The 44,280-nt window shown below is 65.8% G+C and carries 38 protein-coding genes (1 of these 38 running past the window's edge); 14 read left to right on the top strand and 24 right to left on the bottom strand.

Annotated elements, in window-relative coordinates; translation table 11 throughout:
* A protein-coding gene (locus tag ACQR1H_RS18610; RefSeq protein ID WP_316177822.1) for a L,D-transpeptidase family protein crosses the window boundary here: on the bottom strand, positions 1-237 show its 5' end (the start). It extends 990 nt beyond the left edge of the window; only the first 237 of its 1,227 coding nucleotides appear in the window; it begins with the start codon at positions 235-237; its stop codon lies off the left edge, out of view.
* Positions 238-599: 362 nt separating this feature from the next.
* On the opposite strand from ACQR1H_RS18610, the gene ACQR1H_RS18615 reads away from it, so the two are divergent.
* Positions 600-1,616 (top strand): hypothetical protein, encoded by a 1,017-nt coding sequence (locus ACQR1H_RS18615; RefSeq protein ID WP_434908001.1) that lies wholly within the window; start codon positions 600-602, stop codon positions 1,614-1,616.
* A gap of 13 nt (positions 1,617-1,629) precedes the next feature.
* Here the strand turns inward: ACQR1H_RS18615 and sseA are convergent, their stop codons facing one another.
* The 3 genes from sseA to ACQR1H_RS18630 form a co-directional block, all read right to left on the bottom strand.
* The gene (gene sseA / locus ACQR1H_RS18620) at positions 1,630-2,487 is read right to left on the bottom strand and encodes a 3-mercaptopyruvate sulfurtransferase (RefSeq protein ID WP_315804512.1); all 858 of its coding nucleotides are present in this window, start codon (positions 2,485-2,487) and stop codon (positions 1,630-1,632) included.
* A gap of 111 nt (positions 2,488-2,598) precedes the next feature.
* Positions 2,599-3,012, bottom strand: coding sequence for a rhodanese-like domain-containing protein (locus ACQR1H_RS18625; RefSeq protein WP_315804511.1), 414 nt, complete (start codon positions 3,010-3,012; stop codon positions 2,599-2,601).
* Between the two features lie 183 nt (positions 3,013-3,195).
* Positions 3,196-4,371 (bottom strand): vWA domain-containing protein, encoded by a 1,176-nt coding sequence (locus tag ACQR1H_RS18630; RefSeq protein WP_315804510.1) that lies wholly within the window; start codon positions 4,369-4,371, stop codon positions 3,196-3,198.
* A 115-nt stretch (positions 4,372-4,486) separates the two neighbouring features.
* Here ACQR1H_RS18630 and ACQR1H_RS18635 point away from each other — a divergent pair, with 115 nt between their 5' ends.
* Entirely contained in the window at positions 4,487-4,732 is a 246-nt protein-coding gene (locus tag ACQR1H_RS18635) for a GlsB/YeaQ/YmgE family stress response membrane protein (RefSeq protein ID WP_315717851.1), read from the top strand.
* A 97-nt stretch (positions 4,733-4,829) separates the two neighbouring features.
* Positions 4,830-5,672, top strand: coding sequence for an AAA family ATPase (locus tag ACQR1H_RS18640; RefSeq protein WP_315717852.1), 843 nt, complete (start codon positions 4,830-4,832; stop codon positions 5,670-5,672).
* A gap of 28 nt (positions 5,673-5,700) precedes the next feature.
* On the opposite strand, the gene ACQR1H_RS18645 is transcribed toward ACQR1H_RS18640, so the two are convergent.
* Positions 5,701-6,084, bottom strand: coding sequence for a response regulator (locus ACQR1H_RS18645; RefSeq protein WP_315804509.1), 384 nt, complete (start codon positions 6,082-6,084; stop codon positions 5,701-5,703).
* Entirely contained in the window at positions 6,077-9,763 is a 3,687-nt protein-coding gene (locus ACQR1H_RS18650) for a PAS domain-containing protein (RefSeq protein ID WP_434907982.1), read from the bottom strand. Before ACQR1H_RS18650 ends, ACQR1H_RS18645 begins: the two co-directional genes overlap by 8 nt.
* A 228-nt stretch (positions 9,764-9,991) precedes the next feature.
* Between ACQR1H_RS18650 and ACQR1H_RS18655 the strand changes: the two genes are divergently transcribed.
* Entirely contained in the window at positions 9,992-11,506 is a 1,515-nt protein-coding gene (locus ACQR1H_RS18655; RefSeq protein ID WP_434839207.1) for a helicase HerA domain-containing protein, read from the top strand.
* A 44-nt stretch (positions 11,507-11,550) separates the two neighbouring features.
* Here the strand turns inward: ACQR1H_RS18655 and ACQR1H_RS18660 are convergent, their stop codons facing one another.
* Complete coding sequence (locus tag ACQR1H_RS18660) at positions 11,551-13,680, bottom strand: phosphocholine-specific phospholipase C (RefSeq protein ID WP_434907983.1); 2,130 nt, start codon at positions 13,678-13,680, stop codon at positions 11,551-11,553.
* A 271-nt stretch (positions 13,681-13,951) separates the two neighbouring features.
* Between ACQR1H_RS18660 and ACQR1H_RS18665 the strand changes: the two genes are divergently transcribed.
* Complete coding sequence (locus ACQR1H_RS18665; protein ID WP_316177810.1) at positions 13,952-15,544, top strand: ATP-binding protein; 1,593 nt, start codon at positions 13,952-13,954, stop codon at positions 15,542-15,544.
* Between the two features lie 816 nt (positions 15,545-16,360).
* Here ACQR1H_RS18665 and ACQR1H_RS18670 read toward each other — a convergent pair.
* Positions 16,361-17,476 carry a PAS domain S-box protein gene (locus ACQR1H_RS18670; protein ID WP_434907984.1) on the bottom strand — a complete coding sequence of 372 codons (1,116 nt, stop codon included), beginning with the start codon at positions 17,474-17,476 and terminating at the stop codon, positions 16,361-16,363.
* Between the two features lie 324 nt (positions 17,477-17,800).
* On the opposite strand from ACQR1H_RS18670, the gene ACQR1H_RS18675 reads away from it, so the two are divergent.
* A complete protein-coding gene (locus tag ACQR1H_RS18675) occupies positions 17,801-19,480 on the top strand; it encodes a methyl-accepting chemotaxis protein (protein ID WP_316217633.1) in 1,680 nt (559 codons plus the stop codon).
* 45 nt (positions 19,481-19,525) lie between these two features.
* On the opposite strand, the gene ACQR1H_RS18680 is transcribed toward ACQR1H_RS18675, so the two are convergent.
* Positions 19,526-20,704, bottom strand: coding sequence for a cytochrome P450 (locus ACQR1H_RS18680; RefSeq protein WP_434907985.1), 1,179 nt, complete (start codon positions 20,702-20,704; stop codon positions 19,526-19,528).
* Positions 20,705-20,794: 90 nt separating this feature from the next.
* Positions 20,795-21,586, bottom strand: coding sequence for a helix-turn-helix transcriptional regulator (locus tag ACQR1H_RS18685; protein ID WP_434907986.1), 792 nt, complete (start codon positions 21,584-21,586; stop codon positions 20,795-20,797).
* A 179-nt stretch (positions 21,587-21,765) separates the two neighbouring features.
* Between ACQR1H_RS18685 and ACQR1H_RS18690 the strand changes: the two genes are divergently transcribed.
* The gene (locus ACQR1H_RS18690) at positions 21,766-22,911 is read left to right on the top strand and encodes an ABC transporter substrate-binding protein (RefSeq protein WP_434907987.1); all 1,146 of its coding nucleotides are present in this window, start codon (positions 21,766-21,768) and stop codon (positions 22,909-22,911) included.
* A gap of 330 nt (positions 22,912-23,241) precedes the next feature.
* Here ACQR1H_RS18690 and ACQR1H_RS18695 read toward each other — a convergent pair whose 3' ends face one another.
* The 5 genes from ACQR1H_RS18695 to ACQR1H_RS18715 form a co-directional block, all read right to left on the bottom strand.
* Entirely contained in the window at positions 23,242-24,876 is a 1,635-nt protein-coding gene (locus tag ACQR1H_RS18695) for a GMC family oxidoreductase (RefSeq protein ID WP_316217637.1), read from the bottom strand.
* Positions 24,877-24,939: 63 nt separating this feature from the next.
* On the bottom strand, positions 24,940-25,533 hold the full coding sequence (locus ACQR1H_RS18700; protein WP_434907988.1) for a GNAT family N-acetyltransferase: 594 nt from the start codon (positions 25,531-25,533) through the stop codon (positions 24,940-24,942).
* 186 nt (positions 25,534-25,719) lie between these two features.
* Positions 25,720-26,646 (bottom strand): SMP-30/gluconolactonase/LRE family protein, encoded by a 927-nt coding sequence (locus ACQR1H_RS18705; RefSeq protein ID WP_434907989.1) that lies wholly within the window; start codon positions 26,644-26,646, stop codon positions 25,720-25,722.
* 148 nt (positions 26,647-26,794) lie between these two features.
* The gene (locus tag ACQR1H_RS18710) at positions 26,795-27,664 is read right to left on the bottom strand and encodes a GyrI-like domain-containing protein (RefSeq protein ID WP_409998001.1); all 870 of its coding nucleotides are present in this window, start codon (positions 27,662-27,664) and stop codon (positions 26,795-26,797) included.
* 49 nt (positions 27,665-27,713) lie between these two features.
* On the bottom strand, positions 27,714-28,040 hold the full coding sequence (locus ACQR1H_RS18715; protein ID WP_315805808.1) for a hypothetical protein: 327 nt from the start codon (positions 28,038-28,040) through the stop codon (positions 27,714-27,716).
* Between the two features lie 185 nt (positions 28,041-28,225).
* On the opposite strand from ACQR1H_RS18715, the gene ACQR1H_RS18720 reads away from it, so the two are divergent.
* Positions 28,226-28,498 carry a hypothetical protein gene (locus ACQR1H_RS18720; protein ID WP_315805780.1) on the top strand — a complete coding sequence of 91 codons (273 nt, stop codon included), beginning with the start codon at positions 28,226-28,228 and terminating at the stop codon, positions 28,496-28,498.
* 23 nt (positions 28,499-28,521) lie between these two features.
* On the opposite strand, the gene ACQR1H_RS18725 is transcribed toward ACQR1H_RS18720, so the two are convergent.
* From ACQR1H_RS18725 to ACQR1H_RS18735, 3 genes are all read right to left on the bottom strand, one after another.
* On the bottom strand, positions 28,522-28,998 hold the full coding sequence (locus ACQR1H_RS18725; protein WP_315805781.1) for an HXXEE domain-containing protein: 477 nt from the start codon (positions 28,996-28,998) through the stop codon (positions 28,522-28,524).
* A 308-nt stretch (positions 28,999-29,306) separates the two neighbouring features.
* Positions 29,307-29,741, bottom strand: coding sequence for a cupin domain-containing protein (locus ACQR1H_RS18730; protein WP_315718052.1), 435 nt, complete (start codon positions 29,739-29,741; stop codon positions 29,307-29,309).
* Positions 29,742-30,091: 350 nt separating this feature from the next.
* Positions 30,092-30,745, bottom strand: coding sequence for a glutathione S-transferase family protein (locus tag ACQR1H_RS18735; protein WP_434839217.1), 654 nt, complete (start codon positions 30,743-30,745; stop codon positions 30,092-30,094).
* A 189-nt stretch (positions 30,746-30,934) separates the two neighbouring features.
* Here ACQR1H_RS18735 and ACQR1H_RS18740 point away from each other — a divergent pair, with 189 nt between their 5' ends.
* Positions 30,935-32,155, top strand: a complete 1,221-nt coding sequence (locus ACQR1H_RS18740; RefSeq protein WP_316177794.1) for a polyhydroxyalkanoate depolymerase — start codon at positions 30,935-30,937, stop codon at positions 32,153-32,155.
* Here the strand turns inward: ACQR1H_RS18740 and ACQR1H_RS18745 are convergent.
* Complete coding sequence (locus tag ACQR1H_RS18745) at positions 32,145-33,188, bottom strand: AraC family transcriptional regulator (protein WP_315805784.1); 1,044 nt, start codon at positions 33,186-33,188, stop codon at positions 32,145-32,147. The two genes, ACQR1H_RS18740 and ACQR1H_RS18745, sit on opposite strands and share 11 nt — an antisense overlap.
* Before the next feature lie 131 nt (positions 33,189-33,319).
* On the opposite strand from ACQR1H_RS18745, the gene ACQR1H_RS18750 reads away from it, so the two are divergent.
* The 3 genes from ACQR1H_RS18750 to ACQR1H_RS18760 all read left to right on the top strand — a co-directional run bounded on the left by ACQR1H_RS18750 (position 33,320) and on the right by ACQR1H_RS18760 (position 36,496).
* The gene (locus tag ACQR1H_RS18750) at positions 33,320-33,769 is read left to right on the top strand and encodes a cupin domain-containing protein (RefSeq protein ID WP_315805785.1); all 450 of its coding nucleotides are present in this window, start codon (positions 33,320-33,322) and stop codon (positions 33,767-33,769) included.
* A 286-nt stretch (positions 33,770-34,055) separates the two neighbouring features.
* Positions 34,056-35,543: a flavin-containing monooxygenase gene (locus ACQR1H_RS18755; RefSeq protein ID WP_316239253.1), complete on the top strand. Its 1,488-nt coding sequence runs from the start codon at positions 34,056-34,058 to the stop codon at positions 35,541-35,543.
* Positions 35,544-35,701: 158 nt separating this feature from the next.
* A complete protein-coding gene (locus ACQR1H_RS18760; protein WP_434894769.1) occupies positions 35,702-36,496 on the top strand; it encodes a substrate-binding domain-containing protein in 795 nt (264 codons plus the stop codon).
* Between the two features lie 78 nt (positions 36,497-36,574).
* On the opposite strand, the gene ACQR1H_RS18765 is transcribed toward ACQR1H_RS18760, so the two are convergent.
* The 4 genes from ACQR1H_RS18765 to ACQR1H_RS18780 form a co-directional block, all read right to left on the bottom strand.
* Positions 36,575-37,372, bottom strand: a complete 798-nt coding sequence (locus tag ACQR1H_RS18765) for a transporter substrate-binding domain-containing protein (RefSeq protein WP_434839220.1) — start codon at positions 37,370-37,372, stop codon at positions 36,575-36,577.
* A gap of 165 nt (positions 37,373-37,537) precedes the next feature.
* Positions 37,538-37,771 (bottom strand): hypothetical protein, encoded by a 234-nt coding sequence (locus ACQR1H_RS18770; RefSeq protein WP_315805809.1) that lies wholly within the window; start codon positions 37,769-37,771, stop codon positions 37,538-37,540.
* 164 nt (positions 37,772-37,935) lie between these two features.
* Entirely contained in the window at positions 37,936-38,823 is an 888-nt protein-coding gene (locus tag ACQR1H_RS18775) for a hypothetical protein (RefSeq protein ID WP_434907990.1), read from the bottom strand.
* Between the two features lie 161 nt (positions 38,824-38,984).
* Positions 38,985-40,178: an MFS transporter gene (locus ACQR1H_RS18780; protein ID WP_434907991.1), complete on the bottom strand. Its 1,194-nt coding sequence runs from the start codon at positions 40,176-40,178 to the stop codon at positions 38,985-38,987.
* Positions 40,179-40,240: 62 nt separating this feature from the next.
* Between ACQR1H_RS18780 and ACQR1H_RS18785 the strand changes: the two genes are divergently transcribed.
* Both ACQR1H_RS18785 and ACQR1H_RS18790 read left to right on the top strand, forming a co-directional pair.
* Positions 40,241-41,047 (top strand): AraC family transcriptional regulator, encoded by an 807-nt coding sequence (locus ACQR1H_RS18785; protein ID WP_434839223.1) that lies wholly within the window; start codon positions 40,241-40,243, stop codon positions 41,045-41,047.
* Positions 41,048-41,173: 126 nt separating this feature from the next.
* Positions 41,174-42,523 (top strand): malonyl-CoA decarboxylase, encoded by a 1,350-nt coding sequence (locus ACQR1H_RS18790; protein ID WP_434845507.1) that lies wholly within the window; start codon positions 41,174-41,176, stop codon positions 42,521-42,523.
* A gap of 902 nt (positions 42,524-43,425) precedes the next feature.
* Here the strand turns inward: ACQR1H_RS18790 and ACQR1H_RS18795 are convergent.
* Positions 43,426-43,836 (bottom strand): SRPBCC family protein, encoded by a 411-nt coding sequence (locus tag ACQR1H_RS18795; protein ID WP_434907992.1) that lies wholly within the window; start codon positions 43,834-43,836, stop codon positions 43,426-43,428.
* Positions 43,837-44,280 lie beyond the last annotated feature (444 nt).

Raw genomic sequence — 44,280 nt, forward strand, 5'->3', positions numbered from 1 at the left:
GTCCGGCGAGATCACCGGGCCGGGCGGCGGCAACGCCGCGGAATTGCCAGGCGCATTCTCATCGTCGAGCGCGTCAAAATCCTGCCCCTGCCCGCGCGCATCGGCCGGGTAAGGCGTCGGCGCCGGTGAGTACGCTCCAGGCGCGGTCTGATAGACCTGCTGTGCCTCGGCAAACGAAGTTGCCGTCACGCCCGCTGCCGCGACCGCGCAAACCGTCAGGATTTGTCTGATCATCATCGCCCTTGCAGTATCCCCAAGCCGCCGATTGGGACCTTTGCTGTGCCAGATGGCCGAAGATAGCGGCGCATTCAAGACAATTCCGGCCTGAGCGGCCCGACTTCGGCAATTTGTGATCATGTCTCCGTCGTTGCACGGAAGTCTCACGCCGCTGAAAAAGTGCGGCGGAGCCCCCGCAGGCCCCATGGATGCCGTGATTTGCCGAGCGGGCGGGAACACTTCCGGTATTCTGACCTGAGCCTGATTCGCGATGCACGGCAGAAGCCGGCCTCGTCGCGAACGCGGCATTCCCTGTGATCACCGCGTTCCCTACTGGCTCTAAGGTCTCGGCAGTCACGCTGCCGTGGCGAGAGTTACCGTCAATGCTTCCCGGCTTTCGTTTTCTGGTCGCCGCGATCGTCTGTTCCATCTCTCTCACCATCTTCGGCATGGGCGCTGCGGCCCTGTTGCGCGCGGCCCACGAGCAGTTCGTCAGCAACGCGTCCTGGCGCACGACTCAGGCCTCCGGCTTCACCACGTTCCTGCCGCCGGCCGAACCCACGCCGGTGCTCGCGGTGCTGCGGGTGGATTCGATTCCGACACCGCCGGTGACGCCGCCGCCGGTCGTGGCCGATGCTCCCCCGGCAGCGTCCGAGCCGCCGAGCGCGCCGTCGACGGCGGCGCCGGCCGCCGAGACGCCCGAGGCGACGCCCGTTGCGGTGGCCACCGATGTGCCTACGCCCTCGCTGCCGGCGGAAACGGTCGACACGTCCCGCACCTCCGCCATCGTCGAGACCGCGTCCGTGACGAACGACCGGATCGAGAGCACCAAACCGGAGCGCCCCATTCCGGACACGTCCGCTTCGATCGTCGTTCCGGTCGAAAAAGTCTCCGACAGGCCGAGCATGGACAGTTCGCCCGCGACTGCAGCCCCGCCCCCGCCCCAGGCGTCGACCGAAGCTGCGGCCGCCGTGGTCGCACCGCCGCCGCCGGCTCCTCAGATTCTCGCCAGCGCCGATCCGATGATGACGACCGCAGCCGCCGCTCCAACCGCCGCCGCGCCCGTTCCGGCGGTGCTCGACCCGATCGCGGCCAAGCTCGCCGCGCTGGCCGAGCAGCCGGCGCACCAGGAGCGGCCCGCGGCCGGCGAGCATCGTGCCTCGGTGAAGGTCGCGAGCGTTCAGTTGCGCCGGAGCATCCTCAAGAAGCGCCAGGCCCGGGAGAAGCAGGTTGCGGCGCGCCGCGCCAAGCAGCGGCGCATCGCCCAGCGCGTCAGGGCGGCGCGGCAGGCAGCGGCCCAACTGCAGCAACAGACCGCGTTCCCCGATCCATTCGGACAGCAGCCATTTGGTCAACCGCAGGCGGCCGTCCAGCAGGCTGCCGGGCCGCGCACGCGGTAGGCGGAGCTAGCGATCAGGCCGGCCCGGTCGCAACCGGCGGACCGTTCTCGACGCCCCATTCCGACCACGAGCCGTCGTAGAGCGCGGTGTCGCGGATGCCGAGACGATAGAGCGCCAGCGTCAGCACCGCCGCCGACACCCCGGAGCCGCAGGAGGTGACGATCGGCCTGGCGAGATCGACGCCAGCGGCGCCGAACGCCTTACGTAGCTCGTCTAGCGGCTTCATCACGCCGGTCGCCGCGTCGAACAGCTCCGCATAGGGCAGATTGCGGCTGCCGGGGATATGGCCGGATCGGAGACCGGGCCGCGGCTCGGCGACCTCGCCCGCGAAGCGCGGCGCCTGCCGCGCATCGATCACCTGCTCGGCATTGCCGGCGAGATTGGCAACCATCTGCTCGATCCGGCGCACGCGCGCGGCGTCGAACGTCGCGCTGAACGTGCCAAGCGCCGGCGTGACCTGCCCGCTCTCGACCCGGCGCCCCTCCGCCATCCACTTCTTCAGCCCGCCGTCGAGCACGCGCACATCCGTGTGGCCGAACGACAGGAACATCCACCAGGCGCGCGGCGCGGCGACCCAGCCGCCGGAATCATAGACCACCACCGTATCGCCATTGCTGACGCCGAGCCGGCCGGCGTCGCGGCCGAACTGCGCGGCGCTCGGATACATGTGCGGCAGCGGATTGGAATGGTCGGAGACCTCGTCGACGTCGAAAAACACGGCGCCGGGGATGTGCGCCTTCAGGTAATCGTCCTTCGGCAGCGGCAGCACACCCGGCATCTTGAAGGTCGCGTCGAGCACCTTCACCTTGGGATCGCCCAGATGCGCAGCGAGCCAGTCGGTGGAGACGAGAGGGTCGTCGTGGATGGTCATGCGCAAAAGCTCCGGGCTTCACATTCGATCGTCATCGCCGGACTTGATCCGGCGATCCACCTTGTCGAAGCGATGGACACGCGGGTCAAGCCCGCGTGCGACGGGCAGCGATCAATCCTTCTTCTTCGGCGCCCAGGCCTCGACCGGCCCGCCGCAGTCGCGCCACGCCGCGAAACCGCCACCGATATGGGCGACCGGCTTCAGGCCCATGTCCTGCGCGGTCTTGGCCGCGAGCGCCGAGCGCAGGCCGCCGGCGCAATGAAAGATGAACGTCTTGTCCTGCTGAAAGACCGGCTTGGCATAGGGGCTCTGCGGGTCGATCCAGAACTCCAGCATGCCGCGGGTGCACGAGAACGCGCCGGGAATCCTGCCCTCACGCTCGATCTCTCGGGGGTCCCTGATATCGACGATCACGACATCGTCGCGCTTCGCCGCCGCGATCGCCTCAGCCGCCGAGAGCGTCTCGATCTCGGCATTGGCTTCATCGAGCAGCGCCTTGATCCCGCGCGTGATGGTCTGGGGCATGTCTTCTTCCTTCGTCTTTTCCAGCCGCCGAGCGGCGTCGTTTCGCGTCTACATTCCGGGGTCGTCCGTCAGGACCGAACCCGGAATCCAGAGCCGATCGCACAAGCTCGATATTCCGGATTTGGTCGCTATCGCGACCGCCCGCAACGACGGCCTTGCATCGCGCGCCGCAGAACGAGCGCCTTACCTCACCAGCTCCTTCATCGCCGCTTCCAATCCCTCGATCGTGATCGGATACATGCGCTCGGAGAAGATGCGGCGAATGATGGTGGTGGACTCCGAATAGTCCCAATGCTTCTGCGCCACCGGATTGAGCCACACCGCGTGGGGATAGGTGCGGATGACGCGGTCGAGCCACACTGACCCCGGCTCCTCGTTGACGTGCTCGACCGAACCGCCGGGCACCATGATCTCATAAGGCGACATCGAGGCGTCGCCGACGAACACGACCTTGTAGTCGTGCGGGTACTTGTGCAGCACGTCCCAGGTCGGCGTGCGGTCGGTGAAGCGGCGCTTGTTCTGCTTCCACACGCCCTCATAGAGGCAGTTGTGGAAGTAGAAATATTCCATGTGCTTGAATTCGCTCTTGGCGGCCGAGAACAGCTCCTCGACCTGGGCGATGTGCGAATCCATCGAGCCGCCGATGTCGAAGAACACCAGCACCTTCACCGCATTGCGCCGCTCGGGCCGCATGTGCACGTCGAGATAGCCGTGATTGGCGGTCTCGCGGATCGTGGTGTCCAGATCGAGCTCGTCCGGCGCGCCGGTGCGGGCGAACTTGCGCAAGCGGCGCAGCGCCACCTTGATGTTGCGGATGCCGAGCTCGACATTGCCGTCGAGATCCTTGAACTCGCGCCGGTCCCACACCTTCACGGCGCGGTTGTTGCGGTTCTTCTCCTGGCCGATGCGGACGCCTTCGGGGTTGTAGCCATAGGCGCCGAACGGCGACGTGCCCGCCGTGCCGATCCACTTGTTGCCGCCCTGGTGACGGCCCTTCTGCTCTTCCAGGCGCTTCTTCAAGGTCTCCATGAGCTTGTCCCAGCCCATGGCCTCGATCTCTTTCTTCTCTTCCTCGGTGAGGTATTTCTCGGCCAGCTTCCTCAGCCATTCCTCGGGGATTTCGGCCTTCTCCATCGCGTCGAGCAGGCTCTCCAGCCCCTTGAACACGGAGCCGAACACGCGATCGAACTTGTCGAGATTGCGTTCGTCCTTCACCAGCGCGGTGCGCGACAGATAGTAGAAATTCTCGACCGAGTGCTCGGCGAGGTCGGCGTCGACAGCCTCCATCAGCGTGAGATATTCACGCAAGGAGACCGGGACCTGCGCGTCGCGCAGTGCTGTAAAGAATTGCAGGAACATGCCCATTAGATCGCGCGGCTGGGAGGGCACGTCAAGGGCCGCTCCCCGCCCCGCGCTGGACCCGCCGGCATTTTGCTCTACAATCCCTGGAACAACAGGCGGAATGGGGGCTTTCATGGGTATCATTGCAGCACTGATCATCGGCGCCGTCGCGGGCTGGCTGGCGGGGCTGATCGTGCGCGGCGCAGGTTTCGGCCTGATCGGCAACATGGTCATCGGCATCATCGGCGCGCTGGTCGCAAGCTACGTGCTGCCGGCGCTGCACATTGCGCTTGCCAGCGGCACGCTGGGGGCGATCCTGGACGCCACGATCGGCGCCGTCATCGTGCTCGTGATCCTCTCATTGATCAGGCGCGCTTGATTATTTCTGCTTCCGATGGCAGCCATCATCTCAAAGCCGCAGCGGCGTTGCCGCTGCGTAGCCACTCAACACAAGTTCGAACGATGAGCGAGACGCGATGAAATTTACCGGCACCCAGGACTACGTCGCCACCGACGACCTCAAAGTGGCCGTCAATGCGGCGATCGTGCTCGAGCGCCCGCTGCTGGTGAAGGGCGAGCCGGGGACCGGCAAGACCGTGCTGGCCGAGGAAGTCGCCAAGGCCGTCAACGCGCCGCTGCTCACCTGGCACATCAAGTCGACCACCAAGGCGCAGCAGGGCCTTTACGAATACGACGCCGTCTCGCGACTGCGCGACAGCCAGCTCGGCGACTCCAGGGTGTCCGACATCAAGAACTACATCAAGCGCGGCAAGCTGTGGGAGGCCTTCACGGCCGAGCAGCGGCCGGTGCTCCTGATCGACGAGATCGACAAGGCCGACATCGAGTTTCCGAACGACCTGCTGCTCGAGCTCGACCGGATGGAATTCCACGTCTACGAGACCAACGAGACCATCAAGGCGAAGCTGCGCCCGATCGTCATCATCACGTCCAACAACGAGAAGGAGCTGCCGGATGCGTTCCTGCGCCGCTGCTTCTTCCACTACATCAAGTTCCCCGATCCGGATACGATGGGCCGGATCGTCGACGTGCACTTCCCGAACATCAAAAAGCGGCTGGTCGAGGAAGCGCTACGCATCTTCTTCGAGGTCCGCGACGTGCCCGGCCTGAAGAAGAAGCCGTCGACCTCCGAGCTGCTCGACTGGCTCAAGCTGCTGCTCAACGAGGACATCGGTCCCGAGCAGCTGCGCGAGCGCGATCCGCGCAAGCTGATCCCGCCGCTGCACGGTGCGCTGCTCAAGAACGAGCAGGACGTCCACTTGTTCGAGCGGCTCGCCTTCCTCAGCCGGCGCGAGGTGTGAGGGCGCGCGGCTCAATCCGACCGGCGCGTCATTGCGGCGCCGTCCTCTTGATCAGGCGTCCGAGTGCACGCATGATCCCATCGACGGCAATCGGCTTCTCGCAGCGGAGGATCTTCGAGAAGCGGTCCGGGATCACCGATTCGTCATAGCCGGTGGTGAAAACGAAGGGCACGCCGCGTTCGACCAGCAGATCGGCGACCGGAAACGCCATGTCGCCGCGCAGGTTCACGTCGAGAACGGCGCCTTCGATCCGCCCCTCGCGTTTGATCAAGGCGAGCGCGTCAGGGACGGTTCCGACCGGGCCCAGGATCGTGCCGCCGGCACTACCGAAGGCGCAGCGCAGCTCGTCGGCAAGCATATACTCGTCCTCGACGATGAGGATATGACGGTCGCGAAGCGAGCGTTCAGGCATGATCCTCAAGCTCCAGTGTGGTGAGCGAAACGGGAATCGATATCGTGCAACGGACACCGTCGGATGCGAAAGCGTACGAGGTCCTCGCGCTGAGCTGATAGGGCAAGGCCTGTTCGATCAGCTCGCGCCCTTGCCCCGTGCCGACGGGCATCGTGGCTGGCGGCGGCATGTCGACGCCGCTCTCGCGCCACTCGATATGCAGCCAGGGCTGGCCTTCCGCGCCTTCGCGCTCGAGCGACCAGACCACGCAGAGCCGGCCCGAGGGCTGCGCCAGCGCGCCATACTTGACCGCGTTGGTGGCGAGCTCGTGCAGGGCCATGGCAAGGATCTGAACGGTCGACGACCGCAGCCTGACGCCGGACGGTCCCGACAGCCCGATGCGCTCCGAACCGCCGGCGACAGCCGACAGCTCGCTACGGATCAGATCGTCGAAGGTGACGCGATCATTCTCCTTGAGGCGGGACAGCAGGCCCTGGGCGCGGGACAGCGTATCCAGCCGATCACGGAAGCGGGCGCGAAAATCGCCGAGATCGGCGCTGGCACGCGCCGTCTTGTCGGCCATCGAGCGGACCACGCCCAGCAGGTTGCGGGTGCGATGCTGCAGTTCGGCCACCAGCACCTTCTGCCGCTCCTCCCATTCACGCCGCTCGGTCACGTCGACCATGGCGCCAGTCATGCGGATCGGTCGTCCCGCGTCGTCATAGAAGAAGCGCCCACGGCCGTACAGGCAGCGAATTGCGCCGCCCGGATGCACCACGCGAAACTCGCTGACATATTCCTGGTGCGCCTCCATCACGCGGTGAAGCGCGGCTTCGGCTGCGGGACGATCGTCGGGATGGATGCGCGCCGCCCAGGCCTCGTAGCTCGGGGTCAGCTCGCCAACAGCATAGCCTTCCATGCGAAAGTGCTCGTCCGACCAATAGACCTCGCCGGTTGCGACGTTCCAGTCCCACAGGCCGAGCCGCCCGACCTCGACCGCGCTGCGCAGGCGCTCCTCGCTCTTGCGCAATTCCCGTTCGGCCTTGTTCTGCTCGGAGATGTCGCGCGCCGTCCCGAACCACTCGATGATCTCGCCGTCACGCCCGAGAATGGGGATGGCGCGCGAATCGATCCAGCCGAGGCTGCCATCGATCCTGATCACGCGGTGCTCCAGCTCGAACATGCCCTTCGTCGCGACGGCCCTGCTGATCGCCGCAGTCACCTGCGCCTGATCGTCCGGATGAATGTATTTGGCGAGCCAGCCCTGGCTCGGTTTCATCGTATCGGCGATGAAGTCCTTGCCCTGCAACTGGCGCATCTCCCGCCAGTCCGGGCTCATGCGATAGACGACGTCGGAGCTCGCGGTTACGAAAGCGCGATAGCGCTCCTCGCTGGCGCGCAGTCGCTCCGTCGCTTCGGCACGCAGACGGGCCATCTTGAGATGCGCCTCGACACGCGCCAGCAGTTCACGCGCACTGAACGGCTTGATCAGATAATCATCCGCACCGGCCTCCATGCCTTCGACGCGGCTCTCTTCTCCGGCCCGGGCCGACAGCAGGATCACCGGGATGGTACCGACCCGTTCATCGGCGCGCAGCCGTGCCAGCAACTGCATGCCGTCGATGCGCGGCATCATCACATTGGACAGAACGAGGTCGGGCTTGTCGCGGGCGATGGCCGCGAGCGCGGCTTCGCCATCGGCGACGGTCTCGACATCGTAGCGCGCGGCGAGCAGGCGGCGGACATAGTCGCGCATGTCGGCATTGTCGTCGGCCAGGAGGATGCGGGGGCGCGGCCCGGCCCTGTCGGCTGATGGCGTGGTGATGTCGATGTCCGGAACGGCATGCGCGTCGAGCGACGGCGGATCCGGCAGCCAGCGCAATGCCTCCGCGATGAACGGCCGCGCACCGCGAAGCATCGGTTCCTGCGCCGGCGCCGCATCGGACGGGAGATGACTTCGTCCCCTGGGGATTCTGACCGCGAACGTGCTCCCCTGCCCGGCTTCGCTGGTCGCCGCGACGGATCCGCCGTGCAGCTTGGCGAGCTCATGCACCAGTGCGAGCCCGATGCCCGAGCCTTCATGGGTGCGGCCGAACGCGCCGGCGACGCGATGGAAACGCTCGAAGAGCCGCGGCAGCTCGTGCTGCGGGATGCCGGTCCCGGTGTCCTTCACGCTCAGCTCGAAATGACGATCGCAGGTGACGAGCCGGACCTCGATGTCGCCCGTGAAGGTGAACTTGAACGCGTTGGAGAGCAGGTTGAGGACGATCTTCTCCCACATTTCGCAATCGACATAGGCCGGCTCCGGCAGCGTCGGGCAATCCACGATCAGCCTGAGGCCGGCGGCTTCGATCGCCGAGCGGAAGGTGCTGGCGATCTCCGCGGTCAGGCTCGCGAGGTCAACCGGCGCGTAGACCGCCTGCATCCTGCCGGCCTCGATCCGCGAGAAATCCAGCAGCGTGTTGACCAGCTTGAGCAGCCGCAAGGCATTGCGCTGGGCGATCTCCAACCGGTCGCGATCTGCCGGCGGCAAGCTCTGCGACCGCAGCACATCTTCGAGCGGACCGAGCATCAGCGTCAGCGGCGTACGGAACTCGTGGCTCACATTGGCGAAGAACGCGGTCTTGGCGCGATCGATCTCGGCGAGCGTCTCAGCGCGGCGCCGCTCCTGCTCATAGGCGAGCGTCTCGGCGAAGGCGCTGCCGAGCTGAGCGGCCATCAGATCGAAGAAGCCCTGATGCTCGGCGTCGAGGGCGCGGCGCGGATTGACGCCACAGATCAGGATCGCCGTCGCCTGCTCCCGCCCCGTCGCAACCGGCAGCGCCAGTGCCAGCTGCGGCGGCTCGGGCCATGCGCCGGTCGGGACGCCGGCAAATTTCGCGCGATCCAGCACGACGCGAATCGGCGCCACCGCGCGCGCCGCCGCCCGGACCGGCCACAGCCCGTCCCCATCGCTGTCGAGGGCAATCTGCGCCGGCGCGATTGCACTGTCCGGGTGTACCCCCGCGGCGCTCAGCAACCGTGCCGATCGCTGGTCCTCGCCGAGTTGGTAGATCAGCGCAAACGGGACATCATGCGGATTCTCGGCGAGGACGTCGGTGGCTTCGCGACAAGCATCCGCCAGACTGTCGGCACGGCCGCGCGCGGCGAGATCGCGCAAGGTCCGCATGCGGCGTTCGCCCACGACCCGGGCCGTCGTCTCGATGACGGGGGTGAAGACACCGCCGACACCGCCGGTCTCGTCGCGAATCGGCGAATAGGAGAACGAAAAATAGGTCTCTTCGAGGTAGCCATGGCGGTCGATGAACAGCGGCATGTCGCGCGAGCGGGTCGCTTCGCCAAGCCCAACGACGTGCCGCAACATCGGGCCGATGACCTCCCAGATCTCGGACCATACCGCGTGCCCCGGCGCCCCGAGCGCGGCCGGATGCTTCTGCGAGCCGAGGATCGGGCGATATTCGTCATTGTAAAGCATGACGAGCTCCGGGCCCCACCAGATCAGGATCGGGAACGCGCAGTCCAGGCAGGTGCTGATCGACGTGCGCAACGACTGAGGCCAGCTCTCGGGCGGCCCCAACGGCGTCCGTGACCAATCATGGATGCGCATGAGCGCTCCCATCTCCCCGCCTCCCTGCAGGAAGTCGGCCCCGCGCGCGAACGCCTGAAACGTCGCGCGACCGGCATCCGAATGCTCGTTCACTCCTGGCCCCTTTTTCATCGCACAATATCGTGAAATGCGCGCGGGCGCCAAGCACTGGCCAGAACGGGCAACGAGCGCATCAACGAGGAACTCGGCGGCGCGGCGGGATCCATCCGTCCATCCACAGCCGATCTCGCAACTTGGGACAGTCCAACGCAAACGCTCGACGTGCGCGGCTGCGCTTGTTAAGCGCCAGCCTCTGCGTGAAGCGGGGTTGAGTCGGGGCACATGACGGTTGCGATCGAGATGGGGCAGACGGCGGCGGGATCGCCTGCCGCCCTGGACCTCGAGGAACTGCTGGCGACCCGGCTCCTGGTGCAGGGCAATTCCGGCTCCGGCAAGTCGCATCTCCTGCGCCGCCTGCTGGAGCAGAGCGCGCCCTGGGTGCAGCAGACGATCATCGACCCCGAGGGTGACTTCGTCACCTTGGCCGAGCGATTCGGCCATCTCGTGATCGAGGCCGAGGACCACACCGAGCGCGCGCTGCAGGTCGCCGGCGAACGGGCGAGGATGCATCGCGTCTCGACGGTGCTCAACCTCGAAGGCCTCGACGCCGAGAATCAGATGCGGCGCGCGGCCGCCTTTCTCAACGGCCTGTTCGAGATCGCCCGCGACCACTGGTACCCGATGCTCGTCGTGGTCGACGAAGCCCAATTGTTCGCACCGGCCGTCGCGGGCGAAGTCTCCGACGAGGCCCGCAAGGCGTCGCTGGGCGCGATGACCAACCTGATGTGCCGCGGCCGCAAGCGCGGGCTGGCGGGCGTGATCGCGACGCAGCGGCTGGCGAAGCTCGCCAAGAACGTCGCGGCCGAGGCCTCGAACTTCCTCATGGGCCGCACCTTCCTCGACATCGACATGGCCCGCGCCGCCGACCTGCTCGGCATGGAGCGGCGCCAGGCCGAGGCGTTCCGCGACCTCGAGCGCGGCCAGTTCATGGCGCTGGGCCCCGCGCTGTCGCGCCGGCCGTTGGGCCTGCGCATCGGCCCGACCGACACCAAGCCGCGCAACGCGACGCCGCGGCTGATGCCGCTGCCGGAAGCGTCGCTCGAAGACGCCCGCGCGGTGATTCTCGCCGCACCGCCGCCCGAGACCAACGCGCGGCCGCAGCGCAAGCCGCAGCCCGAGCTGCTCGACCAGCTGATGGCGGCGAAGTCTGCTGCGCTCGAGCTGCGCCCCGAGCCGCCGGCGCCCGCCGTCAGCGAGGAGGAGCTCGCCGAGCGCAAAGCCCGCGTCGAGCGCGTCTTGCGCGCGGTGCTGGCCGAGCCCGACGCGGGCTTCCGCGCCGTCGGCGTGCTCTACCAGGAGTTCGTCGTCCGCTGCCGCATCGAGGGGCTCGGCACGGCCGTGCCCGACCTCAACGAGTTCCGCCGCATGCTGACCCGCGCCCGTGCCGGCCTCGGCGGCGATGACGCGGCCGACGACGCCGGCTGGCAGGACGTCACCTTGCGCGCCTCGCTGCTGCCCGAGGACATGCAGGGCGTGTTCATGATGATCGCCCGCGCCGCCAAGGACGGCCGCCCCTGCCCGAGCGATGCCGCGATCGCCCGCGCCTACGGCTCGCACTCGCTGCGCCGGGCGCAGCGCCTGCTGACCTATATCGAGGACCAGGGCCTCATCGTCTGCCAGCTCGACGGCGCCGGCCGCCGCATCGTCACCCTGGTCGAGCTCGCCTGGGCCACCGCGCCAGGCGATCCCAATGCCGACGATGCGACCAACGAAGGCCTCGTCGCTTCGTCGTCGTGAGAGGTGCCCGGTTTGCTCCGGGCGCCTCCCGCCGTCGTCTGCGATCAGGTCGCGGCGATCCTGCCCATCGCCGGATCGCTGATGCTGGGCCGACCGTTCTCGACGTGGCCTGCAAGCTGCCAGTTGAAGTTGGCGTCCCCGTCCGTCGTGACCGTCAGGTCGTACCAGCCATGGGTCTGCTGCAGGCGAACCCGCGTCTCCAGCCGCTGGCCGCGCTGCAGCCGGTGCCGCTCGCTGCGTCCGGTGTAGTTGTCGGCCAGAGTCACCACGCAGCTCGCGCCCTTGTTGGTGAGCGCGATCGCAAGGCTGCGGGCATCGTCGCCGTCGTCCCAATCGCAGAGATGGACGGTATCGACATCGACGAGCGCCGCGGTGGTGGCGACGCCGCCCTTGAAGTGGCGGAAGAAGCCGTTCGGCCCGTACACCGACAGATCGTACTGGCCGGCGCTGGCCGCGAGGTCCCACACGCCGTGCAGCGATTTCCCGGCTTCGACGGTGTAGCTCCACGGGCCGGCCGCGGTGTTGCCGGAACGAACGTGGAAGCAGACGCCGGCCTGCCCCGGATTGACGAAGCGGATTCCGAACGTCTTGTGCGCGGCATCGGCATCGCCGTCGACACGCAGATCGTAGGGCAGCGCGCGCGCCGGACGGATGCCCGGCTCCTGCTGCGGCAGGACCTGCTTGGCGGGCGGCACCGGATGATAGTCGTCGAAGCGCGCGCCCGAGGTGATGTCGGCGACCGGCGGCTTGTAGCCGGCCGTGCTCGGCAGCGGCGCCATGCCTTCGTTGGGCGATGTGAAGTTGAACGCCGAGGTGAGATCGCCGCACACCGCCCGCCGCCATGCCGGGATGTTGCTCTCGAACAGATCGGGCGCCTTGTGGTGGAAGCGGCGCTCGATGAAGCGGATCACAGAAGTGTGGTCGAACACTTCCGAGCACACGAAGCCGCCGCGCGACCACGGCGACACCACCAGCATCGGCACGCGGACGCCGAGGCCGTAGGGACCGGCCATGTGGCTGCCATCGCCGGCGAAGAGGTCCGTGCTCACATCGACGGTCGACTGTCCCCAGGCCTGCGACATCGCTGGGTACGGACCGACGACATGGTCGAAGAAGCCGCCGCCTTCGTCGTAGTTGATGATCAGCGCGGTCTTGCTCCACAGCTCCGGATTCGACGTCAGGATGTCGAGCACCTTGGAGATGTACCAGGCGCCCGGCCCCGGCAGCCAGTTCGGATGCTCGCTGAACGCCTCGGGAGCTGCGATCCACGAGACCTGCGGCAGGGTGCCGTTGCGGACGTCGTTGCGCAGCCCGTCGAACAGGTTCTCGAACGTGCCGCCATTGGCGATGTTGCTGCCGCGCAGCGCCTTCTCGTACAGCGGACTGCCTGCTTGCGAATTCTGGTACTGGTGGAAATACAGCAGCGAGTTGTCGCCGTAATTGCCGATCCACGGATTCTGGGTCCAGCCCCAGGAGCCGGCTGCATTCAGCCCGGTGCCGATGTCCTGATAGACCTTCCAGGAGATGCCCGCCTTCTCCAGCCGCTCCGGGAACGTGGTCCAGTCGTAGCCGGCTTCCGCATTGGTGATGACCGGTCCGCCGCCCTTGCCATCGTTGCCGTCCCAGCCGGTCCACAGGTAGTAGCGATTCGGATCGGTCGGTCCCATCACCGAGCAGAAATACTGATCGCACACCGTGAAGGCGTCGGCCAGCGCATAGTGCCAGGGCAGATCCTGCCGGTTCATGCAGGTCATGGTCGTGGTGCCCTTGTTGGCGATCCACTTGTCGTAGTTGCCGTTGTTCCAGGCCTTCTGACCGTCGTTCCAGCCATGGGCGACGTCCTCGACATAGACCTGGCCGGCATTGTCGACGCGGAACGACATCACCGCCCCCGCGCCGTTCGGCTGCTGCCACACCGGGTTGCCGTTCGGCAGCTTCACCGCGCGGGGATCGTTGAAGCCGCGCACGCCGCGCATCGCACCGAAATAATGGTCGAAGGCGCGGTTCTCCTGCATCAGCACCACGATGTGCTTGACGTCCTCGATGCTGCCGTGGCGATTGAACGCCGGAATGGCATGCGCGCGCTCGATGCTCTGGCCGAGAGCGGCGGTCGCAGCCGACGCTCCGAGCAGCCGCAGGAACTCGCGCCGGTTGTGCGCGATCGTGTTCGACATCTCGTTCATTCCCCATGGTGATGACGGTGTCGAGCGGCTTAGGTCGGCGCGTTAACAACCGCGTGACCGGGCGGTAAAGGATGTGTGGCAGGCTTTTGACGCCGCGCGGCGGAGCGGCATTCGCGGCGAGGGCGCCCTGCCGCGATGCACGTCGAAGCCGCCATTGCCCTTGCACCCGAGACGAAAAGCTGAATGATCCGTTCGGGTTGCGACGACGACAGACCGGGCGAGCCCGGATTTGGCGGGTTGCGTTGTTGAGGATGGTTTGCATATGCCGACGTTGACGGTGCAAGCGGCGGGTCTGGAGGGCGCGGTGGCATGGACATGGCTGCAGGTCGTGTCCAACGGACTGATCGCCAGCGCCTTCTTCACCATCGCCTTCGTCGTCGGCACGTTCCTGCGGCGGCGCTGGCGCGACGTCATGTTCCGCGGCATCGTCGGGGCGCTTGCGACCTTCGTGGCCGTCGTCGGGGTCACCCGCCTGCTCGCGATCGTCGATCTCTGGGTGCCGACCTCGACCATCACGGACATCATCAACGTCTTTCTCGGCGTCACCTCGATCGGAATCATCGTCATCATGATCAAGATGCTGCCTCAGCTTCTGGTCCTGCCGACGCGCATCACCTTGCAGAAAGCCTATGCGCAGCTCGAGGAGGAGATCCGGCAGCGCCGCGCCGCGGAAGCGATGGTGCGGCGATTCCAGGAAATCGAGGCCAACGAGGCCCAGGTCCGTCAGGCGCAGAAGATGGAGGCGATCGGCCAGCTCACCGGCGGCGTCGCGCACGACTTCAACAACATCCTGACCGTCATCACCGGGACGATCGAGATCCTTGCCGACGCCGTCAAGGACAAGCCCCAGCTCGCCGGCATCGCCGGCATGATCAGCGCCGCCGCCGAGCGCGGCGCCGATCTGACCCGGCATCTGCTCGCCTTCTCGCGCCGCCAGCCGCTGCAGCCGCGCGCCACCGACATCAATGCACTCATCGTCGAGGCCGGCCGCCTGCTGCGGCCGACCCTCGGCGAGCAGATCGAGATCGAATCGATGCTGGCCCATGACAGCGCGCCGGCGCTGATCGATCCGAGCCAGCTCTCGACCGCGATCCTCAACCTCGCGCTCAACGCCCGCGATGCGATGCCGGACGGCGGCAAGCTGACCCTGGAGACCAAGAACGTCACGCTCGACGAGCACTATGCGCAGTTGAACCGCGACGCCAAGCCCGGCAGCTACGTCATGATCGCGGTCAGCGACACCGGCCAGGGCATTCCCGGCCCGCTGCTCGACAAGGTGTTCGAGCCGTTCTTCACCACCAAGGACGTCGGCAAGGGCTCGGGCCTCGGGCTCAGCATGGTCTATGGCTTCGTCAAGCAGTCGAACGGCCACGTCAAGATCTACAGCGAGGAAGGCCACGGCACCACCGTGAAGCTCTATTTGCCGCGGGCCGCGGGCGCGCCGGAGCTGCCCGCCGCCGACACGGCACGTCCGGCGGTGGCGCGCGGCGGCGAGACCATTCTGATCGTCGAGGACGATGCGCTGGTGCGGGACTACGTGGTCGCGCAGGTGCGGCGGCTCGGCTATCGCACGCTCGCCGCCAGCAACGCCGCCGAGGGCCTGGCGCTGATCGACAATCCGGAACGCATCGACCTGCTGTTCACCGACGTCATCATTCCAGGCGGCATGAACGGCCGCCAGCTCGCGATCGAGGCCGAGAAGCGCCGTCCCGGACTGAAGGTGCTCTACACATCGGGCTACACGGAGAACGCGATCGTGCATCATGGCCGGCTCGATGCCGACGTGCTGCTGCTGGCGAAGCCGTATATGAGCGCCGATCTCGCGCGCATGATCAGGACGGCGCTGGAAGCGTGAGGCGAACCGCGATGGTGGCGCCGGTCGGTCGATGTCTCGCTTGCCAGAGCTCGCGCGTCACAACCGGTGTCGTCCCGGCCCTGCGCCGGGACCCATAGCCACCGGCCATGGTGGTGAAGCGAGATCGATCCACCAGCGTGCCTCACACATCTTCCTGGGGTTATGGGTCCCTGTGCAAGGCCGGGACGACGGCTGAGATCGCGGTTGGCGCCTTCCATCACACTGTGCCCGAGACAACCCATAAAGACGCGACGCCGCCTTCCCGCCGCCCATGAGGCGCAGGTGATGCGGCAATCATGTCCCTCCTGAAAATCGAGAGGGCGCGAGGAAGGCCGGACCTCGGCTGAGGCCCGTGGCCCGCCTGCTCAAAAGAATGCAGGCGGCAGGTACCACAGGTACAGCCGGACAGACCCGGCCTTCCCCGCGCGATGGTTTTACGGTGTCCTTCGTGCTCTCCCTGGGGATCGGCGTTCTTGCCCCCATTTTGCAACAACGCGCCTTTGGCGCGTTGCGCAGACCTCAGCGTCGAGAGGCCAGGACCACACGACTTCGCCGTCCGTCACGACTGCACTCGTCTGGCACAGCCGTCACGTCCATCGCAGCCCGCCTCCACGTTCGTGACGACGCGTACGTCCCTCTGCTCGAGGCGGGATGGGCAAGACCATCGTCCTGATTTGCCCGACGACGCAAGCCGGCGCGGCTGCGGCAAACTAACTCGACGGGCATTTCGCGCATACGAAGCATGCGGAGATTGCCCGTCGGGCACATCTGGCCGGCGCTCCATCCAGATGTGAAGCCGTGAAGATCGGCTGACAATCAGCGGACGGACGGAGCAGCGGCGGCTTCCCCCCGCGCCGCAAGCGGCAATGACGCCTGCCTCAGACTTTCCGACGGCGTCTCACCGTAGATCTTTCGATACTCCCTGGCGAAATGCCCGGGATTGCTGAAGCCACATCGCAAGGCGATCGACGTCACCGTGTCACCTGCTTTCGCATCGTACAGCAAGCGGTGCGCATGTTGGATTCGCGTCAGCTTGATCTTCTCGGCCAAGGAGACGCCGCTCTTCGCGAAGTACTGATAGACCGTGCGGGGGCTGACGCCGTAGCGAACCGCGAGCTGCTGGATCGATATCTTCTGATCCCAGTTCGTCTCAATGTGTTCCAGTATCCTGCGAATGGGCTCCGGCACCTGGCGATCGCGATCGAGATGATCCGCGGTGACGTCGATCGTCGCGCCGACGAGATGGGTTCGTCCGTCGGACGGGCTGTAGACGGAGGTCGCCATGCCACGGACCCAGCGCACCGTACCGGCTTTGCCAAGCACCCGGTAGTCGCGCGTATAGCCGGTTCGCTTCATGATCGCACGACGGATGACCTGCGCGAGCCCGTTCCGATCCTCGGGATGCACGTGGCACAACATGTCGCGCAGCGACGATGGCGACGCCGGCGGAAAATCTCCCTTGGAATCGTCTGCATCGACGATCAGGTTGAACGTCGACAGCCCAGCGAGCTTCTCCGCGGCCGCAAGCTGTTCTTCCAGGATCCTGGTTGTCGTGATGTCCTCGACTACGGCGCAGAACCACTTCAGGCGACCCCTGGCGTCCCTGACCGGATTGACGGTCACGCGTCCCCACACGATGCTTCCGTCCGGCCGGAGATAGCGCTTGTCGAGCTGATAGGTCGCGATCTCGCCTGCAAGCAGCTTGTCGTGCTGCAGCCGATTGCGCTCCCGGTCCTCTGGATGCGTCAGATCCACAAAGGTTAGCCCACTGGTCTTGAGCTGCTCCAGCGTGTATCCGACGATCCGGCAGCATTCGGCGTTCGCAAACCGGATATGTCCCGTTGCACTGTCGACGATCGAGATGCCGGTGCCGAGGCTGTCGAGAAACACCCTCGGCACCGCGATGACTTCGGCAATGTCCTTCTCTGGCATGTCGAAGCCGATACCATCCAATCCGGATGGAGCCTAGCGCCGAGGATCATGTCGATCTTGATCTAAGGCAATCCCGGCCCTGCGACACCTGAACACGCCCCGCAGATTCACGGCCATTCCTGCACAATCAGAACATCGCTGCAGATTGCTGCCTAACCGAATCTTACTGACGAGCTGTTAGATTGAATAAAGCCCCCGGGAATTTACGGGGATCATCGAGTTCAGGAATGATCGCAGTCAGCGCCGTCTCCGGATCACAGCAACTATCGCGTGATCACGAGCATGTGCACATCGCTGGCGTGATCGTTTGCACAGGAGACCATCATGTTTGGCCGCAAGAACAACGCCGCATCCCTGGCCGCCCTGGCCGCAAACGCGATCACCGCGAAGGTGATGGTCGCTGACGACAAACTCAACATCGTCTACATGAACGAGGCGGTACGGGCGCTGATGCGTGAGGCGGAGGCCGATCTCAAGGCGCAGTTGCCGAACTTCCGCGTCGACGGACTCATCGGCACCAACATCGACGTGTTCCACAAGGACCCGACGCACCAGCGCCGCATGCTGCAGGCCCTTACGTCCGAGCACCGGGCCACCATCAAGATCGGGAAGTGGACGTTCGATCTGGTCGCGCAGCCCTTGAAACACCCGGATGGAACCCGCGCCGGAACGGTCGTCGAGTGGTCCGACGCGAGCGTGCGGCTGCAGAACCTCGACTACAGCGCCCAGGTCGCGGCCATCGGCCGATCACAGGCCGTGATCGAATTCAACCTGGACGGCACGATCGTCACCGCCAACGACAACTTTCTGCATGCGCTTGGCTACAGTCTGCCGGAGATCCAAGGCAAGCATCACAGCATCTTCGTTTCGCCGCAGGAGCGCGACAGTGCCGGCTATCGCGAGTTCTGGGCCGCCCTGAACCGCGGCGAATACCAGGCCGCAGAATACAAGCGGATCGGAAAGGGCGGCAAGGAGGTCTGGATTCAGGCGTCCTATAATCCGGTGTTCGATCAGAACGGAAAGCCCTTCAAGGTCGTCAAGTTCGCCACCGACGTGACCGCCCAGAAGCTTCGGAATGCCGATCTCGCCGGACAGATCGCCGCCATCAGCAAATCGCAGGCCGTGATCGAGTTCGAACTGGACGGCACCATCATCAACGCCAACGACAATTTCCTGCAGGCGCTCGGCTATACGCTGTCCGAGATCAAGGGCCGTCACCATTCGATGTTCGTCGATCCGTCGGAGCGCGACAGTCCGGCCTATCGCAACTTCTGGGCCGCCCTGAACCGCGGAGAATATCAGGCATCGGAATACAAGCGGATCGGCAAGGGCGGCCGCGAGGTCTGGATTCAGGCCTCCTACAATCCAATCCTCGACCTCAATGGCAAGCCCTTCAAGGTCGTGAAATACGCCACCGACGTCACCAAGCAGGTGCTGGTGCGGATGGGCAATGAGCGCGTTCGCGGCATGATGGAGTCCGTCGCGGCGGGTGCCGAGGAGTTGAACGCCTCGGTGCGCGAGATTTCCGAGGCCATGACCAAGTCGCGCGAGACCGCCATGGGGGCGGCTGACCGGGTCGCCTCAGCCGATTCGCAGGCCAAGCGGTTGAGCGAGGCGACACAAGCGATGAGCGGCATCGTCGAACTGATCGGCAACATCACAGGGCAGATCAACCTGCTGGCGCTCAATGCCACGATCGAATCGGCGCGCGCCGGCGATGCCGGCCGCGGCTTTGCCGTGGTCGCGTCGGAGGTCAAGAATCTCGCCACGCAGGCCAAGGCCGCCACCGACAAGATCGGCGCGGAGATCTCCGGACTGAACGGTATCTCCAGCGAGGTCGTGAATGCGCTGAACGCGATCAAGGTCGAGATCCAGAACGTCAGCGAATACGTCACCTCGACCGCCGCCGCCGTCGAGGAGCAGAGCACGGTCACCGGCGAGATGTCGTCCAGCATGCAGCGCGCAGCCGCAGAGGCGCAGGCGATCGCAGCAGGCAGGGCGTAGAGACCGCCCGAGCGCGGCGCTTCCCCGCGAGGGCCGCGGCCAGGATCAATCCCGCGTCGCGTCCCAGGTCACCGGCAGATTGAGCAGACCGCGAAACGCCCAGCCGCCGATGCGCACCGGCTCGGTGTCACGCAGGCGCAGGTCCTTGAGCCGCGCGAACAGCGTCGGCAGCGCGACGTCGGCGATCATCGCGCGCGAGGCCCAGGCGCCCGCGCAGAAATGCGGGCCTGCGCCGAAGGCGATGCTCTTGGAGACGTCGCGGCGGATGTCGAAGCGATCGGGATCGGTGAAATGCGCCTCGTCGCGGTTGGCCGAGCCGAACATCAGGAACACGCGCTCCTCCGGCTCGAAGGCGACGTCGCGGATGCTCCATGGCCTGGCGATCCGCCGCGGCGACATGCCGATCGGCGAGATCCAGCGGGCATATTCCTCGAACACCTGGAGCCAGCGCACCTCGCCAGTGATGGCCAGCGCGAGCTGCTCGGGATGCGTCAGCAGCGCCCACACCGTGCCGGCGATCGCGTCGCGCGGTTCGTTCTGGCCGCCCGAGATGGCGAGCTTGATGTTGGCGCGGATGCTCTCCATCGGCATTTGCGCGGCGAGCATCACGCCAAGCAGGCTCTGGTTCGGGGTCTTCTCCAGCACCGGCAGCATGTCGTCGATCGCGGCATCGATGCCGGCGGTCGCGGCGTTGCAACGCGCCTCGACCGCGGGATCGCCGGTGTAGTTGGCGATGCCGTCGATCATCGCCTGCGACCACGCATTCATGTCCTGGAAGCGCATGTTGGTGAGGCCGGTGATCAGCTTCAGGCACTCGGCCGAGAACGGCAGAGCGAAATCGCCGACGAGATCGACATCCGTGGCCGGATCGAGCGCATCGATCAGCCGGTCGGCGTGCGCCTGGAACTGCGCCAGCCAGTGCACGCGCACGGCGCGCGGCGACACCGCCGGCGCGATCGCCTGACGCTCCGCCATGTGCGCCGCGCCATCCTTGCGCATCATGTTGTGACCCATCAGCCGGTTCATCAGGCCCTGCGGCTGATGCGAGCTGAAGACGTCGATCTGCTTTTCGGAGACGAAGATGTCGTCGCGGCGGCACAACAGCGTGCTGCCGAGCTGCGGCACGAAGGCGATCGGCGCCTCCTGGCGCATGCGCGCCAGCGCCGGATAGGGATCGGCCCAGAAGGTGGCGGTATCGATGTCGAAGCGCGGTGCTGTGCTCACTGTCGATCTCCAGTCGGACGGCGCAAGCTAGCCGCGCGCGCGGGCGACGTCTGTCCCGGCGATGGGTGACAGCATGCGCGCGCCTCTCGCTCAGTTCAGCGGCCGCGGTGTCGCCATCAGGCGCAGCGCGATTGCGAACAGCTCGTTCTGCGAGGCGATGCCGAGCTTCTCATAGGCGCGCTTGCGATAGGTGAAGACGGAGTTGAGGGCGATGCCGAGATCTCCGGCGATCGCCTCCGAGGTGAAGCCTTCGAGGATGCGCCGGCAGACGTCCTTCTCCCGCGCGGTCAGCACCGACAGCGGTCCGCCAGCGGCGAACAACAAAGCAAATCTGTCGGCCGGATCCATCGCGGCGGCGCGATCCTGGCAATGACGCGCGACGATGGCCCCCACGATCGGGGCGACCGCGGCGATGCGCCGGCGCTCATGGGGCGCAAAGCCGCCTTGGACAGCGGTGCGATAGAAGTTCACGTAGGTGCAGTGCTCGCCGACCCAGATCGCGGTGGCGGCCTTGTCGACGATCTCGGAGTCCTCGAAAAACAGCTTGCGGTAGCCCTTCGGGTACATGCGGCGGGCGAAGTTCGGCAGCAGGATGTGGTTGGTGTCCGCGCGCGCGCGAAAGATCGTATCCCGGTTCGGATCGGCGGTGTGGAAGTGCTCCGAATACGCCGCGCCGAGGTCGGGCCCGATCGCGATGTTCCCCGTGCTGAGCAGACAGCGCGCCGAGCGCTGGTCCTCGAAGGCGAACACCATGCAATGGCCGACATCCGCAACAATGCGCAACGTCTCGATCAGGACCTGCGGAAATGCGGGCTGTCCGATCGCGAGCACCATCGCGCCGACGGCGCCGGCCGCCTCGATGCCAGGCTCCTGAGCCTCCATGCGTTCCTCCCGGACTTTTTGTTCGCCGAAACCTAGCAGCAACCCGCCTCGGCTGGAAGCGCCGCGCCCCGCGTCACCAACCACGGGGACAGACATGGGGCTGCAGGTCCGGCTACGCTCATCAGCCAAGGTCTCGGCCAGTCAACGCGCCGAGCACGCTCAACGGGGGAGGATACGCGATGAGAGCCGCGCTCACGGCGATCGGAATTGCTGCAACGATGGCCTTCGGCTCGCCCGCGCGCGCCGACATCAAGGTCGGTATCGTGGTGTCCGCAACCGGACCCGGCTCGGCGCTCGGCCAGCCGCAGCTCAAGGCGGTGGCCGCGCTGCCGAAGGAGATCGGCGGCGAGAGGATCGTCTACATCGCGCTCGACGACGAGTCCGACAGCGTCAAGGGCTTGCAGAACGCGCGGCGGCTGGTGATCCAGGACGGCGTCGACGTGATCATCGGCTCGTCGCTGACGCCGGTGACGATGCCGATGCTCGACGTCGCGCTCGAGAGCAGGACGCCGCTGCTGTCGCTGGCGGCCTCGACCGCGATCGTGCAGCCGATGGACGACAAGCGCAAATGGGCATTCAAGGTGGTGCCCAATGACGACATCATGGCCGCGGCCATGCTCAAATACATCGCCAAGAGCGGGGTGAAGACGCTCGGCTTCATCGGCGTGTCCGACGGCTATGGCGAGGGCTACTATCAGGAGGTGACGAAGCTCGCGCCGAAGCTCGGGCTCACGGTGACCACCCACGAGGTCTATGCGCGCGGCGACACCAGCGTCACCGGCCAGGCGCTCAAGGTGATCGCCACCAATCCGGACGCGGTGTTCATCGCCTCGGCCGGCACGCCGGCCGTGCTGCCGCAGCAGGCACTGCGCGAGCGCGGCTATGCCGGCAAGATCTTCCAGACCCATGGCGTCGCGACGCAGGAGTTCATCAAGCTCGGCAAGGAGAATGTCGAGGGTGCGATCTTCGCCGGCGAAGCGTTCTCGATCGCCGACGATCTGGCGCCCGAGGATCCGTTCCGCCGCGCCAACGACGCGTTCGTCTCCGCCTATCAGGCCGCCAATGGCGACAAGCCCAACATTTTTGCCGCGCATCTGTGGGACACCGCGACCCTGCTCAAGGGCGCCATTCCCGGCGCGCTGAAGGCCGCCAAGCCCGGCACGCCGGAATTCCGCGCCGCGCTGCGCGACGAACTCGAGCGCGGCAAGGATGTCTATCTCAACAACGGCCTCTCCAACATGAGCCCGACCGACCACAACGGCTACGACGAACGCTCGGCGTTCCTGATCAAGGTCGAGGGCGGGAGGTTCAGGCTGGTGAAGTAGGTAACGTCGCGTTGTCGGCCCGACTATTTCAGCACGGGCGGTGCAACCTCTCCCCGCCCGTTGCGGGGAGAGGTCGGATTGCGCAGCAATCCGGGTGAGGGGCATGGCACATCAGCGGCCAGGATCACCGGTCCATCGGACGAGCACGACGGCTCCGGGTCGCAGAGCAATAGCACCACCCGTGCGTCTGCCCCCGCGTCTGCCCCTCACCCCGACCCTCTCCCCGTAAGAACGGGGAGAGGGAGCGCACCGACCATTCCGCGAGCGCTCGAATTCAGCTGACAAGAGAGCGACGGATAGAGCTGCTTCCGCGCTGAGTGAGCCCTCCGCTTACGCCGACAGCCGCTCTCCCGCGTCGCCCTTGCCCAAGATCAAATCCGCCGCCTTGTCGCCGATCATCAAGGTCGCAGCGTTGAGGTTGGCGGAGATCATGCGCGGCATGATCGAGGCATCGGCGACGCGCAGGCCCTCGAGACCATGGACGCGGAGCCGGTCGTCGACCGTGGCCCAGGTCGAGTCCGCCGGTCCCATCCGGCAGGAGCAGCCGGGATGGAAGGTGGTGGTGGCGCGCTGCGTCGCCGCGGCCAGGAACTCGTCGTCGCTGTTCACCTTCGGTCCCGGAAAATCCTCGTAAGCATAGTACGGCGCGAGCGGGGCCGAGGCCAGCAGGCGACGCGCCAGCTTCATGCCGGCGACGACCACGCGGCGGTCGAGCTCGGCGGTGAGATAGTTGGTCTGGATCAGCGGCGGCGCGAACGGATCCGCCGAGCGCAGCCGCACATAGCCGCGGCTCTCCGGGCGCTGCTGCCAGGACGCCACCGTCATGCCGGGCTCGTCCTCGAGCTGGCCCTGCACGCCCTCCTTGTAGCTTGCCGGCGTGAAGGTGAGCTGCAGGTCGGAGCTTTCGGCGGTCTCGCCGGAATGCCAGAAGCAGTAGACCATGGTCGGCGACAGCGACAGGATGCCGCGCCGCGTCACCGCCCATTTCAGCGCCTCGCCCCACAGATTGAGGCCGCGCGCGAGCTCGTTGACGGTCTTGATGTTCTTGACACGCGCCACCGTGCGGGGCGCGTAATGGTCCTGCAGGCCCTCGCCGACGCTTCGGAGTGCATGACGCACCTCGATGCCGTGCTCCTGCAGCAGCTCGGGCGCGCCGATGCCGGAGAGCTGCAAGAGCTGCGGCGAATTATAGGCACCACCGGACAGGATCACCTCTTTACGCGCGCGCACCTCGACCGGCACGCCGCCGCGCCCGCCGCGATGATAGCGCACGCCGACCGCGCGTTTGCCTTCCAGCACAACGCCGGTGGCATGGGCGTGGGTGCGAACCTCGACGTTCGGCCGCTTGCTGGCCGGACGCAGGAATGCGGTCGCCGACGACACGCGGCGGCCGTTCTGGATGGTGCGCTGGACGTAGGAGACGCCTTCCTGAATCGCGCCGTTGTAGTCCGGGTTGCGCGGGATGCCGAGCGAGACAGCGCCATCCATGAAGGCCTCGCACAGCGTGTCCTTCCACTCCATGGTGGTCACGATGAGGTTGCCGTCGCGGCCGCGATACTGGTCCTCGCCGGCGCCGATGCGCTTCTCCATGCGCTTGAAATTCGGCAGCACGTCGGAATAGCTCCAGCCGCGATTGCCCATCTGCGCCCAGGTGTCGAAGTCCTGGCGCTGGCCGCGATTGTAGACATGGCCGTTGATCGACGAGGAGCCGCCGAGCGTCTTGCCGCGCGGCGCGTAGATGCTGCGCCCGGCCGTGTAGGGCCCCGGCTCCTGCTGATAACCCCAGTTGATGCTCTTCATGTAGAAGGTCTTGATGAAGCCGGCCGGCAGATGGATGTAGGGATGCCAGTCGCGCGGCCCCGCCTCCAGCACGCACACCGTGACCTCAGGGTCCTCGCTGAGGCGGCTCGCCAGCACGCAGCCGGCGGAGCCGGCGCCCACGATCACATAGTCGAAGGTATCCATCTGGTCGTTCGTCCCGGTCTCATCGTCATCAGCCGCGCGAGGCGGCAAGCGGCCATAGCGCGGTCAGCGCGGCTTGTCATTCAATTGGTAGTCGAGATGCGCCTTCACGGTCGGCCATTCGGCTGCGGTGATGCTGTAGACGACGGTATCCCGCAGCGTGCCGTTCGGCGCGATCTGGTGGCTGCGCAAAATGCCGTCCTGCCTGGCGCCGAGCCGCTCGATGGCGCGGCGGCTCTGGTGGTTGAAGAAATGGGTGCGGAACTCGACCGCGATGCAGTCCATGGCCTCGAAAGCATGCGCCAGCAAGTGCCGCTTGCACTGGGTGTTGAGCGCACTGCGCTGCACCCGTTTCGCATACCAGGTCGAGCCGATCTCGACGCGACGGTTGGCGGCATCGACGTTCATGTAGGTGGTCATACCGGCGACGCGGCCGTCGGCATCGAGCACCGTGAACGGCAGCATGCTGCCGGCCGCGAGCAGGCCGAGCCGGCGCTCGATCTCCCTGGCCATGGTCTCGGGTTTCGGAACTGCGGTGTACCACAGCTTCCACAATTCGCCGTCACTGACGGCCTCGACCAGCGCATCGTGATGGTCCGCCGACAGCGGCAGAAGGCTCGCATGCGGGCCGCGAAGGGTGACTGGTTCAAGAAAGGGCATCAAAGACTCCTTCCCCTCATCCCGAGGAGCAGCGCGCAAGCGCTGCGTCTCGAAGGATGAGGCCACGATGGAGGCCTCATGGTTCGAGACGCGCCTGCGGCGCTCCTCACCATGAGGAGCAATTCCGACGACGTTCCAGCCAGCTGGTTATCACCGGCGCGCCGTGATGACGATGCCCAGCCGCATTCACTTGTTCAGAAAATTCAGCGGCAGGCCCTGCCGGGGCCAGTCCATCGCCACCAGCTCGCCCCGGCCCGACAGCGTGATGTAGGCCGTCTTCAGCTCGGGACCGCCGAAGGCGATGTTCGTCGTAACGCGGTCGCCGGTCGGGACCTGCTCGACCAGCGTGCCGTCCGGCGCGATCACGCTGATGCAGCCGGAGATCAGCGTCGCGACGCAGACATTGCCGTTCGCTTCGACCGCGAGCGAATCGAACATCTGGTAGCCGCCGAGGCCGCAGATCGGCCGGCCGCGCTCACCACGATAGATCACCTCGCGCGGCTTGACGGTGCCGGGCTCCGGAACGTCGTAGGCCCAGAGACGCGCGGTCGGCGTTTCCGCGATGTAGACGGTCTTCTCATCCGGCGAGAGCCCGATGCCGTTGGCGGGCAGAATGCCGTGGACGGCCTCGACGATCTCGCTCATGCCGGGCTTGAGGTAATAGAACGCGCCGACATCCATGTCGCGGGCGCGGCGCTTGCCGAGGTCCGAGAACCACAGGCCGCCGTGACGGTCGAACACCAGATCGTTCGGCCCGCGCAGCGCGTGCTCGCCGCAGCGGCTGACGACGGTCTCGATCCTGCCGCTCTGCAGATCGACGCGCTGGATCGAGCCGCCGAGATAGTCCTCGGGCTGCGGGCCCGGCATGATCATCCTGCCGGTCGGAATCCAGGAGAAACCGCCGTTGTTGCAGATGTAGATCTTGCCGTCGGGCCCCAGCGCCGCGCCATTCGGCCCCCCCGGAATCTGCGCCACGATCTCCTTGCGGCCGTCGGGAAACACCCGCGTCAGGCGCTTTCCGCGGATCTCGACCAGCACCACCGAGCCGTCGGGCATCACCACGGGCCCTTCCGGAAATTCCAGATCGGTGGCGAGCACGCGCATGTCGGACATCGGACGACCTCCCGCTTTCGTCGCCGCGCTGCGGCGCATTGTTGTTAGGCGTGAGGTTATCGCAAACGTGCCGCTGCTTGCCAAGCAATCGGCAGGGTCCGGCGCCGCAGGGCTGGCCTGCAGCGTCTCGACACAATTCGGGACCGCCTCAGCGAATCACCGGAACCCAGATCTCGAAGCCGCCATCACCGGTCCTGGAATCGAAGCGCTGATCGTAGCGTTCGAAATTCGGTGCATCGGCGACCGTGCAGCCCGATTGCGGCAACCAGTGATTCCAGATCGTGCTGACGGTGCGACGGATGGTCGAGACGTGGCCCGGATGGGCGAACACGGCAAAGGTGGCCGCGGGAATCCGAACCTTGGCGAAGCTGCGCGGCAGGTTGGAGAAGTCGGCTACCGCGACGCCTGCGATATAGTCGAAGTTTCCGGCGTCGTCACCGTTGCAGCAGACGCCGTAAGCGACGTCGCCGACGCGCGCCGGGATATCCTGCTCGACCAGGTGGAAGCGCTGCCAGAGCGCCGGAATGCCGGCCCCGTTGTCATGGCTGAAGCGCTCGGCCACGCCGGCCACGAGCAGCGGCTTGGCCGTGACGAAACGTGGTGCGGCGAGATCGGCGAGCGGGGTCTGGTCCATCATGATCGGCTCCTGAAGCGACAGGCCATCGAGGCGTGAGCTGGCGCGCACCGATTCCGGCGTGACGCCGAACTGGTCGCGGAACGCGCGCGTGAACGCTTCGTGGGAGCCGTAGTCGGCCTCGAGCGCGAGACTGAGAATGTCCGGCGCTCCCGAGGCCAGAGCCCGTGCCGCCTCGCTGAGACGGCGCAGCCTGACATAGCGCATCACCGAGACGCCGGTCGCCGCCGCGAACGCGCGCACGATGTGGAAGCGCGACACGCCGGCAATGGCAGCGACATCATCCAAAGTCAACGGCGCCGACAGATGGCTCTCGATGAACCAGAGCGCCCTCTCGGCCGGGTTGTTGGACACGCGCCTCTCCTTGTCGAAGCGGCCGATCATGCGCGCGGACGTCCTCGTGCGCTTGATCGTTATTGCGCTGCGGACCGTGCTATTTGCCGGCCGGCTTCGCCGGCGCCGCGTCCTTGGCGCCCGGCGCATCGGCCTTCTTCCTCAGTTCGTCCGCAAGCTTCGCCTGCGACGCCTTCAGTTCGTCGATCAGGCCCTGCTGCGAGATCAGCGCAGCCTTCAGCGCCTGGATCTGCCGATTCGCCGCATCGAGCTTCTGCTGCTGATCGAGCGCTTGCTTGGTCATCGTCTTCTGCAGGAAATCGATGTTGCTCTGCAGACATGATGTCCGACGATCCATCGCCTTTTCTGCAGTGCATATCTCGATGCCCGGAATATCCTGCGCATATGCGGCAGAACTCACACACATCGCGAGCACACTCGCGGCAAAAATGATTCCCGCAGCAACGATTCTTCGCATCACAATTTTCTCATTGGCTTGCCCAACACATGATTTTGCGTGGAACTGAAGGAGTTTCCTGATTGATACCATACTGAGACCTCAATCGCGCATTGAAGTTCCGGCCGGGACCCGTTTTTAGGGAGATGGACAGAATGGCTACGCGCGAAAAACGGCTGGCGCAATTCGACGGCAGCGGTGAGCCGCCGCCCGGACAGACGGTCGAGGTGCTGTGCGAGGATCACAGCGGCACCTACCAACTACCGTTCCCCTGTTTCTACATTGATGGCAAATGGCACAACAAGGAATCCGGCGGCGCGCTCGAAGCCACCGTCATCGGCTGGCGCTTCCCACGCTCGCGATTTGACGAGCGCAATGGACGCCGTCCGCAGCCGAGCTTCGTTGCCGATCGCGCTTCGTCTTATTGATCATGCCGGGCCCTGAGTTCTGCTCAGGGCCGGTCTTGCCGAAAATATGGTTTCGAACGCAGATTGAGCATCACGACCGGATAGGCCATCAGCAGCGCGCCGGCGACGACCGCGAGGACAACCGTTCCAACGTCGAGCACACCGTCGCCCCACGCCCGCCGCCACATTGCAATTGCAATCGGAAAGAACAGAATCAGCGCCGTCGCCAGCCCCGGCGAGAATCTGCCTCCGCTGCGCAGGAACGGCAGAATGTGAAAGAAGATGGCGTTGATGATCATCAGCGCCGCGTAGGTGAGCGCGGCCGGCGGCCATGTCTCGGCAAGCTCCGCCTGCACCGCGCCGAGCACGACAACCAGCGCGTTCGTCACGTAGAAGTCGCTCCACTCGACCGGCAGCTTCATCACCGTACGCGCCCAATTGCGCCAATCGAACGTGTATTCCTCGAGAATATGCGCGCCGTAGGCCGCGAGCGCGAGCCAAGCCAATGTGGTCAAGGTCATGATCGATGCTCCCCTTGCGGGTGATGGACCGGCACCAGATCGGTCGCAAGGGGCAATGTGGAGCACCAAGGCGCGAGACAGGCAGCGCGCGTGCCGTGTGTCAAAACGCGACGGCGCTGCCTTGCAGTCTTAATCCTTGGAACGCTGCCGGAACGAATCGCGTCCGAATCGGACGCCGCATCTGGTGCGCGATCTGTTCACGCTAGATGTCGGACACATCGGAGACGACCCACCACATCGTGAGGAGACGCCTCCGGCCGCTTGCCGCAACCGGATGCCAAAGACTAACGGAGAAGGAGTTCAGGCGCTCAGGTCCAGGGCGTGACCGGCGGCACGTTGTCGGTCGCCGGCGGCATCTCGACCGTCTTGAAGTCGGCCGGGCTGACGATCTCCATATATTCCATGTCAGGGGAATAATCGTAGAGGTAGTGCACGATGCCGGGCCGCTGGTGCACGACGTCGCCGGCCTTCACCAGGGTCGGCTTGTCCTCGTACATGAAGCGGGCCCAGCCCTTCATCATGATGACGATCTGGAAATCGCAATCATGGCGATGCCAGCCTGTGCCATCCACCGGCGGACAATCCGGATTGGCCTTGACGAGGTGGCAGATCACCTGCCCGCCGGTGGCGTCGGCGATGCCGAGATCGCGATACAGAAAGAAGTCGCGCAACCCACCGCCCTTGTAGTCGGTGTCCTCGGGCTTCACGTGCGAGAACTTGGTCACCACTGCATGCTGGTTCATGACGGCCTCCACCGGTTGATTGCGACATCGGCGACCGTTGCGGCCCATCGATCGGCCACAGCGGCCACCACGTCAGAAAGCGGATTGTGCCATGCGAAAACCACGCCACGCCCTGTTCGCAACGCAAAGATCGGCAGGCGGTGACGGCATCGCGCGCCGAACTGATTGCCAACAACCGGGTTTTGGCCGACGCCACACGGCAATGGTGACGTGCTGACAGCTCACGCCACGCGCCGAGAGGACGCAAATCCGGCTTCAAATTGAGCAGCACCTGCCCGCGACATGAGCCGTTCTCGCCGGGGCCGGCGGCTGCCAACGGCCGCGGGCATGGTCCGCTGACGGCAGGACACCTAGTACTCGACCTCCAGCTCCTCGATCTCCTCGGGCTCGGCCTTGGCGGCCTCGATCCATTGCTGCATCTCCGGCATCGCCATGATCAGGTCGGCATAGGCCCTGAGCTGCGGCTCCAGCTTCACGTCATAAGTCACGAAGCGCGTCACCACCGGCGCATACATCGCATCCGCCATGCCGCGCTGGCCGAACAGAAATGGACCGCCGGATCTCTCCAGGCAGTCGCGCCAGATCGCCCAGATGCGATCGATGTCGGCCTGCGCCCGCGTCCAGACCTTGAAGCCCGGAAAGTGGCCCTTGAGATTGACCGGCAGCGACGCCCGCAGAGTCGTGAAGCCGGAATGGATCTCGCCCGAAATCGAGCGGCAATGCGCGCGCTGGACGCGGTCGGCTGGCAGCAGGCCTGCCTCCGGAAAGGTCTCGTTGAGATACTCGCCGATCGCCAGCGTATCCCAGATCGTCGCACCATCGTGGCGCAGGCACGGCACCAGGATCGAGGACGACAGCAGCAGGATCTCGGCGCGAGCCGACGCGTCGTCCGGACCGACGATCACCTCGTCAAAATCCAGTCCGGCAAACCTGGCCAGCAGCCAGCCGCGCAGCGACCACGACGAGTAATTCTTGCTACTGATGGTCAACGTCGCTTTGGCCATGTCGCCCTACCCTGTTGCCGCATTGTCGATTGTCGTCCGCCCATCGTGCCGCTCGTGCAAGCGGCGCGATGGCGGAGCCGGATATGTGAGAGATTTCATCGAGCAAGCGACATGCCAGTTTTTCAGGCAAGACTCGGCCGCTCTGGCTTCGATATTGCATACACCAATGCATGTAATGGATCGGACGCGATGGCGCTGCTGTACCAAGCCTATCAGAACCACATGGACCTGACCGAGCCGTGGCGCCAGAGCGCGGCAGCCGCCATGCGCTATCTCAACCTGATCCCATCAGGGCTATCCAGCCGCGCCATGCGGCGTCTGTCCGCCGCGCTCGAGCTGATCTCCCGCTCGGCCTTGACCTACGCCCGCCCGGCCTATGGCATCGACAGCGTGATGGTCGGCAACCGCGAGCTCGCCGTCACCGAAGAGGTCACGTTCAAGACGCCGTTCGGCTCGCTGCTGCACTTCAAGAAGGATGCCGCACCGGATCAGCCCAAGGTGCTGCTTGTCGCGCCGATGTCCGGCCATTTCGCCACCCTGCTGCGCGGTACCGTGAAGACGCTATTGCAGGATCACGACGTCTATATCACAGACTGGCACAATCCGCGCGACATCCCGCGCGATCATGGCCGCTTCGGCCTCGAAGATTACACCGATCATCTCATCACCTTCCTCGGCCAGCTCGGGCCGCGCCCTCACATGGTGGCGATCTGCCAGCCGTCGGTCTCCGCGCTCGCGGCCACCGCCGTGATGTGCGAGGACAACCATCCGTCGCGGCCGGCCACCTTGACCTTGATGGCCGGACCGATCGATACGCGGATCCAGCCGACCAAGGTCAACGAGTTCGCCAAGAGCAAGCCGATCGACTGGTTCGAGGACAACCTGATCCACTACGTGCCCTTTCAATGCAGGGGCGCCTTCCGCAAGGTCTATCCTGGCTTCGTGCAGCTCACGGCATTCGTCTCGATGAATCTCGAGCGCCACGTCAAGCAGCACATGGATCTCGCCAACCATCTCGCCAAAGGCGAGGTCGAGAAGGCCGAGACGATCAAGACCTTCTACGACGAGTACTTCGCGGTGATGGATCTGCCGGCGGAGTTCTACATCGAGACGGTGCGCGACGTCTTCCAGGACCATCTGCTGCCGCAGGGCAGACTGATGCACCGCGGCCGTCCCGTCGACCCGAAGGCAGTCCGGCGCATCGGCCTGATGACGGTCGAGGGCGAGCGCGACGACATCTGCTCGATCGGCCAGACGCTCTCGGCGCAGGACATCTGCACCAACGTGCGCGCCTATCGCCGCGTCCATCACATGCAGGCCGGCGTCGGCCATTACGGCGTGTTCAGCGGCAAGAAGTGGAACAACGAGATCTATCCGCTGCTGCGGGATTTCGTGCACGTCAATTCGTGAAGCGGCCACGCTGTGCGCGTTGCAGCGTGGCCGACGGCGCCTCCCCGAACTTGTCGCGATAGGCCCCCGCCATCCGCCCGAGATGGGTGAAGCCGAGGTCAAAGGCGATGTCGATGATCCGCGCCTCCGGCGCAGCCGTCATCAATTGCGCATTGAGCCGCGCCAGCCGGATGTCGAGCAGCATGTCGGAGATCGACATGCCGAAATGGCGGCGGAAGCCGCCCTGCAGCGCCCGGATCCCCACGCCTGACGATGCCGCAAGCTGCGCCAGATCGAGCGGTTCGGCTGCGTGCGCTGCCAGGAGATCACGCGCCCGGCGGACGGCCTGCGGCAGCGTCTCGACCCGGCCGGAATGCAGCCTGATCGCCTCCGCCAGGCCATTGCCCGGCTGCGCGAACAGAATATCCAGCAGCGTCTCGCGCCAATTGGCGGCCGCGACCGCTGGCAGTCCGCGCCCACCGCCGAGACGCTCGGCGAGGTCGGCGAGCCCGAGCATGTGAGCCCGGAGCCGCGAGCCATGACATCCCGACAACGCGATTGCGGGATCGAATTCGATCGGTTGCACCGCGCGCCCGGACAGCGCTGCTGCGCGCTGTTCCACGAGACGGCGGTCGAGCAACAGGATCAACTGAGCGCACCCCTCCCAGACCATGCGCGTGGGCAATGTCGGCGACAGCAGCGACGCCGCATGATCCGGCGCCGTCGCGACCTCGCCGGTCCCGGCGAAGACCCGCGCGGTCCCCGCCAGCGGGAGCTGCAGCAGGAAGAAGCGGTCGAGACAGCCCGGATCAATGGTTACCGCACCGCCATAGGCGACGTAGTTGATGGAAAAGCCATCGAATGCCGCGCAATTATGCAGAGCGAGGAAATCGCGCGCAGTATCCGCCTCCGGTTGCAGCCCATGCGGACAGAAGATGCGGCCTATTTGTTCAGCGGCCTCATCGACATCGTGCGTTGCAACACGACCATAGGCGGTCAGCCGCGGCACCGCCGGTGACTTCCAACTACGATCAGCGGCTGCATCTGCAGTCATGGCCTACATCGCCCGTCGAGATCGTTTGAAACCTATAATAATTAGCAACTGACGTCGAGGGATTCGTTTTCCGGATAGACTTGGGCAGGCCCCGGCTCGATCCTCCCATGCGTGCAGCAAGGAGATCCGCCATGATCACACTCGAAAAAGGCATCACGCGCGCAGGTACCGGCTATGCCGGCAAGACCTGGAATATCCTGGGTCAGCTCTATTATCCCAAAGCCGTCACCGACTCCACGTTCGCCTTCGAGACCAACAGCGAGCCCGGGCAGTTCGTGCCGGTTCACGTTCATCCCACCCAGGACGAGTTCATCCTGGTGCAGGAAGGCGTACTCGACCTCAAGCTCGACGGCGTCTGGGTCAAGGCGAATGCCGGCGACCTCGTGCGCATGCCGCGCGGCATTCCGCATGGCTACTTCAACAAATCCGACAAGCCGGCGCGCGCGCTGTTCTGGGTCTCGCCGATGCAGAAGCTGGAGGCGCTGTTCAACATGCTGCACAATCTCGCCGACCCGGCCGAAGTGGTGCGAATCTCGGCGGAGCACGAGGTCGACTTCCTGCCGCCGGAGGCCAACGACTAGGCGACAGCGCGGGCCCCAGCGAGCGCCCCCCGATTGTTGCGGTACGAACGGCGCGCTCATCGCTGTCGGCTCCGTGCGCCTGCAGCATGAGCAGCCGCTGCGCTCGGACGAGATGCGACCGGCGAGATCCTTCTCGCCCTGATTTCGATGCCGACCCATCCGTCGGCATCGCACGTCTCGGTCGCGCCGAGCGACCTTCGTCACCATCGAACTCTCGCGGGCTTCTGCAGCGCGGCGGGCGAATGCCGCCCGAACGCGGCTGCGCGCTCGACAACAAGGAGGTCCCATGATCAGCCGAAAGAATGTCTGTGTGATCGGCGCCGGCGTCTCCGGCCTGGCTGCAGCCAAAGCATTCACCGCCCGCGGGCACGACGTCACCATCGTCGAGCGGAGCGCCGATCTCGGTGGCGTCTGGGAGCCCGCGCGGTCCTATCCCGACGTGCAGACGCAGAGCCCCAAGGAGCTCTATCGCTACACCGACAAGGCGATGCCGGATCACTACCCCGAATGGCCGAAGGGACCGCAGGTCTATGCGTATCTTGCCGACTACGCGAAATCCCACGACCTCGTCCGCCTGATGCGGTTGAACACGACCGTGCTTGCGATGCAGCGCCGCAGTGACGGCAAGCCTGGATGGAGCCTCGACCTCAAAACCGGAGACCGAACGAGCCGGGAGGATTTCGATTTCGTCGCCGTCTGCACCGGTCAGTTCAACGAGCCGCAGACGTTGTCGCTTGGCGGCGAAGATCAGTTCGCGGCCGCCGGCGGCTTGATCCTGCATTCCTCGAAATACAACAATGCCGCGCTCACGAAGGGGCGCGACGTGGTGGTCCTCGGCGGCTCGAAATCGGCAACCGACATCGCAGTCAACGCCGTACGCGCCGGCGCGCGCTCGGTCACGATCGTGCTTCGCGAAGCGGTGTGGCGCATTCCCTACTTCGTCGGCGGTCTGATCAACTTCAAGCGCATCCTCTATATCCGTGCCCAGGAGCAGATGTTCGCAAGCTGGGGCATCGGTCCGCTCGCGCGCGTTGCCCATCTGCTGGCCAAGCCGCTCGTCTGGGCCAATTGGCGCGGCCTGGAGAGCGTGCTCAAGACGCAGTTGAAGCTCGCCAAATGCAACATGGTGCCGAAGGGCAGGATCGAGGACGGCGTGAACTGCTCCGTCCCGATCGCCACGCCCGACTTCTTCCCGATGGTCGCAGACGGCCGGATCAAGGCGGTCTACGGCACCTTCGACCACTACGAGCCGAACACCATCGTGACCAGCGGCGGTGAACGGATTCCGGCCGACGTCGCGATCCTCGCCATCGGCTACAAGCTCGGAGTCCCATTCCTGTCGGATGCCGACCGCGCCAGACTGGTCGATCCGGACGGGCAGTACCGGCTCTATCGGCTGATCGCCAATCCCGATCTTCCCGACATGGGATTCGTCGGCTTCAATTCGAGCTTCTGCACCGTGCTCTGTGCGGACATGGCCGCCAACTGGCTGGTGCGCTACGCCGACAAACAGCTGGCGCATCAACCGAGCGAGCGCGAGATGCGCGACAACATCGAGATGATGCTGCATTTCAAGCGGATCGAGCGCCCTGCCGCGGGCGTGTATGGCGGACTTTGCGTCGCGCCCTATCACTTCAAGCATTTCGACGAACTGCTTGCCGACATCGGCGCTCGGCGCCGACGGCGCAATCCATTGGCAGAGATGTTCACGCCGCCCGACGCGGACGCGTATAACGACTTTCTCGCATCCGCGCCGGCCTATCAGGCCGGCTGAGGTGGCGGCGAACAGTCTCGCCGCGCTGCAGACACAGTGACGCCGCGAGCGAGACGCATTGCGGAGGGATGGCCGGCCCCGCGGGGCGCTGGCCTTCCCGGCACAGTCGGGCTATCCAAAGCGCCCCCGGCCTCCAGCCGTTCGCCTCGGAGCCTGCCATGATCCTCTCGACCCATCTCCGCACCATCGGTCTCGCCGCTTCGGCCGCGTTCCTCCTGACCACCGCGGCCCAAGCCGCAGAAGTTCACGTCATGATCTCCGGCGGCATGACCGCTGCATTCAAATCCCTGGTGCCGGAGTTCGAGCGGCGCTCGGGTCACAAGGTCACGATTGCGTACGGCCCATCGATGGGAACAACCACGAATGCGATTCCCGTTCGCCTCGAGCGCGGCGAGCCTGCCGATGTGCTCATCATGGTGGGCTACGCGCTCAGCGATCTCACCACCAAGGGCAAGGTGACGCCGGATAGCCGTGCGGACCTCGCCAACTCGCCGATCGGCGTCGCGGTCAAGTCGGGGGCGCCGCATCCCGATATTTCGAACGCGGAAGCCGTGAAACGCATGCTGATTGCCGCCAAGACCATCGCCTATTCGGACAGCGCCAGCGGCGTCTATGTCTCCACCGAGATGTTCGACAAGCTTGGCATCAAGGACGAGATGAAAGGCAAGGCGCGGATGATTCCGGCCACGCCCGTCGGCGAGATCGTCGCCCAGGGCGAAGCGGAGATCGGCTTTCAGCAGATCAGCGAGCTCAAGCCGGTGAAGGGCATCGACATCGTCGGGCCGCTGCCGGCCGGACTGCAGAAGATCACCGTGTTCTCCGCCGGCATCGCCACGGCCGCCAAGGAGCCGGAGGCCGGCAAGGCGCTCATCAAGTTCCTGCAATCACCGGATGCGCGTCACGTCATCGCGGAAAGCGGCCTTGATCCGATCGTGAGGCGGGCGCCGAACTGATACCGAAGGAGCCCGGCTGAGACGATGGCTCTCCCCCGCCCCTGGCGCGGGAGAGTCCGGCAGGCAGCGTCGGTGCGCTTACTGGGTGAGCAAAGTCGACTCGCTCAGATTGTTGGCGCCGTAGGCCTTCTTGAGCAGACCGTTCGCCTTGGACTCCGTCATGAACTTGGTGACGAAAGCCAGCGACTGCGGATGCTTCAGCGGCACCGCAACCGCGGTGTCCGTCTTCTTGAAGGTCTCGGCCAGCACCTTGGTGCCGGGAATCTGCTTGGCGATGAGAGTCAGTTGATCGCGGGCCAAGGCCAGCGCGTCGATCTCGCCGGCACTGAGCAGCGCATAGACTTCCTCGTAGGACTTGAAGCCGGTGACGGTCGCCTTCTTCAGGAAGGCCTTGGCGCCGCGCATCACGGTCGTATCGTTGATGGCCGCAACCTCGGTGCCGGCCTGGTCCAGCGCCGCGATGTTGGCGACGTCGAGACCGGCGCGGACGATGAAGGTGGTCTCGACCGAATCGTAGACCGGACCGAACGAGACCTTGGTTTCGCGCTCCGCGTCCTTCGGCATGAAGGCCACATCCCAGATGCCCCGCGCAGCATCTTCGGTGATCGCATTGGAATTCGGATGCTCGACGAATTCGACGGGCACACCGACCTGCGCGGCCATGGCCTTGCCCAGTTCGACCGGAACGCCTGAATAGCCGCTGTCCGACTTGACGCACCAGAACGCCCCGCCGGCGGCGCCGACGGCGATGGCGACGCGAAGCTTGCCGGTCGGCGCGATTTCTTCCTTCAAGCCGGCTGCGCCGGCGGCGTTGCCGGCAAACGTGACTACCGCAGCTGCCAGGGCTGCGTCACGCAGCCAGCGCCAAAACGCCATGGCCCTCTCCCATCGAATTGCAAGTTGGATACGAGCCGCACCTTGCCGGGAGCACCGTTAAATACAGCTTACCTCGCTTGCGCAAAGCAGCATGCGACGCGCAAAACTTGCGCGTCGCAATTACGGTTTCAAATAACTCGATACCGAAAACCAATTAAGCGTCGCTTAAACGCAGCGCCGAACCGCGACGCCATTGACGATCACCGTGCGGCACGCCGCAGCCGCCACCGGCGGCTTGCGAACCACCACGGCGCCCGCCGCACCGGCGCAGCCGGCTCGCACGACGCCGCGTGCGCAGACCACGGCGTTGGCATCCGACATCGACACGAACGGCATTACCGCCAGGATGAACAATCCGCACAGCGTGGAAATAATGGCACGTGAAAGAATGGCGCTCATCTTCAAACTCCTGATCATGATCTGATTGGTCAAATATCCACCCTGTTGCGACCTTGCCTGGGACGTCCCCACCCGACAATTGGGACAATTTGGGTGGATTCGCTCTCCTGTGCATCCCCGCATGCGCTGCAGTGGTAACCGTGAACGGCGACAGCCGCCCTGCATCAGCGATTGGCCGCAAACTGCGCGAGCATGCCCTTGCAGCCAGGTGTCAGCGCACCGGCATTGGCCGCGAGGCACTGCGCGATCCGGCCGCCGCCCGGCTCGATGCCGCTGCACAACGCCCGCGCGTCCGCGCCGCAGGCGGCCCTCACGATGCGCAACTCCTCGCGAGGCCGCAGCGGTCGCAACACCAGCGCGGGCGCCGCCGGTGCAGCGGGGGTTGTCGCCGCGGGCCGGGCAACAGCCGCGGTCGCCGTCGATGCCCCGCTCGAAGACGCCATCGCCTGAGCGCAGGGGCCGGACACTCTGACCTTGTTCTGCTCCAGGCACTGCAGTGCCGCCGCGCCGCCCGGCGGCACGCTGCTGCAGACCTTGCGGTAATCGGCGCCGCAGGCACTTCGGATCGCGGCCACCTGGGCCTCGCTCGGCTTGCCCGCAGGCGCCGCCGCAGCCGGCTTGGCCGCAGCCGTGGCCAACTGGGCAGGCGCGGCCGGGACGGACGCGGCCGGCTGCGCCGCAGCCTTTGGAGGTTCGACGGAAGGCTTGCTCGCCTCGGCGGCGACCGGCCCGCTCGCGGCCGGTGGCGCCGAAGCCGGCTTGGCCTCCACGACAGGCTTGGCGTCTGCCGGAGGCCTTGCCTCTGCCGCGGGCTCGAGCGCCTTGACCGCCGTCTGGCAAGCTGAGGACAGGCCCGCGATGTTCTTCTGCAGGCATTGGAACGCCGCCGCGCCGCCGGGCGGCACGCTGGCGCATTTCGACATGTAGTCCGACCGGCATGCCGACTTGATCGCGTTGCGCTGCGCATCGCTCTGCGCCAGCGCCTGCGTTGCTGCGAGGCCGGCCGCTGCGGCCATCCCGAGCACCAGCAGTCTCTTGAAGCAATTGATCATCGGCGGATCCTCAATGGTGTCGTGCTTCAATCTCTTGTCGCCACCGCAGTCGCCCGCAGGGTGGCCAATCGGGTCTCATCAGTATCAGCACGCGCATATCGGCCCAGGCTGCGCCGGCGGCGCAGGCCTGGCAATTGGGAAAATTTGGGTGGATCGCATTCTCACTCCGCCGGCGCCTCCCGCAGCGCCGGCTGCACCGCCGGAAGCTCCGGCGGCAGGATCAGCGCGGCGATGACCGCGACCAGGCAGAGCGCGGCGAAGGCCTGCAGCATGGTGACGAAGCCGCCGTGCTCATACAGCCAGGCGACCAGGCCGACCGAGGCGCCGGCCGCGGTGAAGCCGATGAAATAACGCACGGCATAGGCGCGCGAGCGCCACTCCTCGGCGGTGTACTTGCCGACCATCGCGTCGTTGACGGTGACCTGCCCGAACGCGCCCATGACGATGCCGATCGAGGCCAGGATCAGCGCCCAGTCGCGCGCATCGGCGGCCAGATACAAGAGCGGCGCCAGCACCAGCGACAGCGGCAGCGCGATCGTCTTCAGCGCGTGGCGGTCGAGCAGCCGCCCGATCGTATACTGCGTCATGGCGCCGAACACGTAGACGCCGGCCGCGATCACGCCGAGCAGCGCCGGGCTCTGCGTCAGCCCCGCCAGCCGCTCCGCGAACAGTTTTGGCAGCGCCACGGTGATCGCGTTGAACGTCGTCGAGATCGCGATCACCACCAGCAGCAGCGCCAGCACCACGCGCCACATCTGGTCGCGCGCGACGCGGGCCTGCGCCGCCGCCTGCTTCGATCCGCGGCGGTCCTCATGCGCGACCGCCAGCGCGAACACCACGCCGATGCCGACCGTGATCACGCCGGGCACGATGAAGGCGAAGCGCCAGCCGAGATATTGCCCGACCACGCCGGTCACCAGCGCCGACGAGGCGACGCCGAGATTGCCGAACACGCCGTTCAGCCCCATGTCGCGGCCGAGCCGGTCGGCATAGGACACCAGCATCGCGGTTCCCACCGGATGATAGATCGAGGCGAACAGGCCGATCGCGAGCAGCGCCGCGCCGAGCTGCCAGGGCGTCTGCACCAGGCCGACCGAGATCATCGACAGGCCGATGCCGAGATAGAAGATCAGCATCATGTGCCGCCGGCTCCAGCGGTCGCCGAGCCAGCCGGTCAGCAGCGAGCCGGCGCCGAAGGCGATGAATCCCGGCGTCGCATAGGGCAGCAGGTCCGCATAGGCCATGCCGAGCGCGGGGCCCATGATGATGACCGCAGCTGCGAAGATCAGCATCGCATAGTGGTCGATGAAATGGGCCGCGTTGACGAAGCCGATGACGCGGCGGGGGCTGTTCATGGGAGCTGTCCTCGATTCCTGACAGATCGGTTATAGTCGACGCGACCAACGAGAAGCCGCCAATGACCATCGTGGACACGCCATTGAAGCCGCTCGGCGCCGACCGGGTGACGACCGAGCCCGGCGTCCACCTGATCGCGCGCCTCTATCACAAGGGCGCCCGGCTCGATCCGCACATGCACCGCGAGTCCCAGTTGATCTACGCCTCGCGCGGCACGATGCAGGTGACGACGCCGCGTGGACGCTGGCTGGTGCCGCCGGACCGCGCCGTCTGGGTTCCGGCGCGTCACGGCCATGCCATCGACATGCTGGCCGACAGCCAGATGCGCACGCTGTATTTCGAGCAGGACTGGCTGACGCGGGAGACGCGGGGCGTGCGGCTCGACCGCGAGTTCGTGGTGCAGGTCTCGCCGCTGCTGCACCAAGCGATCCTGGCGCTGTTCGCCGCCGACGGCGACCGTGCGCGCACCGCGCTGCTGGTGCGGCTCGCGCTGCTCGAATTGCGCCGCGCCGAGGATTCCTCGACCTTCATCCCCCTGCCGCAGGATCCGCGCGCACGCCGCGCCGCCCAGCTCGTCCTCGCCTCTCCCGCGAGTGAGGAGGATCTGGCGACCCTGGCGGGCAAGGTCGGCAGCTCGGCCCGCACTCTGTCGCGGCTGTTCGCGGCGGAGACGCGGCTGAGCTTCAAGGCGTGGTGCCAGCGCGCCCGGATCGCCGCCGCGATCGAGCGGCTGTCCACCGACCGTCAGCTCTCCGTCAAGCAGCTCGCCGCCGATCTCGGCTATGCCAGCGTGCCGGCGTTTTCGCATGCCTTCAGGCAGGTCACCGGCCGCACTCCGACCGAGTTCGCGGAGCAGACAGGTGCATGACACGCCGGCCGCATATGCACGCCGCGACGGCGGCGTTGACGATTTGTTATGTTTGAATGTCGCCAGCTTTGCCATAAATCCATGTAACATCGCCCTCATCACGCTCCGGGATTCGACTGACATCAGATGGCCAATGCCTTTTTCACCGACCTGATCACCACAATTTCCGAGCGAGGCCGGACGCTGCTGCGCGGCGGCGGCACCCCTACCGACAAGCATGATGCGAAAAGCCTGGCCGAGCTGTGCGAGGCGCTGGTGTCCGGCGCCGGCGAGGCCTCGGGCACGGCGATGGCCCGCGACGTGCTCGACGGCTATCACGATCTCGACCCCGAGGGCCGCAAGGCGTTCTTCACCGCGCTGGTGCATGATTTCGGGCCCGACAAGGCCAGGCTCGCCAAGGCGATCGACGACTGGCGCGCGGCGCCGTCGGACGAAGGCGCGAGCGCGCTGCATTTCGCCTCCGAGCCGCGCCGGCAGGAGCTGATCCGCCGGCTCAACCGCGCGCCGGGCGGCACGCCCGAGCTGGTGGCGATGCGCACCGATCTCCTGGATCTCATCAAGGGCAATCCGGAACTCGCCGCGCTCGATCGCGACGTCGTGCATCTCTTGAGCTCATGGTTCAACAGGGGGTTTCTCGTGCTGCGTAAGATCGACTGGTCGACGCCGGCGAACATTCTGGAGCAGATCATCCGTTACGAGGCGGTGCACGAGATCCACGACTGGGACGATCTGCGCCGCCGCATCGATCCGGTCGACCGCCGCTGCTACGCCTTCTTCCATCCCGCGATGCCCGACGCGCCCCTGATCTTCGTCGAGATCGCACTGACCGAGACCATCCCCGGCGCCATCGCGCCGCTGCTCGCGGTCGACCGTCCGCCGGTGCCCGCCGACCGCGCCCGTACCGCCGTGTTCTATTCGATCTCCAACACCCAGCGTGGCCTCGGCGGCATCTCGTTCGGTAACTTCCTGATCAAGCAGGTGGTCGAGGAGCTCCGCCGCGAGCTGCCGAAGCTCGACACCTTCGTCACGCTGTCGCCGGTGCCCGGCTTCATGAACTGGCTGAAGTCGACCCCCGATGCGACCGAAGAGGATCGCAACGTGCTCAAGCTGCTGAACGAGCCGCGCTGGGTCGAGGATGCCGAGATGACCGCCGAGCTGCGCCCGGTGATCGAGCCGCTCGCCGCGCACTACTTCCTCAAAGCGCGCACGTCGAAGGGCAAGGTGATCGATCCCGTCGCCCGCTTCCACCTCGGCAATGGCGCCAGACTCGAGCGCATCAACTGGCTCGGCGACCTCTCCTCCAAGGGCCAGCGCGAATCCGCGACCGTGATGGTGAACTACCTGTACCGGCTCGAGGACATCGAGAAGAACCACGAGGCCTACGCCAATGACGGCGAGGTCGTCGCCTCCAGCGCGGTGAAGAAGCTGCTGCGCGGCGAAGGCCGGCGGCTGCTGGACATGCGGCTGTCGTCGTAGGGATTGCACGGACGCGTTCGATCGCGTCCGCTGTTGGCGTCTTGAAGCCCATTGGCTCGAGGCACGCCGCCCACTCCAAACTCCGTCATTGCGAGGCGCCCTTGCGCCGAAGCAATCCAGAGTCTCGCGCGTCGCCCTGGATTGCTTCCGCCTACGCCCGCCGGGCTTCGGCGGACACGTCGCTGCGCTCGCAATGACGCGTGGTGAGATGGCGTGCTCACGCCTCAAACACCGCTGTCGTCCCGGCGAACGCCGGGACCCATAACCACCGGCAGCCGTTTGAGGCAGGCTCGTCATGACCTGCTCGCGCCCAACATCCGCCGCGGCGTATGGGTCCCGGCGTTCGCCGGGACGACGCTGTGGGAAAACCGCTTTCACATCTCAAACAGCTTGGGGACGTGCGCCAACATCCTCGCGGCGCATGGCGCCCAAGTTGCTGCGAAGCATGTCCCTCCGATCAAAACAGAGGGCGCAGGGAAGACCGGGTGCTGGCCGCAACCCATGGCCCCCGTGCGTGAAATAGTGCACGGGGCAGGAACCACAGGTACGACCGGTGCATTCCGGCCTTCCCTGCGCGATGGTTTTCACGGTGTCCTTCGTGCTCTCCCTGGGGATCGGGCTTTCTTGCCCCCATCGCCCGCGCGTGCCGTCAAGCAACAACGCAGACTTGACCTCAGCGTCGAGAGGCCAGGACCACACGACTTCTCCGTCCGCAAGGACGCCGGTCGTCTGCCGACATCCTCACGGCCACCGCATCCCTGCCCCGACGTTCGTGACGACGCGTACGCCCCTCTGCGATGGGGCAGGATGCGCACATCATTGCTGATTTTCGGAAAATGTCAAGCGGAAAGACTCGGATTCCGCTCACGACGCGCATTCGGCCCCTTCCCAGCCCGCGCCCCTCACGACGCCTTCGCTTCCACGTGGCGCGCAAAGCTGTCGAGAATCGCCTGCCAGCCCCCCTGCTGCTGCTCGACTGAATGGGTCGTTTCGGCATCGAAGACGACACGAACCACAACGCCTTTAGGACCGGGTTCGAAATGCACCTCGGCCTTCCGGTCGCCGAAGGCGTAGGCGATCAGCTTGTGCTCGACGATCTTGGTGTAGGTGCCGGCGAAGTCGAAGCCCATGCTGCCGTCCTTGGCCTCCATCCGCGACGAGAACGCGCCGCCTTCCCGCAGGTCGACCGTGGCCTTGGTCGTATGCCAGTCGTCCGAGGCGGCGTTCCATTTGACGATGTCGGCCGGCGTCGTATAGGCGCGCCAGACCTGATCGATGGGGGCTGCGACGGTGGTTTCGACGGTGATCCGCATGGATGTTGCTCCTGGCTCGATTTTGACGGCTCGCTGCAAGTGCGCAGCAGGTGTGCTCGAAGGACGATGCAGGCTGGCCAGTCCCGACAGTTGGTGAGATAAGTTTTGCTCCGGGACCGCTGCAAGGATTGTCGGTGGGAACAGCGATACGAGCGTCATGCATTGCCGTCACAACCCTGGTGGGCGGTGCACTTGGAGCGGCCAGTCTCGGCCACGTGGTGCTGGCGATCGGCTTCCTTGCCCTCAACTTCGCGCCCGGAGGCATTCACAGCGGCTGGAGCATTCTCGCGGTGCTGGGCGGTGGCGGTGGGGTTTAGGTGACAGTGCACAAAACTACCCGCGGCGACCTAATCAAGATTGACGTTTCGTGCACTGGACTGCACCCCTCAAGTGAGACACGATAATCTCAGTGACAATGGGTAAAGTCATCGCATCGTGTTTTGC

Origin of the sequence: Bradyrhizobium sp. HKCCYLRH2015 (genome assembly GCF_051168215.1) — a bacterium.
Classification (GTDB): Bacteria; Pseudomonadota; Alphaproteobacteria; order Rhizobiales; family Xanthobacteraceae; genus Bradyrhizobium.

What these genes read in the sequence shown, in the direction of transcription:
- ACQR1H_RS18655 (WP_434839207.1), top strand. Translation starts at nt 9,992, where the DNA reads ATGACGGTTGCGATCGAGATGGGGCAGACGGCGGCGGGATCGCCTGCC.
- sseA (WP_315804512.1), bottom strand. Translation starts at nt 2,487, where the DNA reads ATGACCATCCACGACGACCCTCTCGTCTCCACCGACTGGCTCGCTGCG.
- ACQR1H_RS18690 (WP_434907987.1), top strand. Translation starts at nt 21,766, where the DNA reads ATGAGAGCCGCGCTCACGGCGATCGGAATTGCTGCAACGATGGCCTTC.
- ACQR1H_RS18785 (WP_434839223.1), top strand. Translation starts at nt 40,241, where the DNA reads ATGACCATCGTGGACACGCCATTGAAGCCGCTCGGCGCCGACCGGGTG.
- ACQR1H_RS18750 (WP_315805785.1), top strand. Translation starts at nt 33,320, where the DNA reads ATGATCACACTCGAAAAAGGCATCACGCGCGCAGGTACCGGCTATGCC.
- ACQR1H_RS18715 (WP_315805808.1), bottom strand. Translation starts at nt 28,040, where the DNA reads ATGTGTGTGAGTTCTGCCGCATATGCGCAGGATATTCCGGGCATCGAG.
- ACQR1H_RS18770 (WP_315805809.1), bottom strand. Translation starts at nt 37,771, where the DNA reads ATGAGCGCCATTCTTTCACGTGCCATTATTTCCACGCTGTGCGGATTG.
- ACQR1H_RS18790 (WP_434845507.1), top strand. Translation starts at nt 41,174, where the DNA reads ATGGCCAATGCCTTTTTCACCGACCTGATCACCACAATTTCCGAGCGA.
- ACQR1H_RS18615 (WP_434908001.1), top strand. Translation starts at nt 600, where the DNA reads ATGCTTCCCGGCTTTCGTTTTCTGGTCGCCGCGATCGTCTGTTCCATC.
- ACQR1H_RS18795 (WP_434907992.1), bottom strand. Translation starts at nt 43,836, where the DNA reads ATGCGGATCACCGTCGAAACCACCGTCGCAGCCCCCATCGATCAGGTC.
- ACQR1H_RS18695 (WP_316217637.1), bottom strand. Translation starts at nt 24,876, where the DNA reads ATGGATACCTTCGACTATGTGATCGTGGGCGCCGGCTCCGCCGGCTGC.
- ACQR1H_RS18700 (WP_434907988.1), bottom strand. Translation starts at nt 25,533, where the DNA reads ATGCCCTTTCTTGAACCAGTCACCCTTCGCGGCCCGCATGCGAGCCTT.
- ACQR1H_RS18665 (WP_316177810.1), top strand. Translation starts at nt 13,952, where the DNA reads ATGCCGACGTTGACGGTGCAAGCGGCGGGTCTGGAGGGCGCGGTGGCA.
- ACQR1H_RS18755 (WP_316239253.1), top strand. Translation starts at nt 34,056, where the DNA reads ATGATCAGCCGAAAGAATGTCTGTGTGATCGGCGCCGGCGTCTCCGGC.
- ACQR1H_RS18660 (WP_434907983.1), bottom strand. Translation starts at nt 13,680, where the DNA reads ATGTCGAACACGATCGCGCACAACCGGCGCGAGTTCCTGCGGCTGCTC.
- ACQR1H_RS18760 (WP_434894769.1), top strand. Translation starts at nt 35,702, where the DNA reads ATGATCCTCTCGACCCATCTCCGCACCATCGGTCTCGCCGCTTCGGCC.
- ACQR1H_RS18710 (WP_409998001.1), bottom strand. Translation starts at nt 27,664, where the DNA reads ATGATCGGCCGCTTCGACAAGGAGAGGCGCGTGTCCAACAACCCGGCC.
- ACQR1H_RS18745 (WP_315805784.1), bottom strand. Translation starts at nt 33,188, where the DNA reads ATGACTGCAGATGCAGCCGCTGATCGTAGTTGGAAGTCACCGGCGGTG.
- ACQR1H_RS18670 (WP_434907984.1), bottom strand. Translation starts at nt 17,476, where the DNA reads ATGCCAGAGAAGGACATTGCCGAAGTCATCGCGGTGCCGAGGGTGTTT.
- ACQR1H_RS18720 (WP_315805780.1), top strand. Translation starts at nt 28,226, where the DNA reads ATGGCTACGCGCGAAAAACGGCTGGCGCAATTCGACGGCAGCGGTGAG.
- ACQR1H_RS18630 (WP_315804510.1), bottom strand. Translation starts at nt 4,371, where the DNA reads ATGTTCCTGCAATTCTTTACAGCACTGCGCGACGCGCAGGTCCCGGTC.
- ACQR1H_RS18725 (WP_315805781.1), bottom strand. Translation starts at nt 28,998, where the DNA reads ATGACCTTGACCACATTGGCTTGGCTCGCGCTCGCGGCCTACGGCGCG.
- ACQR1H_RS18740 (WP_316177794.1), top strand. Translation starts at nt 30,935, where the DNA reads ATGGCGCTGCTGTACCAAGCCTATCAGAACCACATGGACCTGACCGAG.
- ACQR1H_RS18730 (WP_315718052.1), bottom strand. Translation starts at nt 29,741, where the DNA reads ATGAACCAGCATGCAGTGGTGACCAAGTTCTCGCACGTGAAGCCCGAG.
- ACQR1H_RS18640 (WP_315717852.1), top strand. Translation starts at nt 4,830, where the DNA reads ATGAAATTTACCGGCACCCAGGACTACGTCGCCACCGACGACCTCAAA.
- ACQR1H_RS18765 (WP_434839220.1), bottom strand. Translation starts at nt 37,372, where the DNA reads ATGGCGTTTTGGCGCTGGCTGCGTGACGCAGCCCTGGCAGCTGCGGTA.
- ACQR1H_RS18675 (WP_316217633.1), top strand. Translation starts at nt 17,801, where the DNA reads ATGTTTGGCCGCAAGAACAACGCCGCATCCCTGGCCGCCCTGGCCGCA.
- ACQR1H_RS18625 (WP_315804511.1), bottom strand. Translation starts at nt 3,012, where the DNA reads ATGCCCCAGACCATCACGCGCGGGATCAAGGCGCTGCTCGATGAAGCC.
- ACQR1H_RS18645 (WP_315804509.1), bottom strand. Translation starts at nt 6,084, where the DNA reads ATGCCTGAACGCTCGCTTCGCGACCGTCATATCCTCATCGTCGAGGAC.
- ACQR1H_RS18685 (WP_434907986.1), bottom strand. Translation starts at nt 21,586, where the DNA reads ATGGAGGCTCAGGAGCCTGGCATCGAGGCGGCCGGCGCCGTCGGCGCG.
- ACQR1H_RS18775 (WP_434907990.1), bottom strand. Translation starts at nt 38,823, where the DNA reads ATGATCAATTGCTTCAAGAGACTGCTGGTGCTCGGGATGGCCGCAGCG.
- ACQR1H_RS18780 (WP_434907991.1), bottom strand. Translation starts at nt 40,178, where the DNA reads ATGAACAGCCCCCGCCGCGTCATCGGCTTCGTCAACGCGGCCCATTTC.
- ACQR1H_RS18705 (WP_434907989.1), bottom strand. Translation starts at nt 26,646, where the DNA reads ATGTCCGACATGCGCGTGCTCGCCACCGATCTGGAATTTCCGGAAGGG.
- ACQR1H_RS18735 (WP_434839217.1), bottom strand. Translation starts at nt 30,745, where the DNA reads ATGGCCAAAGCGACGTTGACCATCAGTAGCAAGAATTACTCGTCGTGG.
- ACQR1H_RS18635 (WP_315717851.1), top strand. Translation starts at nt 4,487, where the DNA reads ATGGGTATCATTGCAGCACTGATCATCGGCGCCGTCGCGGGCTGGCTG.